Origin of the sequence: Caballeronia sp. LjRoot29 (assembly GCF_964252755.1) — a bacterium.
Classification (GTDB): domain Bacteria; phylum Pseudomonadota; class Gammaproteobacteria; order Burkholderiales; family Burkholderiaceae; genus Caballeronia.
Genome location: NZ_CAXUPU020000010.1, coordinates 57,672 through 114,140, shown reverse-complemented (window position 1 = coordinate 114,140; position 56,469 = coordinate 57,672). Strand labels below are relative to the sequence as shown.

Sequence of the window (56,469 nt, the reverse complement as noted above, 5' to 3'; positions counted from 1 at the left end):
TTGGCCGGGAAGCGCTTTTCTTTCGCCGATAACCCCAGTTCGTGCCGCACGAGGTTCATCAGGTCGGCGGAATCCTCGCGGTCGTTGATGGTGAACGACGGCGATAACCCCACGAGATCCGCATAATCGCGCAACAACCGCGCGCCCACGCTATGGAAGGTTCCAGACCATGTGAGGCCCTGCGCGATCACGCTGCGATTACCCAACGCATTCACGGCGATGCGCGTCACGCGCCGCGCCATCTCACTGGCTGCGCGCCGCGAAAACGTCAGCAAGAGGATTCTGTGCGGGTCCGCGCCGTTCACCAGCAAATGCGCCACGCGATGCGCCAGCGTATTCGTCTTGCCCGATCCCGCCCCGGCGATGACCAGCAGCGCGCCGGCCGGATCGCGGGCGTTCGACGTGTGCGTGCCGTACTCGACCGCCTCACGCTGCGCGTCGTTCAATTTGGTCAGGTACGACGCAACATCTTCCTGCGCCTGCTTGGGCGCGAGATCGTCGTCGGTGGCGGAGTTAAGCGTGAGCACGTCGCATGGACTTTAAAAACGGGTGACGCACACTGTATATCCATACAACTCTTCGACGCAAGCAACTGATGCAGCAGGCTTTTGGCCCTATAAAAAAGAGATGGCCCGGTGCGTTCACACGCGCCGGGCCATCGTCCATTCCTTGCATCGAATCAATCCGCTTTCTTCGCGTTTTTCAGGTTTGCATCGGCGGCGGCTTCATTCGCCTTCGATTGCGATTCCGTCTTTTTCTTGTCGGCCTTGGCCTGCGCCAGATTTGCGTCTTTATCGGCGGCGGCTTGCTTCTTCGCTGCTTTCTTGTCAGCGTGCGTGGGTTCCGCTGTGCTTTCCGTCTGCGCCTGCGCGACCGACATCGTGGCGGCCGTCGCGAACGCTCCCGCGAGCAATGCGGCGATCAAGCGCTTCGTGGTCGTTGTCATGAACCCTCCTTGCTAGCGGCCCCGCTTGAAGGGGCCGCGCTGTATTCATCGAACTGGAAACTTAGTGCTGCAGGTTCGTGTTCTGCGGACCATCCGGCAAGGCGGACTTCAGATCGTCGTTGGCGGTCTGGTTATCGGCCTTCTTGTTGATCTTGGCGTTGCGCACTTGCTCCTTGTATTGCGCCTTCGCTTCCTTGTTCGTCGCCTTCAAGTCCTGCTTCGATGCCTTCTTCGACGCCTTGTACTCGGCGCTAGCCTGCGCGCTGGCATTGCGTTTCACGACCAGCGGATCGGTCGGCGCCGGTGCGACGATATTCTGCGGCGGCGGCGCGGTTTGCGCGGACGGTGCGGCCATCTGGCCAGCATCGGCAGGCTGCGCGGTCTGCGCGAACGCGGATACGGACACACCCATGGCGACAAAAGCGGTACCCAACAGCATTTTTTTGGCTTGCAACATATTCATTTCCTCGCTGGCAGTTTTTATTCCGGGTGATCGATTGCTTCCATTGCAACCGGCTGCGGCATCCAGGCGATGGGCGTTATATGCTCAAACACCGCGCCTGGCGCAATACGCCGCTAATACCCGTCTACACTTCAGATGACCAATACAAACGCTAAAAATGCGCATCGATCACTGCGACTGACCCGGCGCCGGACGGTGGAGTTCGCTAAAACGTGTCATTGTTACCGAAGGTTTCACTTCCTGACAGTCAGCAAACATCCGAACGCCCGATTTCCGGCAGTCTGAGCTGTAGACGCACGTGGCGTGCCCGGCTGGTTTATGATGGGCGCCCTTTCCAGCCCCAACCTTGCGAAGATTGCCCCATGCCGCGCCTCGAATTCACGCTCACAGGCGACTACGTCGAACTGCACAACCTGCTCAAGCTGATGGGCCTCGCCGATAGCGGCGGCTCGGCGAAAGTACGCGTCGCCGAGGGCGAAGTGAAGGTCAACGGCAAGATCGAGTTGCGCAAGACGTGCAAGATCCGCGCGGGCCAGACGGTGGTGATCGACGACACCACGATCAAGGTTCTCAAGCCGAAATAAGCCGCGCGTGGATCAGCACGAGGATCGCCGCGAGCGCGATCCGAATCACGATAAATACCGCGTCGTGATCGACATAATCGCCATCAAGCAATAAGCTAGACAGCTTTCGTTCCCTTTCGCCGCTTTCAGCTTGTTGACAGTTGAACCTTGGGTTGAAGTCATACTTTCAATCTCACGTGCTTCAAGACCGAGGTTCAAGACCGGGATTCACAGCTGGAATTCGAAGCCGGATTTCAAAGCCGAAATTCAAAGCGGAGCTTCAGCCCGATTAACCAATCAGGCCGAAGCGCGGCCGGAACGAGCGGGCGATGCAAGACCGGAAACGGCCTGTATCGCCCGTTGCCGTTTTTGCATGGTTTTGCCGTGCATCAAAGCATCCAGATAACCCGTCATGCCATCCAGAATGATCCGCGCGAACGCGCCGCCAAGCCTTTCCCGCCATGCCGTCGATACCGCCAGGCTCGCCGCGCCCCTCGCCATTTCGCAACTGTCGCAAATGGCGATGGGCGTCACCGACACCATCCTGCTCGGCTCGCTCGGTCCCGACTCTCTCGCGGCCGGCGGCCTGGGCGCGAACCTCTTCTTCGTGGTCGTGGTGCTGCTGCAGGGCGTGCTGACGTCGGTGAGCGTGTCCGTTTCGCATGCGCGTGGCGCGAACAACGATCACCTCGTGCCGAATATCTACTGGACGGGGCTGGTGCTGTCGCTGCTGCTGGCAATCCCCGCCTTCACGCTGCTGAGTTTTGCCGAGCCGATCCTGCTCGCGTTCCACGAACCCGCCATGCTCGCCAGGAACGTCGGCGAATACTGCGCGATCCTGCGTTGGGGTGCGCCGGGCAGCCTGCTCGGGATCGGCATGATGCGCGCGTTCCTGCCGGCTATCGGGGCGGCGAAGCGGCTGCTGTGGGTATCGATTGGCGGCGTGTTCGTGAACGCGTTCCTCAACTACGGCCTGATCCACGGCGCCTACGGCCTGCCCCGGCTCGGTTTTCTCGGCTCGGCAGTCGCCACCACCATCACGGTCTGGACGACGGCGCTGGTGCTGATCGCGTTCCTGCATTTGCGGGCGCGTTACCGGCACTTCGTGGTCGCGTCGCGTCCACGCCTGCCGCTGATGGGCGAACTGTTCGGCATCGGCTGGCCTGTCGCAATCACCTATGGCGTCGAATCCACGCTGTTCCTGGCTACCGGGATGACCGTCGGCACGCTTGGCGAAGCGCCGCTTGCCGCGCACCAGATCGCGCTGAACGTGGCGTCTGTGGCGTTCATGGTGCCGCTGGCTATCGGTCAGGCGGCGAACGTGCGCGTCGGCTACTGGATCGGCGCGGGCCAGCCGCTGGCGGCACGCCACGCCGGCTTCGTGGCGATTGCACTGGGCGTCGCGTTCATGGCGATGTCGGGTTGCGTGCTGGTGCTGGCGCCGCACGCGATTGTCGGGCTGTATCTCCATCTCGACGATCCTAAGAACGCGCAGACCGTCGCGCTGGCGGCCTCGCTGTTGGGTGTGGCCGCCGTGTTCCAGATCGTCGATGGCATGCAGACGGTTGCGTCGGGCGTGCTGCGCGGGTTGAAGGACACGCGCGTGCCCATGCTCGCGGCGGCGCTCGGTTATTGGGGCATCGGTTTTCCAACCGGTTACATGCTGGCGTTTCACTTCAACGGCGGCACGAAGGGGTTGTGGTGGGGGCTGGCTGCGGGACTCGCAAGCGTCGCGGTGCTGATGACCCTTCGCTTCGACCGCATGAGCCGGCGTCTGGTCTCGCGCGGCGAGGTTGAACCCGGAAAATCCGCACAGACGCCACGGCAATCGGCTTGAGGCAGTGACTGAAGATCCGCGATTGCCGCTGCATAAGTTAAGCAGACATTGTTGGTTGGAATTGAAGCGGCGCGCAGATACGATCAAGCCGTCTCCTCGAGACTCATCCAGTAGCAGGGGTATTAGGCCCGCTTCGACGAAGCGGGCTTTTTTTCGTCTGCGCGCGGCTGATTAGCCGCTGATTACACAATTCCTCGCGATAGAAAAGCCCGCTTCATTCATCCGCTGCGGTCCGCCAGCAAAACGATCGGAAAAGACGCCAACAACTGCCTCGTCCCTACGCATTCCCGTCCCGCCACCCGCTCCACTTTTTTTGCAAATCGACCCGTTCGCCGTGTCCGTAGCCGATTTCCCATAAAATAACTGCGCATGATCCTTGCCGGCCACCCGCGAGATCCAGCGCTGCACGCGGCCACTGCGTGCGCAACAACCGCAAGCAGTTCAGAAAAATCGCTCGGGCAAACAAGAGGAATGGACGTGTCGGAAAGCAGCAGGCAGTTATATCGATCACCTTCGCGGTCAGCTCACCCAGCTTTATCCCAAGCCGCACAAGGCCAGCACACCGGCAGCCGCACGGAGCGCGCGCAAGCCAAACAAATTTCATCCGAGCCAAACTCGCAAGCACGGCATCGTCACACAACTCCGCTGTCGCGCGGCCTCGCGTTCGCCGCCCTCGTACTCACCGCGCTTGCGCTCAGCGCCTGCGCTACACGCCCGTCCGCAAACGCGGCCGACCGCCCCATCACTCACGCGCTCGCAGCCGACGCCAACACGCCCCTGCGCACCGCGCTCCTGCCGAAAGAAGCCGCGCATCCGGACCAATCCGGCGTGCGCCTGCTCCCCACGGGCACCGAAGCGCTGCAGGCCCGCATCGCGCTCGCCCGCGCGGCGACCAAGACGCTCGACATGCAGTACTACATCGCGAACGAAGACAACACGGGCAAGCTGCTGCTCGGCGCGGCGCTTTACGCGGCGGATCGTGGAGTCAAGGTCCGCATGCTCGTCGATGACCTGAATTTCAAGGACATCGACCAGATCATGGCCGCGCTGAATTCGCACGACAACATCGATATTCGCGTATTCAATCCGTACGGCAGCGCGAGCCGGAGTTTCGGTGAACGCACGCGTAACCTGTTCACGAACGTCGATCATTTCACGCGCCGGATGCACAACAAGGCGATGATTGCGGACAACCAGATCGCGATTGTCGGCGGCCGCAATCTCGGCGATGAATACTTCAGCGCGAGCCCGACCATTCAGTTCCGCGATCTAGACGTGTTCGTGGCCGGTCCGGTGACGCAAAAGATATCGGCGAGTTTCGACGACTACTGGAACAGTTCGATCGCGTATCCGCTACGCACGCTCAACAAGCAAAAATTCGATCCCGCCGATCTCGACAAAACGCGCGACGACCTTCGCCAGCATTGGAAAGAACAGGCCGATCCGCTGAACGCGAAGCCGCTCAACGCCACGCCGCTTGCGCAGCAAATAACGCAGGATGGCCTGGGGCTGACCTGGACGCGCACGGAGTTCGTTGCCGATTCGCCGGTGAAGATCGAGCATCCGGACAAGGACTATAAAAGTCCGCCCATGCAGCGCCTGACCGAGCTGGCAAATCAGGCAAACAGCGAAGTCCTCATCATTTCGCCGTATTTCGTGCCGCACGACGAAGGCGTGAAGGCGCTTGCCGCCATCACGGGGCGCGGCGTGAAGGTGACGGTGCTCACCAATTCGCTGGCGGCTACGGACGCCGTCGCCGTGCAGGCGGGTTACGCGCCGTATCGAGAGCCGATGTTGAAAGCCGGCGTACAGTTATATGAGTTCAAGCCGGTGCCAGTCGAGGGCAATGCGCAGCCGGGCGCCGGGCTGTTCGGCTCGCAATCGCGCGCCAGCCTGCATGCCAAGGCCTATGTGATCGATCGCAGTATCCTTGTGATTGGATCGATGAATCTGGACCCGCGCTCGGCGTCGCTTAACACGGAACTCGCGCTGGTGATCTATAACCCGCAAATCGCCGGTGAGGCCGCAGGTTTGTTCGATGCCGGCATAACGCCGGCAAGGGCGTATCGTGTGGAACTCGCTTCGCCAGCGGTGCTCGCGGGCCTGAACACCATCGGCTCGCAAGAACCGCTCGTCTGGACGACGGAGGATAACGGCCAGGAGCGAACTTACACCGTCGACCCGCAAGCGGGCCTTTACCGCAACGTGTTGACGGGTTTGTTCATGCTGCTGCCCGTCGACTCGCAGCTTTGAATGATCGATATTTCTGCTATTCAAACCCGATCCAAACCCGAACCTGATAGCCAAGCCGAAGGAGCATGAAGCCATGACGGACGACGTAAGACTCGAGAAGGATACTTTCGGCGAAATTGCCGTGCCGAACGCAAAACTCTGGGGCGCGCAAACGCAGCGTTCCTTGCAGAATTTCAAGATTTCCAGCGAGAAACAATCGCCGGAATTGATCGATGCGCTCGCGATCGTGAAGCGGGCATCGGCGGAAGTGAATGCTGAACTGAAAGTGCTCGCTGACGATAAAGCCCGCGCAATCATCGCCGCTGCCGACGAGATCCTGGCCGGCAAACATACCGATGAATTCCCGCTCGCGGTATGGCAAACGGGCTCGGGCACGCAGACCAACATGAACCTCAACGAGGTGATTGCGAACCGGGCGAGCGAGTTGATGGGCGGCGTGCGCGGCGAAGAACGCAAGGTGCATCCGAACGACGACGTGAATCGCGGGCAATCGTCGAACGACGTGTTCCCGACCGCGATGCACATTGCCGCCGCGGTCGCGCTCGTCAAGCATCTGGTGCCGTCGCTCAAGACCTTGCGCGAGACGCTCGATAAAAAATCGAAGGCGTTCGACTCCATCGTAAAAATTGGCCGTACGCATTTGCAGGACGCTACGCCGCTGACGCTCGGGCAAGAATTTTCAGGTTATGTTGCGCAACTGGACCAGGGCATCCGGCACGTTGAATCGACATTGCCGCATCTGTATCAATTGGCATTGGGCGGCACGGCGGTCGGCACGGGTTTGAATGCGCATCCCGAGTTTGCGGTGAAGGTCGCCGGCGTGATCAGCAAGCTCACCGGTTTGCCGTTCGAAACCGCGCCGAACAAGTTCGAAGTCATGGCCGCCGCCGACGCGCTCGTGTTCGCGCATGGCGCGCTGAAAACCATCGCGGCAGGCTTGATGAAGATCGCCAACGACATCCGCTGGCTCTCGAGCGGACCGCGTTGCGGGTTGGGAGAACTATCGATTCCGGAAAACGAGCCGGGTAGCTCGATCATGCCGGGCAAGGTCAATCCGACCCAGTCCGAAGCCGTCACCATGTTGTGCTGCCAGGTGTTCGGGAACGACGTGGCGGTGAATATTGGTGGCGCGAGCGGCAATTTCGAGCTCAACGTGTTCCGCCCGATGATCGCGCACAACGTGCTTCAATCGGTACGTCTGCTGGCCGACGGTGCGCAAAGTTTCAACGATAACTGCGCGGTCGGCATCGAGGCAAACGAGTCACGTATCGACAGTTTGCTGAACGAATCGCTGATGCTCGTGACGGCGCTGAATCCGCATATCGGTTACGACAAGGCCGCGAAGATCGCGAAGAAGGCGCACAAGGAAGGCACGACGCTGAAAGCGTCCGCGCTGTCGCTTGGTTACGTGACCGAAGCGGAATTCGACGAGTGGGTGAAGCCGGAAGACATGGTGGGGAAGAAGTAACTCAGACGTATTCGGGCGCAGCGGTTGATGGTGTTCTTGCAGCATCAACCGCTGCGACCGGTTACCGAGTGGCGGCTTTCTGTGCGGCCCAGAAACCCAACTCGGTCGCATGCGCTATCAGCGTCTTGCCCGAGTCTTCGAATATATGACCCATGCGGCGCGTAATGTCGCCGGGCGCGACCTCGACGTCGCCCACCCTCAGTTGCATACCTACTGCCGCCAGCGAACGTGTGACGCGCGCCGTCAGCTCATCCATATCCTTGCTCAGCGCCTTTTTCCGGTCGGCCTTCTCATGCAGGGACGCCATCATTAACAGGTCGAGGGTTCCCACGCCTGCGCCGCCCCCCGGTCGCGGTGACGCCAGCGCGTTCCACTTCGCACCCTGTTCCGCCCGCGACAGCAACACGGCATTCAGCCGGTCAGCCGACGCGCGTGTCTGAACAGCGCCATAACGGAACGACGTTTCTCCCACCGCAATCGATAACCGCACGAGCTTCAAAACGCCGTCCATATCCACGCCGGCGACTTCCGGCGCATCGAACAGTTCGGCCAACGTCATCTCCGAGCGGTGCAGGCGATCAAAAAGCGGCTGGTGGTATGGGCCACCACGTGTCACGGTCGCGTGCTCCAGTTCGGCGACCGGCTTGAAACTGACCGATGGATTTCTCCAAAGATGGATATGTTCCGCCTGCTCACGTAGACGGATGTCGCTGAGCGCCGCTTTACCGCGCACGAAGATATCCGAGCGGAAAGCGCGATTCGAGAAGTAGTCCCGGAGTTCTTCGGCTTCGATCGGATCGGTCACGGCATCCAGAAGCTGACGTTGTGCGTTGGTCAGCCAGCCCACCGGCGCCATGTGCGGGAAGCGCGCGCTTCCGGCGAAACTCAACTTCGCGTCGGCCAGTTCGCGTGCGATATCGGCGAAGAAGAAAGGCGTCCATTTTTCGTGCAGATATTCATGGACGAGGTAGCTCGGGTCCAGGCCGGGAAAACCTTGAACCCGCGCGAGCGAATCCGGGTTGCGCTTGAAATGCAGCGCGTCGAGATCCGCCAGTTTCGTCGCAAGTTCCAACGCGCCGGACCAGGCATCCCCGCCTTTGGCTGCGCCTCGCATGAGCAGCCGTTGCAACGGCAACACCTGCGCAAGACCGGGCATGGCGTTGTAGCTCACCTGGACCACGCCGCCCGGTTTCAGATAACGCTTCAGGAACTGCACGATCTGCGCGCGCGTTTCATCCGATATCCACGAGATGATGCCGTGCATCGTGATGTAGTCGAAGATGGGAAGCTCGACCGCGCCTTGCGCCAATTCACCGAAGCTGTTTTCCAGCAAGGTGAGGTTCGGTAGCTTCGCTTCGTCGCGCACCGATGCCGCGGCCAGCACATGCAGCGGATTAAAGTCGCAGGCGTAGAAGTCGCCCTGCGGATGCGTTGCGGCAAGAATCAGCGAGGTCAGGCTCTGGCCGAAGCCCAGCTCGCAGTAGTTGAATTTTTCAATCGATGGCGGCGACACGCGCTGCATCGCAAGGCAGGCGTTCAGGTAGGTCGGACTCTGCTCGTGGTGGTAGCCCATTGTGTAGGCAACCGAATTGTTATATCCCTCGGTCCAGTCCATATCGCGTTCCCCATTCAAGTTTGTGCGTATTGGCCCAGGCGACCGGTCGGCCTCTGCGCGATGCGCGCACTATGCCGACAACGCATTGGTTCATGAATGAGAAACGTCTGATTTGTTCGTTTGATTTATGAAACTGTTATCAGGAACGAAGCGCGTCTTGTGCTTGTTGTGCTTGTTGTGCTCGTTCGCAAGGCGGGGCAGCTCCCTCGATCCGACCGCGCTCGCGGCTTCAGCTAACTACACTTTCCCGGCCGCCACTTCTTCCGGCTTCAATTCCACGATGGCATCCAGCGCGTCCTTCACATCCATCGCATATTTCGCGAGCCGCTTCTGCTCGTCCGTCACCGGCACGAACGAAGGAACTGGCACCGGCTTGCCCTGTTCATCGACGGCGACAAACACCATCAGGCAATCCGTGGTCTGTTGCAGCACGCCGCTCTTCGGATCGCCTGCGTGCACGGAGATATGCAGGTGCATGCTCGTGCGCCCCGTTGCCACCACGCGCGCGCGCAATTCGACCAGGTTGCCGACCAGGATCGGCCGGCGAAAACGGATATTGCCCACGCTGACCGTCACGCAATATCGTCCGGACCAGACTGCGGCGCACGCGTAGGCCGTCTCGTCCATCCACTTCATCAGCGCACCGCCGTGAACCTTGCCGCCAAAGTTGACGGAGGTCGGTTCGGCAAGAAAACGAAACGTGGTTTCGGACCGGTCGGTGATCGGGGCATCGGTGGATTGAGGGACGGGCGCTGCAGTTTTCATGGCGATGTAAGGCAAGCTGGACGGCCCTGCCTGGTAAGTGGAGTTGCCGAATTATACGAGGCTCAAAACGAGTCTCAAAAAAGCACTCGCCGCCCCGCATCGGCGCGCTTTAACGGCTCTAGCACTCACTTGCGCACGGATATACCTTCGTCGACCACCCCGTACATGGTGATGCTGCCCGACCCGCCCGCTGACGGCGAACCGCCCGAGGCGCCTGCACAACCCGCAGACACCGCACACGCCGCCGCCAGCAGCGTTGCTATCAAAATTTTTATCACGAGAGTCTCCTGCACAGCCTTCATTTGACGCGAAACATCATTCTAGCGCGGGGGCCAAGCGGCGCTCACATCGAGTCCGGCCTTTGAATCGATACTTCACGTTACACTGAAACATCGAGTGCGCGAAGTCGTTAAAGTAGAGTTAATTCAAGGAGGCTGCGATGACCCTCGATCACGAAGATGCACGCCCGTTTCCCGGCTTGTCACGCATAGGCGCGCTGCTAGCGGACCCCGGCCGCGCCGCCATGCTGTGGTCGCTGATGGACGGAACCGCCCGGCCCGCCGGCGAACTCACGATGATCGCCGGCATCTCGCCATCGGCCGCTAGCGGGCATTTCACCCGGCTCGTCGAAAGTGGGCTGCTGGCGCTCGAAGTGAGCGGACGGCACCGGTATTACCGCATTGCAACGCCCGATATCGCGATGGCAATTGAAGCGTTGGCTAATCTCGCGCAGGCCAGCGCGCCGCTGAGGGAAGCGGCGCAAGCGCATCGGCCGCCGCCGCGGCCGGCGTCCGCCGTGCCGCTCGACATGCGCTACGCGCGCACGTGTTACGACCATCTCGCGGGCGAGTTGGCGGTGCGGCTGTTCGACCGGATGCTGACATCGAAGTGGCTGGAGGTCGTGCCGGCTGGATCGAAGCGGCCCGGCCCCACGGCGCTCGACGCAACGCCGCAAGGAGTCGATGAATTCTCGCGGCTCGGCATCGATCTCACCGCTCAGAAAGCGCGGCGCAGACGGTTTGCGTGTACGTGCATCGACTGGAGCGAACGCCGGCCGCATCTCGGCGGCGCGCTGGGCGCGGCGTTCCTCGATGCCTGCACAGAACATGGCTGGGTCGAAACAACCGCCAAGCGACGGGTCCTGCGAGTGACGCCCGCCGGTGAGCGGCATTTCTCCGCCGTACTGACTGAATGAATGACGCCCAACGGCATGGAACCGGGACACGTTCTCTATCGAACCTCTTCCGCCCATGCCGACGAAATATGACACTTAGAAAATTGGTTCCCCTGTAGAGTTTTCAACTCGCTTTCGTATTCAGGCGCGAGTGCACCCTGTCCGTCGAATCGCTCTCAAATACTCCAGATCAGGATCATTAGGAATACCAAGTTGATTGAACCGCGATTATCTGAATCAAGGAAGAGATTCAGTTGCCCGACAGCATCGGCAAGAAGTGGTACAACCGCGGCTATTACGGCTCGGTCAATCACAACGCGAAGGCGGTCTACCAGCGCTATCTCGGCTGGTATGACTCGAACCCGGCGAACCTGCATCCGTATCCGCCGGAAGAGGAATCGAAGCGCTTCGTGGAGTTCATGGGCGGCGCCGACGCCGTGATGACGAAGGCAAAGCAATCATTCGACAAGGGCGATTACCGCTGGGTCGCGACCGTGATGAACAAGGTCGTGTTTGCGGATCCTTCGAACATGGCTGCGCGCGATCTGGAAGCGGACGCGCTCGAGCAGCTAGGCTATCAGACCGAGAACCCCACCTGGCGCAACGAGTACCTGATGGGCGCGTTCGAACTGCGTAACGGTGTGCCGAAGGTGAAGGGTGTCAACACGGCGACACCTGACGCAATTGCTGCAATGAGCCCTGATCTGCTGCTCGATTTCATGGGCATCCGGCTCAACGGTCCGAAGGCGGACGGCAAGCACACGGTCATCAACTGGGATCTCGGTGACGGCACGAAGTACGGTATCGAGTTGCACAATTCGGTGCTGATCTACACCGAGGGCGTCACGCTGGCGAACCCCGACGCCACGCTCAACATGAGCAAGGCCGACTTCGCCAGGTTGTTGATGGGTGGCCAGCAAGCGCCGTCAGACGCAGCCAAGGTCAGCGGCAACAGTCAAAAGGTGGTTGAATTGTCCAGCATGCTCGACCGCTTCGACCCAATGTTCAACATCGTCACGCCTTGATGTTTTAAAAGGTTTTAGCAGGTCTTAAAAGATCTTAAAAAGGGCGCGCGTCCCGGCTTCAAACATTTGGAGCTGGGACGCTTTAGTTTAGGGCAAGGCAGAAACCGCTTAAATTGCGATTGGCGCCTTGATGCCCGGATGATATTGATACCCTTCGATCACGAAGTCTTCGTATTGGTAATCGAAGATGGACGCGGGTTTTCTCGCCAGTTCGAGCTTCGGCAACGGATACGGTTCACGGCTTAACTGAAGATCGACCTGCTCCAGATGATTCAGGTAGATATGGCAATCGCCACCGGTCCAGACCAATTCCCCCACATCCAGATCGCATTGCTGCGCGAGCATGTGCGTGAGCAATGCATAGCTCGCAATATTGAACGGCGTGCCCAGGAATACATCCTGACTGCGGCAGTACAGGAGGCAACTCAGCTTGCCTTCATTCACATAGAACTGCGCGAGGCAATGACAAGGAGCCAGCGCCATTCTTCCAGCACGGGCGTTATCGACCGGAGACATGGATTCGTCCGGGAAATCCGCAACGTTCAATGCGGTCAGCATCAACCGGCGTGAGTTCGGCCGCGTCTTGATCTGATGCACGAGTGCGCTCACCTGATCGACCATCGTGCCATCGCTCTTTGGCCAGAAACGCCATTGATGCCCGTACACCGGGCCGAGATTGCCGTTTTCATCGGCCCATTCGTCCCAGATGGTCACGCCGTTATCGTTCAGATACTTGATGTTCGTATCGCCGTTCAGGAACCACAGCAGCTCGTAGACCACGCTCTTCATGTGAATGCGCTTGGTCGTGACGATCGGGAAACCTTCCGCCAGATCGAAGCGCAATTGACGGCCAAACGTGCTGATCGTCCCCGTGCCGGTTCGGTCCATCTTGCGAGCGCCGCGTTCGAGAATGTCTTTGAGCAGTTCTTGGTACTGGATCATGAGCAGGATCGTTCGTAAAAGGAGGTCGTGACGCTATTCTGGCAGAAGATTTCCGCGCGCCTGCGGCGCTCTCGCGCGCGGGATTCCGGAAGCCGCGGAAAACACGGGAAATCTGGGAAACGCAGAAGCTGGTAAAACCAAACCACGATTTTACCAAGCGTCAGAGGGAGAGGTGGGAAGGCGTCTTGCGGGGGCAAATGCGAGCAATCCGCGGCGTTCCAGAGAACCCCGGGCCGGATTGAAAGTGAATCAGTGAGGCGACCGGCGAGCAGTCGTCACAAGCGGCGTTCAGCCGCGCGTGACGTGCTCTGTCGGTGCATCGACTTCAATGTGCCGCATGCCGTGCGCGCTCAGGAGTCGGTACAGCGTGACTCGCGAAATGCCGAGTTCCTGCGCGGCGTCGCCCAGACGGCCTCGATGGCGCAGCAAAGCGAGTTCAATCGCTTGCCGTTCGGCAGCTTCCCGAGCCTGCGCTAGCGACACCGGCGCCACTTCAACGTACTCGCCGAGTTCAAGATCACGTGCACTGATCTGACGCCCTTCCGACATCACGATGGCGCGGCGCACGCGATTGATCAGCTCACGCACATTACCCGGCCAGCCGTAGTTATGAATTGCCGCAATGGCATCGGGCGCGAACCCGCGCAAACGCCGGCTCGCGTCCTTCTTGAAGCGATCGAGCATGTGCTTCGCGAGCAATTCGATGTCCTTGCCACGCGCCCGCAGCGGCGGTTCATCGATTTGCAGCACGCACAGACGGTGATACAAGTCGGCGCGGAACCGCCCTTCGATCATGGCCGTCTGCATATCCACATGAGTGGCCGAAATGATGCGCACGTCCACCGGCGTTGAGCCATGTCCGCCAAGCCGTTCGACCTTACGCTCCTGCAGGAAACGCAACAGGCTGGCCTGGCTTTCGAGCGGCAAGTCGCCGATTTCATCGAGGAACAGCGTGCCGCCGTTGGCCGCTTCCACGCGGCCGATCTTGCGTTGATTTGCGCCGGTAAACGCACCGCGCTCATAGCCGAACAATTCCGATTGCAACAGGTGAGCGGGAATTGCGCCGCAATTGATGGCGACGAACGGCTGCTCCCGCCGCACGGAGCGTTCGTGAATGGCGACTGCAGTGAGTTCCTTGCCCGTGCCCGATTCGCCCGAGATGAACACGGGCGCGTCGGTCATGGCGACCTTGCGGATAGAGCGGAACAACGCGAGCATGGCGTCGCACGACCCGACCATCTCGCCTTCGGCGCGGCCGTCGTGCGCATCGTTGGACGCATTCTCGTGCAGCGCAACCATTCCGTATGCATGGCCGACAGCGTCGACCACGCGATCATTCGATGTAGGTAAGGTGACGTAGTCGAAGCAGTAGTCGCGAATCAGCCGGCGCACGGCCGCATCTTCGAGTTGGCCCGTCACGGTTGCCGCGACCCAGCCGACATTGGTCAACGTCAGCGACGCTTCGAGCGCCGCGAGTTCATGTGCTTCAAAACTGCTGGACAGATCCAGCAAACCACCGGTTGCCAAGTCGCTGCGAAGCCACCTGCGGGCGTCCTTCGCGTTCGATACCACTTCGATGTGCCAGCCCCGCTCTTCAAACCGAGCACACAACGGCGCGCTCGGGTCACGAGTCACGTAGATTAGTTGCCGCCGAGCGACTTCCATTGTTCTGATCCTTTCGTCAACGGTCGTTGAAAAGGTCGCGCCGGTTATTGCCCTCAACCACGCTGCAGACGTCGAAGACTCGCATGCCCCAAGCGAACGGTCATTCGGAAAACTGCAAACGGTGAAACCCCGGAAGCGACGAGTACTGTCGCGTGGTTCTATGCGAACCTTGTTTTGTTTCAGATGCTGTTTTTGAGAGATTACTATAAAGCGAATACTTCGAAAACAAATATCCGCAACAATGTCTGCGTAGCCCTCCTGAAGCAGGGCTACCGTGCGTTTCAACAACGAGACCCGGTTTTAATAAGCATTTTGCAAATAGTTTAAATAAGACAATAGTATTTACGCAATTTTTGATAAAAATGGCCGTTAACCTTCCATCGTTTCAATCATGAAACGTTTTCGAGTCTTTTCTGATTCAGTTTTTCAGTTAGCTTGCCGTGCGCTCAATAGCAGCAACGGGATACGTGCCATGGCATAGGTTTCGCTAACAGACAATGAATCTGGGGAGACCGCCATGGAGCGCACCGGCTGCGTCATCAAACGAGAAAATCCTGCGACACGACTTAAGATTGCCGTCATTAGTGCTGGGTGGTTTGTACTGAGCGGCTCAGCCGCCAACGTTTGCGCGCTAAATCACGCGAGTGAAGATAGAGTGATCCCGCCTGTATCCCAGACAGTAGTGTCCGAATATGAAACATTCACGACCAGGCAAAATCCGCCAGCCATTTTTACGGAAAGAAAAACCCCTGCCGCTGGTGGTGGCGAAGCTGCATCGAACGAACGCATTATTGTTAATCCCGTAATGGAACATGAGCGACCAGCATCGGTGCAACGCATTTCGTCCGCGCCACTTGCAGTCCAGGCCGACATCGCGGTCGAAAAAGTCACGGCGACGAGGGACGAATCGCCGGCCGCCGCCCATGCACCCAGCGTCACGCTTTGGGATGAGATAGCGCCGCCGGTGCCTGCTCCCGTTCCCGTCGATGCAGCCACTCGCTCCGCACCGGGCGACGTGGCGAGCGCGGGCGCTCAAAGGACCCAGTAGCCGGGAAATTGCAATATGATGCAAAACGAGTCGTCTGCAGGACGACCGCAAAAAAACACGCGATGCGCCTTCGCAACAGAGCAAATATCAGGATTGAACGACACATAGGACCGTAGGACACTGTGTCGTATTGCTCAACGAGTAACGAAAATAGAGGAAGCCGCCTGATCGCGCGGCGCATGAGCATGTCGCGTAATCGCGCGACGAAGGCATACGCGGGCTTGTCTGCTGGCTTTATGCAGCGTCCCGCTCGACGGCTATATGGATCGGCAACGCATTGAGCCGGTGTGTCCGCCAGGACACCGCTCGCTCGCGTTGTAAAAGGAGATCGCCCGTGCTCGAATCCATCCCCGTCTCCTTACTCGCGTCGGATACAAACGCACTGGCATCAATGCCGCCAATCGGCACCCTCTCCACCGGCGACCCAATGACAGCGGATCTCTTGGGCGCGTCGGCCCTGCCGTTCGTCCCGCTCGGCCCAATCGTCACAACTGATCCGATCGTTCCGGTACAGCCCGAACCGCATGTGTCGGCCGCCGTCCGCAACCTGCTCTACGTCTCCCAGGCGCCGGATCAGGCCCTGATCACGTATTTGAAGGGCCTTGGCTGGAAGGTCTCGGCCGGGACACTCGCCACCCAGGCCGGCGCGCTGAAGATCGACACTCCGGTAGCCGGTATTGTCGATATGACCAGCTTCTCCGCGCGCGAACTGGCCTCGCTCGAGCCCGCGCTGCGTCATCAGCGAGCCGGCTGGATCGCCCTCACCGACGACACCCATCTCGCCGACCCGGTCGTCTGCCACTTGATCCGGCACTTCTGCTTCGACTTCGTGAAGGGCCCGTTCTCAAACGCGAACATCGGTTACCTCGTCGATCACGCGTACGGCATGGTGAGCCTTGGCGATATCGACTTGACTGAAACCCCGACCGTGTTCGGCGATGAGCAGATGGTCGGCACCTGCGAGGCCATGCAGCAGCTCTTTCGCACCATCCGCAAAGTCGCGAACACCGACGCCAACGTCTTCATCACCGGTGAATCCGGTACCGGCAAGGAATTGACGGCCGTGGCGATCCATGAACGCTCGCCGCGCCGCAAGGGACCGTTCGTCGCGATCAATTGCGGCGCGATCGGCAATCAGCTGATCCAGTCGGAACTGTTCGGCTACGAGCGCGGCGCGTTTACGGGTGCGAACCAGCGCAAGCTCGGCCGGGTGGAAGAAGCCGATGGCGGCACGCTTTTCCTCGATGAAATCGGCGACCTGCCGCTCGAGAGCCAGGTGCATTTGCTGCGGTTCCTGCAAGAACGCAAGATCGACCGGCTGGGCGGACGGGAACCCGTCGCCGTTGACGTGCGGATCATTTCCGCGACCCATATCGACCTGGAAGCCGCCATGGCCAGCGGCCGGTTTCGTACCGATCTGTTCCATCGGCTGTGCGTGCTGCGCGTGGATGAACCGCCGCTGCGGGCGCGCGGCAAGGACATCGAAATTCTCGCGCTGCACGTGTTGCACAAGTTCAGGAGCGACGGCAGGCGCAAGATCATCGGCTTTGCACCATCGGCGATAGAAGCCATGTACAGCTACGCCTGGACCGGCAATGTGCGCGAGATGATCAACCGCGTGCGGCGCGCGATCGTGATGGCGGAGAACAAGCTGATCACCGCCGACGACCTCGGGCTCGGCCACTGCACCGGCATTGAATCGACCACGCTGGCCGCTGCGCGCGACGCCGCCGAGAAGCGCGCGATCGAGCTGACGTTGCTGCGGCATCGGCACAAACTCGGCGAGGCTGCGGCCGAGTTGGGAATTTCGCGGGTGACGTTGTACAGGCTGATGATCGCGCACGGGCTGCGTGGCGCGGTGATGGTGAACGGCGCGGACGCCGAGTAAGAAGGCCGCGAGATCGTCGGACGGTCGGGTAGAATCTGCGGCTTGATTTATCTCAAAGCCGAATTCCGGACACGGATATCCACACCATGACGACGCTGACCCTGATCGTCGCCCGCGCGCGTAATGGCGTGATCGGGCGCAACAACCAATTGCCCTGGCGCCTGCCCGAAGATCTCGCGTTCTTCAAGCGCACGACGATGGGCGCGCCGATAGTGATGGGGCGCAAGACGCACGAGTCTATCGGACGGGTGTTGCCGGGACGGCGAAATATCGTGGTCTCGCGTGACGCCGGGCGCCGCTTCGACGGCTGCGACACAGTGACCGGACTTGCCGATGCCCTGGAACTGGCCGCTCGCGACAACGCCAGCGAAGTCTTCCTGATCGGTGGCGCCGAGTTGTTCCGCGAAGGTTGGCCGCTCGCGCACAAGCTGATCGTGACTGAGATCGATGCCGATTTCCCCGGCGACATTTCCATTGATGCACCCGATGCCGCCGTCTGGAAAGAGGTCTCGCGGGAAACGCATCACTCGGCGGCGCCGAACGACTTCGACTATTCGTTCGTGGCTTACGAGCGGCGCACGGCTTAGGCTGGGACTTGTGAATTTCCATTGAAAAAGCCCGGAACGGCGCTAACCGTTCCGGGCTTTTTCTCGTCCGGAGATGCTCTTACTGCCCCGCGATCGTCATCTTCTCGATCAGCACGGAGCCAATTTCCTTGTTGCCGCGCACGACCGTATCCGCGCCAATGGCCTCGATATGCCGGAACATCTCCTGCAACGTGCTGGCAACGGTGATCTCTTCAACCGGATACTGGATCTTGCCGTTCTCTACCCAGAAACCCGATGCGCCGCGTGAATAGTCGCCGGTGACGTAGTTCACGCCCTGCCCCATCAGTTCCGTCAGCAGCAAGCCTGTGCCCAGTTTCTTGAGCATTTCCTCGAAGTCATCGCCGGGTTTGGTCAGCGAGCTGCGCAGCGACAGGTTATGCGAGCCGCCGGCATTGCCGGTCGTCTTCATGCCGAGCTTGCGCGCCGAATACGTCGACAGGAAATAGCCCTGCACCACGCCGTCTTCCACCACGTTGCGGCGTTGCGTGCGCACGCCTTCTTCGTCGAACGGCGCACTGCCCATGCCGCCCTTCACGTGCGGATCTTCCAGCACCTGGATATGTGGCGCGAACACCGGCTTGCCGAGGCTATCGACGAGGAATGTGGTCTTTCGATACAGCGCGCCACCACTGACCGCCTGCACGAACGCACCCAGGATGCCGGCTGCCAGCGGCGCTTCGAACATCACGCGGCATTTGCGCGTGTCCAGCCCGCGTGCGCCCATGCGGGCAAGCGCCCGATGCGCGGCATACCGGCCGATAGCTTCCGGTTCGGCGAGATCGGCGGCATTGCGTTTCGATGTGTACCAGTCGTCGCGCTGCATGTCGCGCCCGGAACCCGCGATAGGCGCACACGCCACGTAATGACGCGAGAACGGATAACCGCCCATGAACCCGCGCGATGTAGCCAGCACGAATTGCGAGTGCTGCGCCGAGACACTTGCGCCTTCGGAGTTCTGGATGCGTTTATCGACTGCAAAAGCCGCATCTTCAGCCCGGCGGGCGAGATCGGCGGCTTCTTCGGCGTCGATATCCCACGGGTGATATAGATCGAGATCCTGCGGCGCTTTTTCCAGCAGTTCTTCTTCGGCGAGTCCTGCGGCGCTGTCTTCGGCGGTGAAACGCGCGATGTTGTAGGCGGCTGCGACCGTGTCCCTGAGCGCTGCGCGCGTGAAGTCCGAGGTGCTGGCATTACCGCGCTTATTGCCGATAAACACCGTCACGCCGACCATTTTGTCGCGATTGTGCTCGATGGTTTCGACTTCGCCGCGGCGCACGCTGACTGAGAGGCCGTCGCCTTCGGAGATCTCGGTGGCGGAGTCGGTGGCGCCGAGCTCCTTCGCATGCCGCAGGATGTCGGACGCGATTTCCTTCAGCTCGTCCTGGGTGTGCGGGAAAAAGCGTTGCCTGACGTCCATGTCTGCTGCCATTTTATGTCTGCCTGTGGGTGCTCGATGGTGGGAGCGTGTTCACGTTGCCGGTCGTGGCGACGGGGCGGGTTAGCGCCCGCTGTGCGCTGGAATGCAGCTGTGTGGCCGGTATTCGACCATCGCACGATGATAGCAAGTCCGGCACGGGTTTGGTTTCATGGGGCGTTGGCTTGGCTCCGCTGGACGCTGAACGCGACGACCACTATCGATAAAACTAGCGCGCCCGCCAAGTTACAATACCGGGATGAACCGTAAAACCCGCACGCAACCGATAAACCCGGCCGAGGCCTCCGAACAGGACGGCAGCGAGCACGGCTACGACCGCCCCAGCAAGTCCCAGCTCAAACGCGACATGCTCGCGCTGCAAGTGCTGGGCGTCACGCTGATCGATCTGCCGAAAGACGCGCTCAAGCGCATGCCCATGCCGGAAAAGCTCGACGACGCCGTTCGCGCCGCCCGCAAGATCACCGACCACGAAGGCAAGCGCCGGCAAGTGCAGTACGTCGGGCGCGTCATGCGCTCGCTGACTGACGAAGAAACCGCGGCAATACGTACCGCGCTGGATTCGTATCGCGGCGTGAACCGGGCGGAAACGGCCAAGCTGCACTGGATCGAACGCACCCGCGAAAAGCTTCTCGCCGATGACGCCGCCCTCACCGATTTCATCCGCCAGCATCCTGGTATCGATCCGCAGGAAGGCCGTACGCTAATCCGCAACGCCCGCAAGGAACGCGAGCAGGCGAAGCCGCCGCGCTACTTCCGCGAGTTATTCCAGTGGATCAAGACCGCGGCGGGCGTGGAGGACGAAGAAGACGAAAGCCTGATCGAAGGTGAAAACAACGACGAAGACGATGGCGATGGCGTCGAATTCCCGCAACGAGATGACAACGATGGCTACAAAGCGTAATCATCCCGACGAATTGGTGATCGGCCTGGTGTCGATCAGCGATCGCGCTTCGCAGGGCGTGTACGAGGACAAGGGCATTCCATCGCTGCACGAGTGGCTCACGAGCGCGCTGAGTTCGCCCTGGCGCGTGGAAACGCGGCTGATCCAGGACGACGCGGCGACCATCTCGGCCACGCTGATCGAATTAGTGGATGAAACCGGCTGCGACCTGATCCTGACCACGGGCGGCACAGGCCCGTCGCGTCGCGATGTAACGCCGGAAGCCACGCTAGCCGTCGCCACGAAGCCAATGCCCGGTTTCGGCGAACAAATGCGCCAGATCAGCCTGAATTTCGTGCCGACCGCCATTTTGTCGCGGCAAGTGGCCGTGATTCGCGAAACGCCGGATCACGCGGCGCTGATCGTGAATTTGCCTGGGCAGCCGAAATCGATCCGTGAAACGCTGGAAGGTCTACGCGACGCGGATGGCAAATCCAGCGTGCCGGGCATCTTTGCCGCGGTGCCTTATTGCATCGACTTGATCGGCGGTCCGTACATCGAAACGCGGCCCGAGGTAGTAGCCGCGTTCAGGCCGAAAAACGCGATCCGGCCGCCGAAAGCCTGAGCCTTTTCCGGCTTAAACCGGCGTTGTATTGCCGGTAGCCGATGGAATCAGGAAATGCTCGCGGTAGTACTTCAGTTCGTCGATGGATTCGTGAATATCGGCGAGCGCCGTGTGCATCGCGCGCTTCTGAAAACCCTTATAGATAGCCGGCTGCCAGCGGCGGCACAATTCCTTGAGCGTGCTGACGTCAAGGTTTCGATAGTGGAAGAAGGTTTCCAATTCGGGCATCCACCGGGCCATGAAACGGCGGTCCTGGCAGATGGAATTGCCGCACATGGGCGACTTGCCCGGCGGCACATACTGACCAAGGAATTCGCGAATTTGCCGTGTGGCTTCCGCCTCGTCCACCGTCGACGCCCGCACGCGCTCTGTCAGTCCCGAGCGGCCGTGCGTGTTGCGGTTCCATTCATCCATCTTGCCCAGCGCCGTTTCGTCCTGGTGAATCGCCAGAACCGGCCCTTCCACGAGTTTGTCGAGCGTCGAATTCGTCACCACCACCGCAATTTCGATAATGCGGTCGGTATCGGGTTCGAGACCCGTCATTTCCATGTCGAGCCACACGAGATTCATGTCGCTGCGAACGAGGTCGGTGGAGCTTGGGGAAGATGCGGAATCAAGCACGGAATCGGCCATAGGTGGGCAACCTGAGAGGGGTTTGACGCGGGTTTCACGCCTTTCCGGGCGCGGTTTCAGATATCAGACACAGACCGCGCGCGGCGGCGGCCAAGAACCTATAATTCTCGCATAAATCAAATGGATTCCCGCTGATGTCCAATTTCAATCTCGCCTTCTCGGTCGTGTTCGTCGTGGCGCTGGTCGGCATGGTCGGCACCAAGCTGTGGCTCGCGTCGCGCCAGATCCGGCACGTCGCCGCGCATCGTAAGGATGTGCCGCCGCAGTTCCTGCAGACCATTCCGCTCGCCGCTCACCAGCGCGCCGCCGATTACACCGTCGAGCGCACGCGCCTGACCATGGTCGAGGTTTTGGTCAGCGCAGCGCTGCTGATCGTCCTGACGCTGCTTGGCGGCATCCAGCAGATCGAACTCGCCGTCTCCGACTGGCTCGGCCGCGGTTATGTGGGGCAAATGGCGCTGGTGGCCATCGTGGTCGCGATCACCAGCGTGGTGGACCTGCCGTTCGACTACATCCGGCATTTTGTGATCGAAGAGAAATTTGGCTTCAACCGGATGACGAAGAAGCTCTTTTTCCTCGATCTGGTGAAAGGCATTGTGCTGGGCGCGGCAATCGGCTTGCCGGTGCTGTTCGTGACGCTGTGGCTGATGAACCAGGCCGGCGCGTTGTGGTGGCTGTGGGCGTGGGTGCTGCTGGTCGCATTCCAGATGCTCGTGCTGATCCTGTACCCCACGTTTATCGCGCCGCTGTTCAACAAGTTCGAGCCGCTGAAAGACGAGGCGTTGCGCTCGCGCATCGAGAACCTGATGTCGCGTACGGGGTTCGCCGCGAAAGGTTTGTTCGTCATGGACGGCAGCCGCCGTTCGGCGCACGGCAACGCGTATTTCACCGGTTTCGGCGCGGCGAAGCGCATTGTTTTCTTCGATACCCTCCTCGCCCGGCTCTCCGGCAACGAGATCGAAGCGGTGCTGGCGCACGAGCTTGGGCACTTCAAGCGGCGTCACGTGATCAAGCGCCTGATCGTCACGTTCGTGCTCAGCCTCGCGATGCTTGCCCTGCTCGGCTGGCTCGCGCAATGCGTGTGGTTCTACGAAGGTCTTGGCGTACGGCCATCGCTGCTCGGCAACAACAACGGCCTCGCGCTCGTGCTGTTCATGCTGGCGTTGCCCGTTTTCATGTTCTTCGTCACGCCGCTGGGCAGCTTGAGCTCGCGCAAACATGAATTCGAAGCCGATGAATTCGCCGCCAGCCAGACCGATCCGCGCGACCTCGTGAACGCACTGGTCAAGCTGTACGAAGACAACGCGTCCACGCTCACGCCTGATCCGCTCTACTCGGCGTTTTACGCGTCGCATCCGCCTGCATCGCAGCGCATCGAGCGCTTGATGCAGTACGCCGCATGAGGCCGCGTATCGCGAAGAAAGCGACGAACGCGCGCATCGAAGGAAAGGTTATTGCGGCACACGGGCGGCATTATCTGGTCGCCCCCACCGACGGCAGCGCCATGCTGCAATGCTTCCCGCGAGGCAAGCGCAGCGAGATAGCGGTCGGCGACCGCGTGAGTTACGAGCAGTCATCGGCGGATCAAGGGGTGATCGTCGAGATTGGCGAGCGGCGCAATCTGCTGTATCGATCCGACCAGTTCAAGTCGAAGCTCTTCGCCGCCAATCTCGACCAGTTGATGATCGTGCTCGGCACAGAGCCGCATTTCAGCGAGGACTTGCTCGGGCGCGCGTTGATTGCCGCCGAAGCGCACGGCCTCGTGCCGTTGATCGTGCTCAACAAGATCGACATGGAAGGACCGCTCGCGGTGGCGCGCAAGCGGCTGGCGCTGTATCGCGAGCTTGGGTACACGGTGGTGGAGTTATCGGCGAAAGCGGCGCCCGAGCACGTGCACGAAGAACTCGATGCGCGCCTGGCGGACCGCGCAACCTTGCTCCTTGGACAATCGGGCATGGGGAAATCGACGCTGGTGAACATCCTCGTGCCCAATGCCGAAGTTGCTACGCGGGAGATATCGAAGGCATTGAACAGCGGGCGGCACACGACTACATTCACGCGGCTGTATCCGCTGCCGGGCGGAGGATCATTGATCGATTCGCCGGGGTTCCAGGAGTTTGGGCTGCATCACTTGTCGGAGGGACAGTTGGAGCGCTCGTTCGCGGACTTCCGGCCTTTCCTCGGCAAGTGCCGCTTCTATAACTGCCGGCATCTGCATGAACCGGGCTGCGCGATTCTGGAAGCCATGGCGGAAGGCAAGATCAGGCCGGCGCGACATCAGTTGTATGCGCAACTGGTGCATGAAGCCAGCCAGATTGTTCGATGATTTCATCGGCCTGATCTCATGCACGGTCAGCAACTGCTTCTAAAACATAGTGCGACGGGATGAAGAAACTGACGCGGGCTCCGAATCTGATTACGGCGCATCACTGGGTGAATGTGCTGGAGACAGCGGGGATAGCGTGCGAGTTGCACAACCGCTATTTGAGCGGCGCAATGGGCGAGATTCCGGCGGAGCAATGCTCGCCCGAGATATGGATACTCGATGACCGCGACGAGGGGTTGGCGACAGGCATCCTGGAGCGCGCCCGAAGCGGCCCGGCGACCAACGCCCGGGGATGGCGCTGCCAGCAATGCGGTGAAGCGCTGGAAGCGCAATTCACCGTGTGCTGGCAATGCGGAACGGAGAGAGATCCGTTGAACGACGAGTAGGACTGCCCCGTTCAATCAAGCGGGCAGAACGCTCAGGCCAGCCACACCGCAATGCTCAACATGAGCAACAACAGCATCCAGAGAATCACGGCACGCCAGACGAGGCCCACTGCAGACTGCAAAGTCCTTGGCGTGCAATCATCGCCGACGGGCAATGGGCTTGCATCGCCAACCGCCAACGCATCGACGCTCAGCGGCTCCGCCAGCGGTCCCGCTAACCGGGCCCCCAGCGCCCCGCTCCCCGCCGCGAGCAGAACCCCTTCGTTGGCATCAGGCCATTGCTTGGCGTGATTGCGCCACGCATAAATGGCGTCCTCGAAATTCCCGACAATCGCGAAGCCGAGCGAAGTCAGCCGCGCCGGCACCCAGTCGATGAAAAAGAACGCCCGCTGCGCAAAGGTGGAAAACGCCGGTGTGCGTTCGTCGGTCGGCTGGACCCACGACCTCGCCAGATACTCGGCGATCCGATAAAACACCGCGCCCGCCGGTCCGATCGGAATCAGGAACCAGAAGAACACACCAAACACGTGCCGATGCGATGCCACGACTGCATGAACCAGGGTATGCCGGACGATCTCGCTGACGGGCATATCGAGCGTATCAATGCCGGTCCACTCGTTGAGAACATCGCGAGCGCGGGGCACGTCGTCGTTGTTCAGGGCGAGATGGATGTCGGTGAAATAGTGGCTGAACTGCCGGAAGCCCAACGTGAAATACACGATCACGACGTTCCACAGGAACGCCAATGCGAAGTTGATGCGATAGAGCACGTAATAGACAAGCCCGACGGCTAACGTCCATGGCACCACGACCACCAGCCAGGCGAGCACGCCGTGCCGCTGCTTGCCGGCATCGAAGCCATGAGCTGCGGATTCCGCATGGTACTGAAGCAACGACGAAATGGGATTCTGCGGCGAGAGCGCGCGCAACTGCTCAATGATGAGAGCCAGCAATACAGAGAAAAAAGTCATGCGATGCGCCGAGACATTCGAGTTTTACGAATTTCTTGTAAAGATAGCACAGCACCGTCCGCGCCAGAGGGACACATCGGCCGCATGGCTAGCCGAGTCTCTGCACGTTCGGCGTCAAGCCGCGAGGAAGCGATAGAAATTGCGTAACATACCCGCCGTTGCGCCCCAAATGAAATACGCAGCCACATTCTCGGCAGGTGAAAAAGGCATCGCAAAAAAACGACGCTCGCCGCCTTCCCATCGAAACACGCGGACCTGATGGTTGGCCGGGTTCATGAGAAACGCGAGCGGGACTTCGAAGATATCGGCGACTTCGAGGGTATCGGCGTGCAGTTCGAACGGGGGATGCACTAGCGCCACGACGGGTGTGACACGAAAACCCGTGCCCGTCAGATACTCGGGCAACTCCCCCAGCACTTCGACGTGCTTCGCCGCGAGGCCCACTTCCTCTTGCGCTTCGCGAAGCGCGGTTGCGGCGGCGTCGAGGTCTTCCGGCTCCCGACGTCCACCCGGAAAACTGATCTGCCCGGCGTGATCCGAAAGATGGTCCGCGCGCTGCGTGAGCAGCACGGTCAAGCCCGTCTCGCGCAACACCAGCGCGACCAGTACCGACGCCACCCGCGGGTCGCCACCCAGCGCCTTGATCCTGTCGTCGCGTGCATCCGGCGTCCAGTCGAGCGTCTGCTTGAAGCGCGCGCGCAGTCCGGCCGGCGTCAAGATTTCACCGCGCACAGGCGGCAGGTCTTCGCCGGTCGATTCGATCGGCAAGATCTCAGGCTCGAGGATTCGGGGAGTCGACAGCTTGGTCGGAGACACGAGAGGCTTTTAGTTCTTGGACGTCTGGTTCTGATTCCGATTCTGAAAAATCGTTGCGGTCAGGTCGCAAATAAGATTCAAGCGGCGTGCACGAAACGGCAAAACGCGGCAAAGCATGATTTGACCACACCAAAGAAAAAAGCACCTGTGAAGGTGCTTTTTTCAGTGCAGCTTCGGAGCAGTTTATTGCGCCTTGGCAGCAGCACGGTCTTTCGACACGAGCTTTTCCTTGATCCGAGCCGACTTGCCCGAACGATCGCGCAGGTAGTACAGCTTTGCACGACGCACGTCACCGCGACGCTTCACGACAATGCTCGCCAGCAGCGGCGAGTAGGTCTGGAACGTACGCTCGACGCCTTCGCCCGACGAAATCTTGCGGACGATGAAATTCGAGTTCAAACCACGGTTGCGCTTCGAGATCACAACGCCTTCGTAAGCCTGGACACGCTTGCGCGTACCCTCAACTACGTTGACGCTAACGATCACCGTATCGCCGGGGGCGAATACAGGGATAGTCTTTTCGCCGAGCGCGCGCGCGATTTCTTCTTGCTCGAGTTGCTCAATCAGATTCATTACAGACTCCTGGAGCCATCTTGCCGAAGTTGTTTGCCATATAAGTGGCCTCGGTAGAGGATGGGTTCACATCTGGCGCCCGCTTGAATTCACAAGCCTGGCACCACCCTTTCGTCTCGCCTCGTGTTCAGCTTCCAAAGCCTACTGCGCTTTAGAGCGTTCCTTGGCGAGACTTGCAAGCCATGTTTCATCAACACGGCTCAACATTTTAGCCTTGCGCGCCTTTTCGATCAGATCAGGCCGCTTTTCCTGCGTATTCTTGAGCGCTTCACGACGACGCCATGCTTCGATTTCCTTGTGATGGCCGCCAAGCAGTACATCAGGAACCCGCACACCGCTGTATTCTTCCGGGCGAGTGTAGTGCGGGCAATCGAGCAGCACATCGACGAAGCTATCCTGCACGGCCGACTGCGAGTCGTTCAGCACGCCGGGCAACTGGCGCACCACTGCATCCATGAGCGCCATGGCCGGCAATTCTCCGCCCGACAACACGAAGTCGCCGAGACTCACTTCTTCGTCGACCACGCGATCAATCAAGCGCTGGTCGATGGCTTCGTAACGGCCGCACAGCAAGACAAGACCGGGTTCCTGAGCGAATTGCATGACCCGCTCATGATTCAACGTCTTCCCTTGCGGCGACATCATCACCACACGCGATCCGCTGATGCCCTGTTCCGCTTGCGCCGCTTTCGCAGCCGAGATCGCGTCTTCCAGCGGTCGTGCCAGCATGACCATGCCGGGACCACCGCCGTACGGGCGATCATCGATAGTTCGATAACTGTCCGTCGTGAAATCGCGAGGATTCCACGTGCGCAGTCCAAACCGTTCCTGCTTGACTGCCCGGCTGGTAATACCCCAATCGGTCAGCGCGCGAAACATCTCGGGAAAGAGCGTCACGACGTCAAACTGCATCGCTCTCTCCTTGCAGTGAATCGATCAATAGTCAGCTTCCCAGTCGACGACAATCTTGCGCGCCGCCTGATCCACTGTCTTGACGAATACGCCAACGAACGGAATCAGCCGTTCGCCAATAGCGGGCGAACCGTCCTTGCCCGTAGTCGGAAATTCCACGCGCATGATGGAATGCGCGCCGTTGTCGATCATGCCCGCGACCTGGCCTAAAGCCACGTCCGCTTCGTTCACGACGTCCAGGCCGATCAGATCGACCCAGTAGAACTCGTCATCGCCAGTCAGCTTCGGGAAGTCGCTGCGCAACACATGAATAGTGTGACCACGCAACGCATACGCCGTGTCGCGGTCATCGCAGCCAGCAAAATGCGCAACGACCGTGTCGCTATGCACTTTGGACTGCAAACACCGAACCGCCTTGCGTTCGTTTCCCTTGACCAGCCACCAGCGCTTTGCTGCGAGCATTGCGTCGCCGCCATGACCCGCATGCGCGTGTGGCGCAATCTTGACCCAGCCCTTCAGTCCGTAAGCGTCGACGATTGCACCCACTTCTATGGCGTTATCGGGCAAACTTTCTACGGACTCGATCGATCCTGCGTCATCTGAACCGTCGATAGCCACGCGGCGCGCTGCCGGCTTGCGGACAAACGCGCCAAACGTGGCTTCGTTCAGCTCAGGTTTTTCGCCACGTGCGGCTGTCAAACCTGAGTCTGAAGCAGTATCACGTGTCGACATGAGCCAATCTCCCGCGAACCTCGGCAGCTGGAATCGATCGGATCACAAGTACCCGAACGATCGACTGCAGCAAGTGCACTTAAGCAGCCGGCTGAGCTTGTTGCGATTGCTTGACCAGACGGGCAACCGTCGGCGACATCTGCGCGCCGTTGTCTTGCCAGTACGTCAGGCGGTCCTGGGCGATACGCAGCGATTCGCCTTTGGTCGCGACCGGGTTGTAAAAACCCACGCGTTCAATGAAGCGGCCATCACGGCGGCTACGCGAATCAGTTGCAACGATGTTGTAAAACGGGCGCTTCTTGGAGCCGCCACGAGCCAAGCGGATGATAACCATGCTGAAATCCTTGAAAACCGGGGTTCGGAACTACCAAAACACGCGATTATAGCGGCAAAACGGAGCCTTAACAAACACTTGCGTCGATTAATCGAGATGGAACGGGGTCGGCGGCACGCGATTTGACCGTCCATCGCCCGCCCTGACGGGGCGCAAAGCGGGTTTTTAAAGACTTCGCAAAGCCGCGCAGGATGTCATTTTGGGGAGACAAACTTGAATTCGCTCATGGCTTTTATCGGTAAAGCTTTCTTTGGCGACGATTCGCAACAGGCGGGCAGTCTTGTCCGATCTCCAAGGCGTTCGACGCGTTCCGTCTTTCTCTTTTTAGCGGCGAATTTGCTGGTTGCGCTCGCCAGTGCGTTCATTACAGGTCACGCCCGCGCTGCGCTGCCGGTTGATCAGATCAAACTGCCGCCGGGCTTCAGCATCGCTGTTCTCTCCGACGACGTGCCAAGTGCCCGTGCGATGATTTTATCGCCGAAAGGGGTGCTTTATGCCGGTAGCCTCGACGGGCACGTCTACGCGCTCGAATTGAAGGACGGCCGCGTGACAGCGAAGCATGTGATCGCGTCGGGTCTGGACGAGCCCGCAGGCGTGGCGTGGCGTAACGGCGCGCTGTATGTGTCCGCGATCTCACGCATCCTGCGCTTCGACGACATAGACAATCACCTCGATACGCCGCCCAAACCCGTTGTGGTCACGGACAAATTGCCTCCCGACCGGCATCACGGCTGGAAATTCATCGCGTTTGGGCCGGACGGAAAGCTGTACGTGCCAACCGGTGCGCCGTGCAACGTCTGCAATCCGGATCGCAAACGATATGCACTGATCGCGAGGATGAATGCGGACGGCAGCGACTATGAAGTGTTTGCGAACGGCGTGCGCAACACGGTGGGTTTCGACTGGGACCCGCAGACAAAACAGCTCTGGTTCACCGACAACGGCCGCGACATGCTCGGCGACGACATCCCCGACGACAAACTCAACCACGCGCCGAAAGCCGGCATGGACTTCGGTTTCCCCTATTGCCACGGCGGCGACGTAGCGGACCCTGAATTCGGCGCCGGTCATCCGTGCTCCGGGTTCACGCCGCCCGCAGTCAAGCTGGGCGCACACGTGGCGTCGCTCGGCATGCGCTTCTATACAGGCACGATGTTCCCCGCCGGCTATAAGAACAACGTGTTCATCGCGGAACACGGGTCGTGGAACCGCAGCACGAAGGTGGGGTATCGGGTTGTGCGGGTCGTGCCGGGTGCGAATGGCGAAAAACCGCGCATGGAACCGTTCGCCCAAGGGTGGCTTCGGGCAGACGGCGATGTTTGGGGCCGTCCTGCCGACGTCCTGCCAATGCCCGATGGCTCGCTACTCGTCAGCGACGATTACGCGGGCGCGATCTATCGGATTACCTACGCGCAACCTTGACGCTGTGATCTTGCAGTCATTTTTCCGCGACCCGGTCGATGCGCACTGAGCGGATTAGCCGCGTGAGTGCGCGTCGGAGCGGGCGTAGAATGCCGCGTCGGCGCGAAAGTGTTGCCGCTTACGCCAATCCGCTTCCTTTGCTCACTGCATTTCCTTTTCGTTTCCCGATGAACAATTCGCCGTCCACTGCCACACATCCATCGAAACCAGCGGCAAACGGGCGTTTCCGCTCGAAAACGCTCACCGCCGCGCTCGCCTTCTTTTTCGGCAGCATTGGCGCGCATCGCTTTTATCTGTACGGCTTACGCGACAAGTTCGGCTGGGCGCACATTCTTGGCATCGTGCTGGGCGTAGTCGGATACCTGCTGCTCGCGGCAACGGATCGGGCTTCGATCCTCGGCTGGGTCCTGGTCGTTCCGGGAGCGATTTCGCTGCTGTCGGCGTTCTTGTCGGCGATCGTTTATGGCCTCCGCCCGGACGAAAAATGGGACACGCAGTTCAATGCGCAAACCGGCCAACATAGCGATTCCGGCTGGACAGTCATTTTCGTCGTGATCTTTGCTTTGTTGTTCGGCGCGTTCTTGCTGATGGCCGGTCTCGCCGTCACCTTCCAGACTTACTTCGAAGGTCAGGTTCAGGCAGCTAAAGAGTTGTCGCAATAGTAAGTATTGATGTGAGGCTTGGCAGCCGTAGCGCCTCTGCCCGGCAGTCGCTGCGGCCACGCTTCTCAAAACAACTTCATCTGCGCACTGTCCTCGGCTGCACGTGGTTTTCGACCCGTCACCTTCTCGACCTGCCGGAATTCCGACATATCCAGAATTCCGTGCCGCCTTTGATTCAGGCCAAGCCGCTTCGTGGCGTTATGGAAGCGCTGCTTGAGCATGTCGGCCCATAAGCCTTCGCCTTTCATCCGCTTGGAAAAATCCGAGTCGTAGTCCTTGCCGCCGCGCATATCGCGCACACGCCCCATCACACGATCCGCCCGATCGGGGAAATGCGCCGCAAGCCAGTCTTTGAACAGCGGCGCCACCTCCCACGGCAGACGCAAAACGATGTAACTCGCACTTGTCGCACCCGCTTCTGCGCAGGCTTGCAGCACCCGTTCCATGTCGGGTTCCGTGACGAACGGAATCATGGGCGCGACGCTCACGCCCACCGGAATGCCCGCCTCGGCCAACGTCCGGATAGTGCGCAACCGTCTTGAAGGCGTGGCTGCGCGCGGCTCAAGCGTACGGGCGATATCCGCATCCAGCGTGGTAATCGTAATGGCGGCCATGACCTGGCCCTTCTGGGCCATGGGTGCGAGCAGGTCGATATCCCGCTCGATCAGCGACGACTTCGTGATCGCCGCGAATGGATGCCCCCGTTCGCTCAGGATCTCGATCACCCGCCGCGTGATCCGCAAATTCCGTTCGACGGGCTGATACGCGTCAGTAATCACGCCCAGCGCGATTGGCTCCGGCTGATAAGACGGTTTGTCCAATTCCCGCTCGAGCAATTCACCGGCATTGATCTTGGCGTAGATCCGGCTTTCGAAATCAAGCCCCGGCGACAGGCCCAGATAACTATGCGTAGGCCGCGCGAAGCAATATATGCAGCCGTGCTCGCAGCCACGGTAAGGGTTCAGCGACACGGTGAATGGAATATCCGGCGACGAATTGCGCGTCAGGATGCTCTTCGCGCGTTCTTCGAATACTTGCGTGCGCAGGACAGGCGCGTCATTGGTTTCACCCTCCTCACTGACATGTGTCCAGCCGTCATCCACGCGCTCGCGCTGATCCTTCTCGTAGCGCCCCTGAAGGTTCGTGACCGCCCCTCGGCCCTTGAGCGGCGCGGGAGGAGCAACAGGATATTCGTGGTCGTCAGAAGCCATGGCCAAGGGAATGAAAGCGATAAAGTACTGTATAAATATACAGTAAATTTCCCTGGCCGCAAGCTCATTTAGGCGTCGACAGCAATGGTCAACGTTTCCTTGATTTCCTCCATGACCACATAACTTTTCGACTGCACGGCACCCGGGAGTTGCAGCAGGATGTCGCCGAGCAGCTTGCGGTAATCGGCCATTTCACCAATGCGCGCCTTGATCAAATAGTCGAAATCGCCGGAAACGAGATGGCATTCCAGCACCTCGGGAATGCGCTGCACCTCCCGCCGGAACTGCTCGAACATGTTGCCGCTCTTGTGATCGAGGGTGATCTCGACAAACACCAGCAGCGACGCCCCTAGTTGATGCGGATTCACCCGCGCGTAATACCCCGCGATCACCAGGTCCCGCTCCATGCGTTTGACGCGTTCAATGCACGGCGTCACCGAGAGCCCTACCTGCTCGGCCAGGTCTTTCATCGCGATACGGCCATCTTGTTGAAGGATCCTCAGAATACGGCGATCGATCTTATCGAGTTCTCGTACTGAATTTCGTTGTGTTCTCATTGTTTTCCACTGAAAAGTGAACAAATACAATAACAAAAACTGGTACGGTATCAATACTATAGTCGATACCACTATGTAACCCGCTACTCACATGGCTTCATGTCAAAACGAAGCGAATGACCGGCGGACACACTTTGCACGGAGCAAGGCATGCGAGTCGTAATTCTGGGAAGCGGTGTTGTCGGCGTCACAAGCGCCTACTATCTGGCGCGCGCGGGGCACGAAGTAACGGTGATCGATCGTGAAGCGGGACCGGCGCTCGAAACAAGTTTCGCCAACGCGGGTCAGATCTCGCCCGGTTATGCCTCGCCGTGGGCCGCGCCCGGCGTGCCGCTCAAAGCAATCAAATGGATGTTTGAGAAACACGCGCCGCTCGCCATTCGACTGGACGGAACATCGTTTCAATTGAAGTGGATGTGGCAGATGCTGCAAAACTGCACGCAGGCACGTTATTCGGTCAACAAGGGGCGCATGGTGCGTCTGGCCGAGTACAGCCGCGATTGTCTGCAGGCGCTGCGCGCGGACACCGGTATTAATTACGAAGGCCGTACCGGTGGCACGCTGCAGGTTTTTCGGACCCAGCAGCAACTCGATGGCGCCGCGAAGGACATCGCTGTGTTGCGCGACGCGAACGTGCCGTTCGAATTGCTCACGCCGGCTGAACTGCATCACGCTGAACCGGCGCTTGCCGTGGTGTCGCACAAGCTGACCGGCGGTCTGCGCCTGCCGAATGACGAAACCGGCGATTGCCAGAAATTCACCACGCGCCTCGCGGCAATGGCCGAACAGTTAGGCGTGAAGTTTCGCTACAACACCCCAATCGACGCGCTCGCGGTAAGCGGCGGCCGGATTGCGGGCGTGCAGTGCGGCGGCGAGTTGGTCCGTGGCGATTCATACGTCGTCGCGCTCGGTTCGTACTCCACGAAATTGCTGGGCAGTCTTGTCGATATCCCGGTTTATCCGCTGAAGGGTTATTCGATCACGGCGCCCATCGTCAACGAAAGCGCGGCGCCAGTTTCTACCGTGCTCGACGAAACGTACAAGATCGCGATCACCCGTTTCGATGACCGGATTCGCGTCGGCGGAATGGCGGAGATCGTCGGCTTCGACAAATCGCTGCGCCAGGCACGTCGCGAAACGCTGGAAATGTGCGTGAACGACCTGTTCCCTGGGGGCGGGGACACCGCGAAAGCATCGTTCTGGACTGGATTGCGCCCGATGACACCGGACGGCACGCCTATTGTCGGGCGTACGCCGCTGCCGAACCTGTTCCTCAATACGGGCCACGGTACATTGGGCTGGACGATGTCGTGCGGATCGGGGCAGTTGCTGGCCGACTTGATGTCGGGCAAGCAGCCTGCGATTCAGGCCGATGATTTGTCGGTGCATCGGTATATCGGCGAAACGCGCACGAGCGCGCGGCCGTCGTATGCAGGTGCGTGAGGTGGGGTTTTACGCGTAGCTTTTGAACGCACGCTTCAGAGAAAATGCCGTCCCTGACTTTCGTCAGGGACGGCATTTTTCATAGCCCGGCTTAACCTCAACAAATCAAAACTGATCCTCGCTCAGCGCGAGATACCCGTCCCGCCCATTACCGCTGACAATCGACGCTTCAATCCCCGGCGCTTGCGACAAAAGATGCTCCGCGAAAAACTGCGCCGTCGCGATCTTGGCGCCATAAAACGCCTCGTCATCGCCACGCTTGTCCGACGCCACCAATAGCGCGCGCGCCATCTGCCATCCGCCCAGCACAATGCCCGCCAGTTTCAAATAAGGCACGCTGCCGGCAAACACCGCGTTCGGATCGCTTTTCACCTTGGCGACCATGAACTCGACCACCCGTGCCAGCGACAAGCTTCCCGCGCTCAAATGCCGATGCATCGACGTGAAAGCCTGCCCTTCCCGCTCGGCGAGTTGCGCGATGGTCTGATCCATCTGCGCAAGAATTGCCTGCGCCGTCGCGCCGCCGTCACGCACGGTCTTGCGGCCGATCAGGTCGTTGGCCTGGATGGCGGTCGTGCCTTCGTAGATGGTGAGAATGCGGGCATCGCGGTAATACTGCGCCGCGCCCGTCTCCTCGATAAATCCCATGCCGCCATGAACCTGCACGCCGAGGCTCGCGACATCGATGGAAAGCTCCGTACTCCAGCCCTTCACGATCGGCACGAAAAACTCGTAGATCGCCTGATGGCTCGCGCGTGCGGCCTCGTCAGGATGATGATGCGCGAGGTCGCAATGCGCCGCCGCGACATAGGCGAGCGCGCGCGACGCTTCCGTCAGCGCGCGCATCGTCAGCAGCATGCGCCGCACGTCGGGGTGATGAATGATCGATACAGGCTGTTTGGCGGAGCCATCGACCGGCCGGCTTTGCACCCGATCCTTCGCGAACGCGACGGCCTTCTGATACGCCCTCTCCGACACACCCACGCCCTGCATCCCGACCGCGAACCGCGCCGCGTTCATCATGATGAACATGTACTCCAGCCCGCGATTCTCTTCACCGATCAACTGACCGATCGCGCCGCCGTGATCGCCGAATTGCAGCACGGCGGTCGGGCTCGCCTTGATCCCGAGCTTGTGTTCAATCGATACGCAATGCACGTCGTTGCGAGCGCCGAGCGTGCCGTTTTCATCGGTGAGGAATTTGGGTACGACGAATAGCGAAATGCCTTTCACACCATCGGGCGCGTTGGGCGTGCGCGCCAGCACGAGATGGACGATGTTCTTCGCCATGTCGTGCTCGCCGTAGGTGATGAAAATCTTCGTGCCGAAGAGTTTGAACGTGCCATCGCCTTGTGGCTCGGCGCGCGTGCGGACCAGCGCGAGATCGGACCCGGCTTGCGGCTCGGTGAGGTTCATCGTGCCGGTCCATTCGCCCGAAATCAGCTTGGGCACATAGAGCTGCTTCTGCTCCTCGGTGCCGGCAGTCAGCAGTGCTTCGATAGCGCCATCGGTAAGCAGCGGACACAACGCGAACGACAGGTTCGCCGCATTCAACATCTCGATGCAAGGAGTCGCGATCAGCTTGGGCAACCCCTGGCCTTCGTACTCGACCGGATGCAGCACCCCTTGCCAGCCGCCCTCTCCAAACTGGCGGAAAGCTTCTTTGAAACCAGGCGTGGTCGTGACTTCACCGTTCTTCCAGAAGCTCGGATTCTTGTCGCCTTCGAAGTTCAACGGCGCGACGACTTCGTGGTTAAAGCGCGCCGCTTCTTCGAGCACGGCCTGCGCGGTGTCGAGACTGGCGTCCTCGAAACCCGGCAACGCCGCGATGCTTTCTATATCGGCTAGTTCCTTCATCACGAACAGCATGTCCTTGACGGGCGCTCTATAGCTCATGTCTTGTCTCCCCCAACAGATGTGAAAAGGGGCGCACGTATGTCGCCCCTTTTTTGCAGTCTTGCTTTCTTTCCAGCCAGTGGCTTTAAAAACGATCAGCCCAGTTCTTTCACAAGGTCCGGTACGACCGTGAACAAGTCACCCACGAGTCCATAGTCCGCCACGCCAAAGATGGGTGCTTCGGCATCCTTGTTGATCGCGACGATGACCTTCGAATCCTTCATCCCGGCCAAGTGCTGGATCGCGCCCGAGATACCGACGGCAACATACAAGTTAGGCGCCACGATCTTGCCGGTTTGACCGACTTGATAGTCATTCGGAACGAAGCCGGCGTCGACTGCCGCACGCGATGCGCCCAGCGCCGCGCCGAGTTTGTCCGCGAGCGGTTCGAGTACTTTGGTGTAGTTCTCCCCGCTGCCCAAACCCCGTCCACCCGACACGATGATCTTCGCCGACGTCAGTTCCGGCCGGTCCAGCTTCGTCAACTCGCGGCTCACGAACTTGGAGATGCCCGTATCTGCCGAGGCTTCGATCTTCTCCACCGATGCACTGCCACCTTCTGCCGCCACCGGATCGAAGCCCGTGGTACGAACCGTGATGACCTTGATCGCATCGCTCGATTGAACGGTCGCGATGGCATTGCCCGCGTAGATCGGGCGCTCGAACGTGTCGGGGCTGTCTACTGCAGTGATGTCGCTGATCTGCGCGACATCCAGATGCGCTGCAATCCGCGGAGCGATGTTCTTGCCGTACGGGGTCGCGGGCGCCAGGATATGCGAGTAGTTCTTCGCGATCTGGACCACCGTTGCGTCGATATTCTCAGCCAGGCCATCGGCGAGTTGCGGAGCGTCGGCGAGCAATACCTTCGCTACGCCGGCAATCTTTGCAGCAGCATCTGCCGCCGCTTGGGCGTTCGAGCCCGCGATCAGCACGTGGATATCGCCGCCAATCTTCTGCGCTGCCGCGATGGTGTTCAATGTCGCCGATTTGATCGACGCGTTGTCGTGTTCTGCAATTACAAGAATAGTCACTTTGGAAACTCCCTCACAGAACCTTGGCTTCGGTCTTCAACTTCTCGACCAGCGTCTTCACGTCCGGCACCTTCACCCCAGCGGAGCGTTGCGGCGGTTCAGCGACTTTGAGCGTCTTCAGGCGCGGCGTCACGTCGACACCCAGGTCCGCCGGCTTCAACGTTTCCATCGGTTTCTTCTTGGCCTTCATGATGTTGGGCAGCGTCACATAACGCGGCTCGTTCAGGCGCAAGTCCGTGGTAATCACGGCGGGCAGCGACAGCGACAGCGTTTCCGACCCGCCATCGACTTCACGCGCGACCGTGGCGCGACCGTCGGCGACCGTCACCTTCGAGGCGAACGTTGCTTGCGGCAAACCGGCGAGTGCGGCGAGCATCTGACCCGTTTGGTTCGAGTCGTCGTCAATGGCTTGCTTGCCGAGGATGATGAGTTGCGGCTGCTCTTTATCGATCAGCGCCTTCAGGATCTTCGCGACCGCCAACGGCTGCAATTCCTCAGTTGATTCGACCAGGATTGCGCGATCCGCGCCGATCGCCATGGCCGTACGCAGCGTTTCCTGACATTGCGTCACGCCGCACGATACCGCGATCACTTCCGTCGCCACGCCCGCTTCACGCAGACGCACGGCTTCTTCCACGGCGATTTCATCGAACGGATTCATCGACATCTTCACGTTCGCGATGTCCACTGCGCTGCCATCCGGCTTGACCCGGACTTTCACGTTGTAGTCGACCACGCGTTTGACTGGCACCAAGATTTTCATGCACACGCTCCTAAGTTACGAATACATCATCCCAAGCCCATTATAACGAGTGACTCCCGACGCCGAATGCTTACGGCGAACCACAGAGGACCCCGAAGGCTTTGCGCAATCAGTAGACGCTTATTTTTTACAGCACGATCGTTCGATTTTACGCGCGAAAACGCATGAGTGGCAATCGGGGATGTGCTCTAAACGGCAGGCCGGTGATTTTCCGGTGTGTTTTTGTAGGTAGTGGCGATCGAACGCGTGTGCCGCGCTCAAACTTGGGACTTCAGGCTCGCCGCACAGCCGCTGCTCAAATATCAGCCAGCTCACGCACATGCGCGACCACGCTACGCCCAAGCGCCGACAGGTTGTAGCCGCCCTCGAGCGTGCTCACGATCCGGCCCTTCGCATGCCGTTTCGCCACCTCACGGATCTGTTGCGTCAGCCACGCGTAGTCGTCCTCGACAAGACCCATGTTGCCGAGATCGTCCTCGCGATGTGCATCGAACCCTGCGGAGACGAAAATCATCTGCGGCTTGAATTCATCGAGTCTCGGCAGCCACATCATGTCGACGGCTTCGCGCACTGCCATGCCTTTCGTACGCGCGGGCATCGGCAGATTGACCATGTTCGATGCGTGATTGTCGGCGCCGCTATACGGGTAGAACGGGTGCTGGAAAAAACTGCACATCAGCACGCGCGGGTCGCCCGAGAATGCGGCCTCCGTGCCGTTACCGTGATGCACATCGAAATCGATAATCGCCACGCGCTCGAGCCCATGCACTTCGAGCGCGTGACGCGCCGCGATCGCGATATTGTTGAAGAAGCAGAAGCCCATCGCGCGGGCCGGTTCTGCGTGATGTCCAGGCGGCCGCACGCTGCAAAATGCGTTGTCGTAAGTGCCGGCGATCACGGCGTCGGTGGCGGCGACCGTTGCGCCCGCAGCGCGCAGCGCCGCGTGATAAGAACCTGGCGACATCATCGTGTCCGGGTCAATCTCGACCCGGCCGACTGACGGCGCCGTCTCCTTGACGAAATCGATATGCGCCTGCGTATGAACCCGCGCCAGATCCTCTTCGCTCGCGAGCGGCGCTTCTTCACGCACGATCAGGGTATCGATGCGGCTTGCGATCAACTGATCCTCGATCGCCTGAAGCCGCGCGGGGCATTCGGGATGCCACGGCCCCATGTCATGAAGAAGGCAATCTGAATGGGTATAAAAGCCGGTAGCCATGATGGGTTGCGCAGCCGGGTGCGCCGTGCCGCGTGTCTCTTGTCGTTCAGATGTTTTTGTCGGTCGCGGTGCCTGGCCGTTCCTGCCGCGTGCCAGCAAGAGGCCGAACGCCGCACCGCGCGGGTTATTGTTAAGTTACCACACTCGAAATGGCGCGGCTGTACGTCTTCCCTTTTGCGGCGTCAGCGCCCGCTCACGGGGCTTTCGGGATAGCGTCGAAAACGCGTCGGTTATACTGATCCGACTCTCGTATGCCCTGCGCGTTTTTCCTGCGCGCCTCGCGTTACATCGCCACAATTACGCACACTATGAACTTCAAGTTTGCTTCGACCGTCTTGCCTCTTTCGGTGCGAACCACGCGCCTCGCCTTATTCGCCGGCCTTGTTTGTGCATTTGGCACACTCAGTATCGGCCAGGCAGTTGCGCAATCGCAGCCCCAATCCGCGCCAGCGCAGGGGCAGATGTTCGAAGAAGAAATCGTGCCGCAGCGTTACGCGAACAATCCCAATGTGGACGCGTTCATTAACGACCTGGTGGCGCGTTACGACTTCGATTCCGCCTCCTTGCATGACCTGTTCAATCGCGTCAGTTATTCGGCCACGGCCGTGAAGCTGGTGCTGCCCTCGCCTACTCCCGCCACCAAAAACTGGCGCGCCTATCAGGCACGTTTTGTGGAACCCATCCGCATTGCGGCCGGCGTGAAGTTCTGGCGCGCGAACCAGGCGACATTGCAGCGTGCATCGGATCAGTACGGTGTGCCGCCGGAGGCGATTGTCGGGATCATCGGCGTGGAGACAATCTATGGGAAGTACATGGGCAACTTCCGCGCGCTCGATGCACTGACCACGCTGACCTTCGATTATCCCGACACGCCGAACCGCGCAGAACGGCAAGCGACGTTCCGCAAGAATCTCGAAGATCTGCTGGTGTGGACACACGACCAGCAAATCGATCCGACCACCGTGCTCGGTTCGTACACGGGCGCAATCGGCATTCCGCAATTCCTGCCGAGCAGCATCGTGCAATACGCGGTAGATTACGACGGCAACGGCCACATCGATTTGCGGACCAGTCCCGCCGATGCCATCGGCAGTGTCGCGAACTATCTGAAGCAGCATGGCTGGGAATCGGGACGGCCAGTGGTCTGGAGGATCTCCGGCGACACCGGCAGCCAAGGGATTGCACAGGCCGCCGCGGACGGCCAGCCTGAGCCGCATTGGTCACTCGCGCAGCTCACGAAAGCCGGCATGCTGACGAGCGAACCGGGGCTCAACACCATGGCGGAAGCGGGCACGCCGGTGACGGTCGTGGACTTGCCGACACCCGGCCGCGCGACCGAATACACGCTCGGTCTGAAGAACTTCTACGTGCTCACGCGCTATAACCGAAGCTTCTTCTATGCACTCGCCGTGTATCAGCTTGGCGAAGCCGTAAAAGCGCAGATGAACGCGGGAAATGTCGGGGTTTCAGCATCGCAATGATCTAGCTTTCTGGGCGTCTTTTGACTCGCGCACCATGCAAAAAGCCCGGTTTATACCGGGCTTTCTTGTTTCTGCCTATGTGAGCGACCAAGCCGATGTCAGGCTGGGAACACACCTGTCGACAAGTATCGGTCACCGCGATCGCAGACCACGAACACGATGGTCGCGTTCTCAACCTGGCGCGCCACGCGCAACGCCACTTCGCACGCGCCTGCTGCGGAAATCCCGCAAAAAATGCCTTCCACCGATGCCAGCCGCCGCGCCATTGCTTCCGACGCAGCCTGGCTGACGTTTTCCGTGCGATCCACGCGGCTTCGATCGAAGATCTTCGGCAAGTAGGCCTCAGGCCACTTCCGGATGCCGGGAATACGCGAGCCTTCTTCCGGCTGCGCCCCAATGATCTCGATGTTCGCGTTCTGTTCCTTCAGATATTGCGACACGCCCATGATGGTGCCGGTGGTGCCCATGGCCGAAACGAAATGCGTGATGCGCCCTTCCGTCTCGCGCCAGAGTTCCGGGCCGGTCGTCTCGTAGTGCGCGAGTGGATTATCCGGATTCGCGAACTGGTCGAGGATGATGCCTTTGCCGTCGCGCTGCATCTGCTCGGCGAGATCGCGGGCGTATTCCATGCCGCCGGTAACTGGCGTGAGCACGATTTCCGCGCCATAGGCGGCCATGCTTTGGCGACGCTCGACCGACAGGTCCTCCGGCATCAACAGCACCATCTTGTAGCCACGAATGGCGGCGGCCATGGCCAGCGCAATGCCAGTATTGCCGCTAGTCGATTCGATCAGCGTGTCGCCAGGCTTGATGCGGCCGCGCTCTTCCGCCTTCTTGATCATCGAAAGTGCCGGACGGTCCTTGACTGAACCCGCCGGGTTGTTGCCCTCGAGCTTGCCGAGGATCACGTTGTTGCGGCTGCGGATTTCATCGTCCGGGATGCGGACCAGTTGCACCAGCGGCGTATTGCCAATGGTGTCTTCAATAGTCTTGTAAGCCATAGTGGTCGTGGGGTTGCTGCCGTCGATAAGCTACCGATTGTAGCCCAGGGGGTGTCCGGCTGCCGGGCGGCCCTATTGCACGGAGGGGATGATGTGACGGTGTTTTTGGAAGCCTGGAAGCTGCAGACCGCGAGTTCCCGTGAAAGAAGGCGCATCAAGTCGACCGGCGCGCCGACCGATGCGCCATGCCGCATTACTTCTTGACCACGACCGCGCCGGCAGCCGGCTTGGCAGCGGCGCCAGCGCCTGTGATCGCCGCAGGCGTGCCGCCCGGTCCAATGGTCAACCCTTCAGCCTGCAAGCGCTCAACCGTCTTGCCGCCCATGCCCTTGACGCGTTTGCTCAGCTCGGCCGCATCTTTAAACGGGCCATGCGCTTCGCGTTCATCGAGGATGGCTTTCGCCTTGGCCGGCCCAATGCCCTTGATGCCGCGTAATGCATCGGAATTGGCGTTGTTGATATCGATGGCAGCGAATGCCGAACCGATTGATACAGCCAGCGTGAACGCCGCGAGAAGTTTCTTGATCATGTGAGTCTCCCTTGAAAACCGGTCCGCGATGATCGCTGACCGGGAGACCCAGTGTATGAAGATAACGAATGCTGTTATAGCTGACCGAATAGCCAACGCACGTACCGGTCGACGCCTTCCTGAACCGTCAGGAACGGGGCGTCGTACCCGGCCTCGCGCAGCTTCGACTGATCCGCTTGCGTGAAGCACTGGTACTTGCCGCGCAGTGCATCGGGGAACGGGATGTACTCAATCAGCCCACGCTGCACCAGCTCCGCCAGCGACAACGGCGCTTCGCCGTTGATTGCGCGCAGCGAGTTCACCACCGTCGACGCAATGTCGTTGAACGGCTGCGCGCGCCCTGTGCCAAGGTTGAAAATTCCCGACGTATCCGGATGATCGAAGAAGTGCAGATTGACCTTCGTCACGTCTTCCACCGACACGAAATCGCGCGTCTGCTCGCCCGCGCCATAGCCGTTGTACTCGCCAAACAGCTTGACCTTGCCCTCGGCGCGGAACTGGTTGAAGTTGTGGAACGCAACGGAGGCCATCCGCGCCTTGTGATTCTCGCGCTGCCCGTACACGTTGAAATAGCGGAAACCGGCAATCTGAGTGCGTGCTGTCGGCAGGATCTGGCGCACGATCTGATCGAAGAGAAATTTCGAATAACCGTACACGTTCAACGGCTTCTCGACGTCACGTCGCTCGACGAATTCACTCGATCCGCCATACACCGCCGCCGACGATGCATACAGGAACTGCGCGCGTTGTTCGAGGCACGTATCCAGCACGTCGCGGCTATAGCGGAAGTTGTTTTCCATCATGTAGCGGCCGTCGGTTTCCATGGTGTCGGAACACGCGCCTTCGTGGAAAACAGCCCTGACCTTGCCGAAATCGCCGCGTTTAAAGCGCGTGACGAATTCCGTCTTGTCGAGAAAATCGTCGATCTCGCAATCGACCAGGTTCTTGAATTTGTCGGCGCGCGTGAGGTTGTCGACGGCGATCACTCGCTGCTCGCCACGCTCGTTGAGCGCCTTCACGATATTGCTGCCGATAAACCCGGCCGCGCCGGTAACGATGATTGTCATGGTGGTGTTTAGCCGAAAGGTCAGGCGAAAAGTTCGTTGTAGTCGACGGTCGCCGTACCCAGCTTTCCGACGACAATTCCCGCAGCACGGTTGGCATATGCGATGCAGTCCACCAGCGGCACACCCGCGCCCAGCATGGTTGCAACGGTTGCGATGACCGTGTCGCCGGCACCCGAAACATCATACACTTCGCGTGCATCGGCCTGCGTATGGACTACTTGACCGGCGGTAAAGAGCGTCATGCCTTCCTCCGATCGCGTGAGCAGCAACGCGCTGATATCGAGCGACTCGCGCAGCGCCGTGACACGCGCGAGCAGGTCTTCTTCCGAGCTCCAGCGCCCGACCACTTCACGCAATTCCGCACGGTTCGGCGTGATCAGCGTGGCGCCGCGATAGCGGTCCCAGTCGTCGCCTTTTGGGTCGACCAGCACAGGTTTGCCAGCCCGCTTCGCGTCCGCGATCATTTGCGTCACGTGCGTCAAGCCGCCTTTCGCGTAATCCGACATCAGGATCACATCGTGTTGCGGCAGGAGCGTTTCGAACCGGGCGAGGCATGCGCTCAGGACTTCGTGAGTGGGGGAATTCTCGAAATCAACGCGCAGCAATTGTTGCTGCCGCGACAGCACACGCAGCTTGATGGTGGTGAGCAATTCGGGATCGCGTTCGAGGAATGCCGTGACCCGGCTCTCGCCGAGCAACGTCACAATGCGTTCACCCGGCTCATCACGCCCGACCACGCACAGCAAGCCCGCCCGCGCGCCCAGTGCGGCTGCGTTGCGCGCCACGTTCGCCGCGCCGCCAAGCCGGTCTTCCTGGCGCTGTACGTGCACGACCGGCACGGGCGCTTCCGGAGAAATGCGGTTCACATCGCCGAACCAGTAACGGTCGAGCATCACGTCGCCGACGACCAGCACGCGCGCCGCCTCGATGCGTGCACGCGGGACCGGTGGAACGGGAGCATGTGCCGCGACGGCAGGCACCGACGGCACCGCTGCGTCAGGTGACAGGAAGTTCGACATGGGGACGTCCTATTGCAAAATAATCGATGCCGAGTTCCGCCATCGCTTCAGGTTCGTACAGGTTGCGGCCATCGAAAATGACCGGCATCTTGAGCTCGTTCTTCAGATGCGTGAAGTCCGGGCTCTTGAATTCCTTCCACTCGGTCACGATCACAAGAGCGTCCGCGCCGGGCAACGCGTCCTTTTGTGAATCGACGAAATGCAGGCGCTCGAGTTGCAGCGGTTTATCGGCGAGATCGAGCGCGAATACACGGCGGCTTTCCGCCACCGCCACGGGGTCGTAAGCGCGAACCGTCGCGCCGCGCTCAAGCAGCGCGCCGATCAGCCGGCGGCTCGACGCCTCGCGCATGTCGTCGGTATTCGGCTTGAACGCGAGGCCCCAAACGGCAAACGTGCGGCCGCGCAAGTCTTCGCCCATGCGCTTCGTGATCTTGCTGACGAGCACTTCTTTTTGCAGATCGTTCACTTCTTCCACGGCTTCGAGAATCCGCAACCGATGCCCGTTTTCACGCGCCGTCTGCGCGAGCGCCTGCACGTCTTTCGGAAAACACGAACCGCCGTAGCCGCAACCGGCATACAGGAAGTGATAGCCGATACGCGGGTCCGAACCAATGCCGCGACGCACCGCTTCAATATCCGCACCCACGGCATCGGCGAGATTCGACAAATCGTTCATGAACGAGATACGCGTGGCAAGCATGGCGTTCGCCGCGTACTTCGTGAACTCGGCTGAACGCACGTCCATATAGAGCGTACGTTCATGATTGCGGTTGAACGGCGCGTAGAGGCTCTTGATCTTGTCGCGGGCAATCTGGCCGGCTTCGTCGTCGTCAACGCCAATCACGATGCGGTCGGGACGCATGAAGTCGTCAACAGCCGCGCCTTCCTTCAAGAACTCCGGATTCGATAGAACCGAAAAGTCATTCTTGCCCCTCGGCTCAATACCGCGCGCCCTCAGTTCCTGCTCGACTACGTTGCGCACGTGTTGGGCTGTGCCGACAGGAACCGTCGATTTATCGACGATCACCTTGAAGCCGTTTGCATAACGCCCGATGTTGCGCGCAGCCTCGAGCACGTACTGCAAGTCGGCGGAGCCGTCCTCGTCCGGCGGCGTTCCCACCGCGATGAACTGGATCTCGCCGTGCTCGACGCTTTCCTTGATATCCGTGGAAAAGCGGATACGGCCGGCCGCACGCGTACGCTTCAGGATCTCGTGCAGGCCCGGCTCGTGGATCGGCACGCCGCCGTTATTGAGGATGTCGATCTTGCGGGCATCGACGTCCAGGCACAGCACGTCGTTGCCAATTTCAGCGAGGCACGCGCCGGTCACTAATCCGACGTAGCCCGTCCCGATGATGGATATTTTCATAAGCGTTCCGGAGAGACCGGTGATTGTCGATAGGTCAGGCCAAAACGGCCACGGAGTCCGATCGTGTCAAACGTTGCGTGTCCTGCGTATCCCGCGGGAGCCAGGCTACGCAGGAAAAACGCGCCGCGTTCAGGCGGACGCGGTGATCGGCTCGACGCGGCGTGGCGCATAGGTTTCCCAGCCGCTGCAGCCGGGACATTGCCAGTAAAAGAGACGTGCCCGGAAACCGCAATTCTGGCACGTGTAGCGCGGCAGGTTCTTGGTCCGCTGCTTGACGAGCGTGCGCATCAGTTCGAGTTCGCTGCGACGCGGTTCCTCGGCCGTCGCCACTTGCGCTTCCAGCAGCCGTGTCATGCCGGCGAGATTCGGCGATGTCTGCATCTGGTGCCGCGCAAGCGCGTGGGCTGCGTCCATGCCGCGCAATTGCGAGACGTGCTTGAACGCCACGTCGAGCAGATCGTTCGACGGATAGCGATTCACGTAGTCAACCAGCAAATCCACGCCCTCAGCCGTACGGCCGAGTTGCTCGTAAGCCTGCACCAGTTTTTCGGCCACCAGCGGCAGATACGCCGCATTCTGCTCTTCCACGCGACGCCAGCACACGATAGCCGACTCCAGATCGCCGCCGGCGGCATCCACGTCGCCAACCAGAATGGTCGCCCGCACGTTATCGGGATTCGCCGCGAGCGCGAGTTTCAGTTCAGCACGAGCGTCTGCCGGGTTCTTGCGCTGCAGTGCTTCCTGCGCGAGTTCGCAATGGAACTGGGCGACTTCTTTTTCAAGCGTCGCCGCGCCCATTTCCTGGATCCGGCCGGCGGTTGCAATCGATTTGTTCCAGTCTTTCTCGATCTCGTAAATGGTCAGCAACGCCCGTTGCGCGCCCAGCGCATATTCACCCGCTTCGAGCGACCGGAAGGTTTCCTCCGCACGATCCAGCAGACCCGCCTTCAGGAAATCCTGCCCGAGTTCGAACAGCGCGTGATCGCGTTCAGCGACGGGCAGATCAGCGCGGCCCAGCAAGTTCTGATGCACGCGAATGGCCCGGTCCGTCTCACCGCGTCGGCGAAACAGGTTACCGAGCGCAAAGTGCAATTCGATGGTTTCAGGATCGAGCTTCGCCACTTCGATAAAGGCGTCGATGGCCTTGTCGTGCTGCTCGTTCAGCAGGAAATTGAGGCCGCGAAAGTACGAGCGCGGCAGATTCGCGTTTTCGGACAGCAGCGTTTTCAGGTCATAGCGCGATGCGATCCAACCGAGAGCAAACGCGACCGGAATGACAAGCAGCCACCAGAAGTCTAGATCCATGCGAATTCTTGGAAAGGGTTAAGGGCAAGCGGCGTGCCGGAAGCAAGCACCCGATCGCGCTGGCACAGGGCCGGTCACTGCACGACCCGTCAAATCAGCGGCGGCATAGGCGGATCCATTGGCACGACGGGAATATCGCGCGCCGTGCGCAATTCGCGTTTGAGGCGTGCATTTTCCATCCGCAGGCGAAACAACGAAGGCAGCGACGAGAGCAGACCAGCCACGAGGCCAACCACAAAAAACGCCAGGCCAATCAGGATCAGCGGTGCTTGCCAGGAGTAGCCAGCGAGAAAATTGAGCGTCACGCTTTGCGTATTGGCCAACGCCAACACGAGCAGGAGCACGAAAACCAGTACACGGATCAGCCAGACAAAAAATTTCATAAGGGTCTCTTTGACGGCAATAGCGGAACGACGCAGAAGGTAACGCGGGCGGCGAGTACTACACCGCCATCCAAGAAAGACGCAAAGCGCGGACCACGCTGCATTGGGTCGTTAGCGTGCGGTATTGTAATTGAAGCCTATGGGGCAATGCGCAACGGCTTGGACGATAGGCCGATCAGCAGGACGTTTGCGGCAGTTTGCCGCTTCACGTCAAGCGTGAAAATACCGGTGACGAACGATCGTGCAGAACAGCGATGCCACTGGCGTACGTTCGGCCGGGGCATAAAAAAAGCACCCTTGCGGGTGCTTTTTTCGGTCATTTGCCTCTGGCAGAGAGCAGTTCGATACGGCCTGAACTCTGACGCCGGTCAAACATCGTCGTCTTCGTCACTATCCGCTTCGTTCGACTGCTTCAGCGGCTCGCCCGAGCGGCCATCTACTCGTTCGCGCAACTCCTTGCCAGGCTTGAAATGCGGTACGAATTTCTCCGGTACCTGCACTTTCTCCCCCGACTTGGGATTGCGTCCAACGCGCGATGGACGACGATTGAGGCCAAAACTGCCGAAGCCGCGGATTTCGATGCGATGGCCGTTGGCCAAAGCGTCCGACATCGCATCGAGCATCGTCTTCACCGCGAAATCCGCATCTTTAAGAACAAGTTGCGGAAATCGCAGCGCCAGTTGGGCGACCAATTCCGATTTGGTCATGCTGCAGCAATACCTGCGGCTTAGCCGTTCTGGCCGTCGAGCTTGGCTTTCAACAGCGCGCCAAGGTTCGTCGTGCCGGTTGCAGCCGTGCTCGAGTCAGCCGAAGCCAGACCACGGATAGCCTCCTGTTGCTCAGCCGAATCCTTGGCCTTGATCGACAGGTTGATGCCACGCGACTTGCGATCGATGTTGATGATCATCGCGTTGACCTTGTCGCCTTCCTTCAGCACGTTGCGAGCATCTTCCACGCGGTCCTGAGCGATTTCCGACGCGCGGAGATAACCTTCCACGTCTGCCGTCAACGTCACGACTGCGCCCTTCGCGTCAACCGACTTGACCACGCCGTCAACCGTCGCGCCCTTGTCGTTCATTGCCACGAAGTTGCTGAACGGATCGCCTTCGAGTTGCTTGATACCCAGCGAGATGCGTTCCTTCTCGACATCGATGCCCAGAACGATAGCCTGGACTTCGTCGCCCTTCTTGTACTTGCGAACCGCTTCTTCGCCCGTTTCGCTCCACGACAGGTCCGAGAGGTGAACCAGACCGTCGATGCCGCCCGGCAAACCGATAAACACGCCGAAGTCGGTAATCGACTTGATCGCGCCTTCCAGCTTGTCGCCCTTCTTGAAGTTGCGGCTGAAGTCGTCCCACGGGTTCGGCTTGCACTGCTTCATGCCGAGGCTGATACGGCGGCGGTCTTCGTCGATTTCGAGAACCATGACTTCGACTTCGTCGCCGAGTTGCACAACCTTCGACGGTGCAACGTTCTTGTTTGTCCAGTCCATTTCCGACACGTGGACCAGGCCTTCGATGCCCGATTCCACTTCGACGAATGCGCCGTAGTCGGTGATGTTCGTCACCTTACCGAACAGGCGCGTGCCCGACGGGTAACGGCGGGAAATGCCTTCCCACGGATCGTCGCCGAGTTGCTTGATACCGAGCGATACGCGGTTCTTTTCCTGGTCGAACTTGAGGATCTTGGCGGTGACTTCCTGGCCAACCGACAGCACTTCGCTCGGGTGACGCACGCGACGCCATGCGATGTCCGTGATGTGCAGCAGGCCGTCGATACCGCCGAGGTCCACGAATGCGCCGTAGTCTGTGATGTTCTTGACCACGCCTTCCACGATCGCGCCTTCCTTCAGCGTTTCGAGCAGCTTTGCGCGCTCTTCGCCTTGGGTCGCTTCGATCACGGCACGGCGCGACAACACGACGTTGTTACGCTTGCGGTCGAGCTTGATGACGCGGAATTCGAGGGTCTTGCCTTCGTACGGTGTCGTGTCCTTGACCGGACGCGTATCAACCAGCGAACCCGGCAGGAACGCACGGATGCCGTTGACCATCACGGTCATGCCGCCCTTGACCTTGCCCGTGATCGTGCCGGTCACGAGTTCGTTGTTGTCGAGCGCTTTTTCCAGCGACAGCCACGAAGCCAGACGCTTCGCCTTGTCACGCGACAGGATGGTGTCGCCATAACCGTTTTCCAGGGCGTCGATAGCCACGGAAACAAAGTCGCCCGCCTGCACTTCTACCTCGCCCGCGTCGTTCAGGAATTCTTCGAGCGGAATGTAGGCTTCGGACTTGAGACCCGCGTTGACAACCACGAAATTGTGGTCGACGCGCACGACTTCGGCGGAAATGACTTCACCCGCACGCATGTCCTGCTTGGTCAACGACTCTTCGAACAGAGCCGCAAAAGATTCGGTAATCGGGGTAGATGTTTGCAGGTCGGACATAAAAATCTATAGTTGCGCAGCTGCTTCGCAATGCCTGCCCGAACTGTTCGGGCCGATGGCAAAAAAGGCGAACGCCACACGGGGTTGAGGGGTTAAACCACGCTCCATGTTTCTCATGGAGCTCCAAAACAAAGCCTTCGAAATGTCGGCTTTTTCCAACAATTACAGTGTTCTACGGCTAACTACACGTGAATCGCATTAAACCAGCCGATGATCTGATTGACCGCCTGGTCAATGGATAACCCGGAGGTGTCCAGCGTCTTCGCGTCCACTGCGGGCTTGAGCGGTGCGGCTACACGGTTACTGTCCCGTGCGTCCCGCTCGCGCAAATCTCGTAGCAAGTCTTCCATATTAGCAGAAAAGCCTTTTTGTATCAATTGCTTATGCCGCCGCGCGGCCCGCGCTTCAACGCTTGCCGTGAGAAACACCTTGAGCGTTGCATCGGGGAAAATAACGGTGCCCATGTCGCGGCCGTCGGCAACCAGCCCCGGAGGCTTGCGGAACGCCCGCTGGCGCGCAATCAGCGCCGTCCTAACCTGGCCGTGGACAGCAATCGCTGACGCCCGGTTGCCAATTTCCTCGGCACGAATTTCCGTCGATACATCTACGCCGTCGAGCTGTGCCAAACCTTCCCGGAACGTGATGTGAAGATCTGCGACAAGTTCGGCGAGCGCATCGCCATTCTCGGGTTCGATGTTGTATCGCGCGCTCGCGAGCGCGGTGAGCCGGTACAGCGCGCCGCTATCGAGTAAATGGAAGCCGAGCGTGGCGGCGACCGATGCGGCCACAGTCCCTTTGCCCGAAGCCGTCGGGCCGTCGATGGTGATAACAGGAGTCTGGTGAAACGGACGAGTGGGTTTCATCGGAGACGTCCGGATCGGCGGGAAATGACGCGCGGGGTCGGAGCTTTCATTGATGCATTCATATTAGTCATGGTCATCAAGCCTTCGCGAGCTTCGCGAACTGCTCGAAGTAATCCGGGAAGGTCTTGCCGACGCATTTCGGGTCATTGATACGCACCAGCACCCCGCCTAGGCTCACGAGCGAAAAACACATGGCCATGCGGTGATCGTCGTAGGTGTCGATAGCCGCATTCGGCGTCAACGCGGCCGGCGGCGTGACGACGAGGTAGTCCGCGCCCTCCTCGATCGTCGCGCCAACCTTGCGCAACTCGGTGGCCATTGCAGCAATCCGGTCTGTCTCCTTCACGCGCCAGCTCGCAATATTGCGCAGCGTGGTCGTGCCGGTGGCGAACAGCGCGGCCACGGCAATGGTCATGGCGGCGTCGGGGATCAGGTTGAAATCCATGTCGATGGCCATCAGCTTGCCGTCGTCGGATTCCACGCCGCGTACTTCGATCCAGTCATCGCCCAGCATGACGTTCGCGCCCATGCGGATCAGCGCATCGGCGAAATTCACGTCGCCTTGAATGCTCGCGCGGCCCACGCCTTCCACCCGCAGCGGACCGCCGCCCAGCGCGCCGGCCGCGAGGAAATACGAGGCCGACGACGCGTCGCCTTCCACCGCGATCGTGCCCGGCGACGCGTAGCGCGCGCCGGCCGGCAGCGTAAAACTCTTCCAGCCATCACGTTCGACGGTCATCCCGAAACGCTCCATCAGCTTGATCGTGATGTCGATATACGGCTTCGAAATCAGCTCACCGTCCACTTCCACGACAATCGGGCCATGCGTGTTCTGCGCGAGCGGCAAGCTCATCAGCAACGCGGTCAGGAACTGGCTGGAGACATCGCCACGCACGCGGATCGGCTGGTCAACAGCAATTTCAGCCGGATGAATCCGCAGCGGCGGAAAGCCGTCGTTCGCTTCGTAGTCGATCTTCGCGCCAATCTGGCGCAGGCCATCGACGAGATCGCCGATCGGCCGTTCGTGCATGCGCGGCACGCCATGCACGCGATATTCACCACCGTTGAGCGCGAGCGCGGCCGTGAGCGGACGCACTGCGGTACCGGCGTTGCCGAGAAAAAGCTCCGCCGATTCCACCGGAAAGCGGCCGCCGGTGCCTTTCACGACACAGCGCTCGCCGTCGTTTTGCACCTCGACGCCCAAGGTGTTGAGCGCCGCAAGCATCACGCGGGTGTCGTCGGAATCGAGGAGATTCGTGATCACCGTCTCGCCCTCAGCCAGCGCGGCGAGCAGCAAGACACGGTTAGAAATGCTCTTCGATCCGGGCAGCCGAACCGTGCCGGACGCACGCGAAAAAGGTCCGAGATCGAGGTGTTCCATGGTTCTAGTCCAGTTAGCTATTGCTAGTGTGCGAATTATTGGGCCGATTATCGAGCCGACTATTGTGCCGACTCGTCGGCGGCCTTGATCGCGCCGCCTTGTTGCCATTCGGTCCGTGCCGCGCGCGAACGCTCGAAGGCGGTTTCGAGCGCAGCGCCGTCGGAGGTTTCAATGGCCTGGCGAAAACGCGCCAACACGTTCGTATAAGCATCAATTTCGGTCAGAAGCGCCGCCCGGTTCGCGATGCACACGTCGCGCCACATTTCCGGACTCGACGCCGCGATCCGCGTGAAATCGCGGAACCCGCCGGCGGCGAACGAAAACTTCAGCGCAGCATCCGGCGCTTGCAGAATCATCTCGACGAGCGCGAACGACAACACGTGCGGCAAATGACTCACCGATGCAAACACGCCGTCATGCTGCTCGGCCGTCATCCGATGCACGCTGGCGCCGGTCGCAAGCCACATGTCGGCGACGCGCTCCACCAGCTCCGGCGAATTCTCCGGCAACGGGCACAGCACGACGTTTCGATCCACATAGAGATCGGGTATGGCGGCGTCAGGTCCACTCGATTCCCGCCCGGCGATCGGATGCCCCGGCACGAAGCGCGAAACGCGATCGCCGAGCGCTGCACGCGCCGCAGCGACAACGTCATTTTTTGTGCTACCGGCATCGGTGACGATGGTGCGCGCGTCCAGGAACGGCGCAATCCGCCGCAGCAGCGGCTCGGTTTGCGCCACCGGCGCGGCGATCAACACGATATCGGCGTCACGCAGCGCGAGATCGAGCGCGCGGTCATCGTCGAGAAAAACGGCGGAGTCGATCACGCCAAGTTCCAGCGCACGCTCGACGGATTTCACCGAGCGCCCGACACCAATGACTTCGCCCGCTGCGCCAGCGCGTTCGCGCAATGCGCGCGCGAGTGATCCGCCGATCAGGCCGACGCCGAAAATCACGATTTTATTGAAAGAGAACGCGGCCACGAGACATCGATAAAAACGCGCCTTTCGGCGCGAGGGGTGAGCAATCGGACAAACCCGTGCCTCTTCACGAAACGCACGGGTAAAACAAAACAATCAGGCAGTGGCCGCCAACGACTTTTCGAGCGCCGCAATAAACACGTCGTTCTCTTCCGGCAAGCCAATCGTGACACGCAGCCACGGCAACAAACCGTAGTTCGCAACCGGCCGCACGATCACGCCTTGCTTGAGCAACGCGAGATTCACGCGTTGTCCGGCAGCGTCGTCATCGCCCACGCGCACCATCACGAAGTTGCCATCGGAGGGGACGTATTGCAGGCCGAGTTTGTCGAAGGCTTGCGTCAGCTTGCGATACCCTGCCGCGTTGATCTCAGCGCTCTTCGCTAAAAACTCGGTGTCCTTCAACGCGGCGATCGCGGCGGCTTGCGCCATCGAATTCACGTTGAACGGCTGGCGCAGGCGATTGAGCAGATCGGTTTGCTCCGGTCGCGCAATGGCGAAACCCACACGCAATCCAGCCAGTCCAAAAGCCTTAGAAAACGTCCGCGACACGAGCAAATTCGGATAACGACGCACCCATTCGATGGAATCGTAGCGCTTGTCCTTCGACAGGTATTCCGTGTACGCCTCGTCCAGCACGATCGCGACGTGACGCGGCACGCGGGCAATAAACGCCTCAAGCGTCCGGCCATCGATAAACGTGCCAGTCGGGTTATTCGGATTCGCAACAAATACGAGACGCGTGTCATCAGCGATAGCAGCGAGCATTGCCTCGAGATCGTGACCGTACTTCACGGCCGGCACGACAATCGCGCGCGCGCCCAAACCTTGTGTGGCCAGTGCATAAACCGCGAACGAATACTGCGCATAGACGATCGACTGACCCTTCTCGACGAACGCATGCGCGGCGATTTCGAGGATGTCGTTGCTGCCGTTGCCCAGCGTGATCCATTCCGGCGGCACGCCGTAACGTTCGCTCAACGCAGCCTTCAGATCGAAACCGTTCGCGTCTGGATAACGGCCGAGTTCCGCGATCGCTTGCGCCATCGCGAGCTTGGCCGACTCGGGCATGCCGAGCGGATTTTCATTCGACGCGAGCTTGACGATATCCGCTTCGTTCAGTCCGAATTCACGCGCCACTTCCGAGATCGGTTTGCCGGCAATATAAGGCGCGATTGCGCGCACGTAGGAAGGGCCGAATTGCGATGTCATGTTTTCTCCAGCGATTTTTAAAAGGCTCAACGAGCGCGAGGATACGAACCGAGGATCTTGAGAAACTCGGCTTTTTCGCCCAGTTCCTCGAGCGCAGCGGCGACCGGCGCGTCGTCGCGATGGCCTTCCACGTCGATATAAAAGTAGTATTCCCACGTGCCGACGCGCGCAGGACGCGACTCGAAACGCGTCATGGACACGCCATGACGCGCGAGCGGTTCCAGCAATTTCAGCAACGCGCCAGGCTCGTTCGCCACCGACACGATCAGCGAGGTCTGGTCATGCCCGCTCACGCCTGTGCGCTCCCGGCCGACCATCACGAAGCGCGTGCGGTTGTGCGGGTCGTCCTGGATTAGCGAGCTGACCACGCCGAGCCCGTAATGCGTGGCCGCGCGATCTCCGGCAATCGCCGCAATGGTCGGGTCCCCCACCGCCAGCCGGGCCGCTTCGGCATTGCTCGATACAGCCTGGCGCGCGAGCGTCGGCGCATTCGCCGTGAGCCAATGCTGGCATTGCGCGAGCGCTTGCGGATGCGCGAACACGCGGGTCACGCCATTAAGCGTGCCGGATGCCGTCAACAGATTGTGGTGAATCGGCAAAGCCAACTCGCCGCCAATCACAAGCGACGTTTGCAGAAACAAATCGAGCGACCGCGAGACCGCGCCTTCCGCAGAATTCTCAACCGGCACCACGCCAAACTCGGCCGCACCGGCTTCAACCGAGCGAAACACTTCATCGATAGAAGGACATGGCACGCCTTCGATGGAGTGTCCGAAATACTCGACCATCGCCTGCTCGCTGTAGGTCCCGACCGGACCGAGATACGCCGCGCGCAGCGTCTTTTCGAGCGCACGGCTCGCGGCCATGATCTCGCGCCAGATCGAGCTGATGTGATCATCGGCAAGTGGCCCTTCGCTCATCTCCTGGAGCCGCGCGATGACTTGCAACTCGCGCTCGGGGCGAAACACCGGCGCGTTGAAATGCTTCTTCACCTCGCCCACCTCGAGCGCCACGGCGGCGCGCTGATTCAGGAGCGCGATGAGCTGCGCGTCGAGCGCATCAATGCGGTCGCGCAGCGGTATGAGTCGTGAATTAAGGTCGTCGTCCATGCGTTGTATGAGATGAGTCGGTCCGGCTTGGGCTACCAAGCGTCGGATGGGAGGCCGTGCCTGAACTCAGGCACTGGCCTGCTCGAATTCCTTCATATACTCGACGAGCGTCTTCACCGCTTCGAGCGGCACCGCGTTATAGATGGACGCGCGCATGCCGCCGACTGACTTGTGGCCTTTCAGCTGCAGCAGGCCGCGCGCTTTTGCGCCGGCCAGGAATGCTTCGTTACGGGTTTCGTCGGCGAGAAAGAACGGTACGTTCATCCTCGAGCGCGACTGACGCTCGACTTTGTTCAGATAGAAACTGCTGGCGTCGATAGTGTCGTACAGCAGCGTCGACTTTTCGATACTGCGTGCTTCCATGGCTTCCAGGCCGCCCTGCTTCTTCAGCCACTTGAACACCAGGCCGGCAACGTAGATGGCATAGGTTGGCGGCGTGTTGTACATCGAATTATTCGCGGCGACCGTCTTCCATTCGAACGCCGACGGGCAGATCGCCAACGCGCGGTCGAGCAGATCCTCGCGCACGATCACGACCGTCACACCCGCCATGCCGATGTTCTTCTGCGCGCCGCCAAACAGCACGCCGTATTTCGCGATGTCCATTGGGCGGGAAAGAATGTGCGACGACGCGTCCGCGACGAGCGGCACCGAACCGAGATCGGGGATCTCAAAGGTCTCGACGCCGTCGATGGTTTCATTCGTGCAAAGATGGACGTAAGCCGGGTCGTCGGAGAGATGCCATTCGGCGACCTTCGGCACATGCGTGAAACCCTGCTCCGTCTTGCCGTTTGCAGCAATGTGCGGCGTGCCGTACTTCTGCGCTTCCTTGAAGGATTTCTGCGACCAGGAACCGGTCACTATAAAGTCGGCGGTTTGACGCGCGCCGAGCAGGTTCAGCGGAACGATCGCGTTCTCGCCAATGCCGCCACCCTGCAAGAACAGGATTCTGTGCGACGCGGGTACTTTCAGCAGATCGCGCAGATCGGTGAGCGCGGCTTCATGAATCGACATGAACTCAGCGCCGCGATGGCTCATTTCCATCACGCTCATGCCGCTACCGTGCCAATCAAGCATTTCGTCGGCTGCTTGACGGAGTACTTCTTCGGGCATTGCTGCAGGACCAGCGGAGAAATTGAACACGCGCATCTGATAAACACCCCGAAAAGCCCGACGCGATAAAGAGAACGCTAGCAGACCACGCCAGCGCGAGCGGAACGCTGAATAAAGCCTGAATCAC

At 60.1% G+C, this 56,469-nt stretch carries 55 protein-coding genes (1 of these 55 cut by a window edge); 18 read left to right on the top strand and 37 right to left on the bottom strand.

Going from position 1 to position 56,469, the window contains the following annotated elements; genetic code table 11:
- From ACSQ83_RS14140 to ACSQ83_RS14130, 3 genes are all read right to left on the bottom strand, one after another.
- Positions 1 to 527, bottom strand: the start of a protein-coding gene (locus ACSQ83_RS14140) for an ATP-dependent helicase (protein WP_436228568.1). 1,612 nt of this gene lie to the left of the window's left edge; 527 of the gene's 2,139 nt are visible here — the first part of the coding sequence; the start codon lies at positions 525 to 527; its stop codon lies off the left edge, out of view.
- 152 nt (positions 528 to 679) lie between these two features.
- Complete coding sequence (locus ACSQ83_RS14135; protein WP_414948956.1) at positions 680 to 946, bottom strand: hypothetical protein; 267 nt, start codon at positions 944 to 946, stop codon at positions 680 to 682.
- Positions 947 to 1,007: 61 nt separating this feature from the next.
- Positions 1,008 to 1,403 carry a hypothetical protein gene (locus tag ACSQ83_RS14130; protein ID WP_436228567.1) on the bottom strand — a complete coding sequence of 132 codons (396 nt, stop codon included), beginning with the start codon at positions 1,401 to 1,403 and terminating at the stop codon, positions 1,008 to 1,010.
- 368 nt (positions 1,404 to 1,771) lie between these two features.
- On the opposite strand from ACSQ83_RS14130, the gene ACSQ83_RS14125 reads away from it, so the two are divergent.
- From ACSQ83_RS14125 to fumC, 4 genes are all read left to right on the top strand, one after another.
- Complete coding sequence (locus tag ACSQ83_RS14125; protein WP_414948953.1) at positions 1,772 to 1,993, top strand: RNA-binding S4 domain-containing protein; 222 nt, start codon at positions 1,772 to 1,774, stop codon at positions 1,991 to 1,993.
- Positions 1,994 to 2,384: 391 nt separating this feature from the next.
- On the top strand, positions 2,385 to 3,809 hold the full coding sequence (locus ACSQ83_RS14120; RefSeq protein WP_436228566.1) for an MATE family efflux transporter: 1,425 nt from the start codon (positions 2,385 to 2,387) through the stop codon (positions 3,807 to 3,809).
- 645 nt (positions 3,810 to 4,454) lie between these two features.
- Positions 4,455 to 6,062 (top strand): phospholipase D family protein, encoded by a 1,608-nt coding sequence (locus ACSQ83_RS14115; RefSeq protein WP_436228617.1) that lies wholly within the window; start codon positions 4,455 to 4,457, stop codon positions 6,060 to 6,062.
- A gap of 73 nt (positions 6,063 to 6,135) precedes the next feature.
- On the top strand, positions 6,136 to 7,530 hold the full coding sequence (gene fumC / locus ACSQ83_RS14110) for a class II fumarate hydratase (protein WP_436228565.1): 1,395 nt from the start codon (positions 6,136 to 6,138) through the stop codon (positions 7,528 to 7,530).
- Between the two features lie 61 nt (positions 7,531 to 7,591).
- On the opposite strand, the gene ACSQ83_RS14105 is transcribed toward fumC, so the two are convergent.
- The 3 genes from ACSQ83_RS14105 to ACSQ83_RS14095 form a co-directional block, all read right to left on the bottom strand.
- Positions 7,592 to 9,145 carry a class I SAM-dependent methyltransferase gene (locus ACSQ83_RS14105; RefSeq protein ID WP_436228564.1) on the bottom strand — a complete coding sequence of 518 codons (1,554 nt, stop codon included), beginning with the start codon at positions 9,143 to 9,145 and terminating at the stop codon, positions 7,592 to 7,594.
- 237 nt (positions 9,146 to 9,382) lie between these two features.
- Positions 9,383 to 9,910, bottom strand: a complete 528-nt coding sequence (locus tag ACSQ83_RS14100; protein WP_436228563.1) for an acyl-CoA thioesterase — start codon at positions 9,908 to 9,910, stop codon at positions 9,383 to 9,385.
- A 125-nt stretch (positions 9,911 to 10,035) separates the two neighbouring features.
- The gene (locus ACSQ83_RS14095) at positions 10,036 to 10,188 is read right to left on the bottom strand and encodes a hypothetical protein (protein WP_436228562.1); all 153 of its coding nucleotides are present in this window, start codon (positions 10,186 to 10,188) and stop codon (positions 10,036 to 10,038) included.
- Between the two features lie 161 nt (positions 10,189 to 10,349).
- Between ACSQ83_RS14095 and ACSQ83_RS14090 the strand changes: the two genes are divergently transcribed.
- Together ACSQ83_RS14090 and ACSQ83_RS14085 are read left to right on the top strand one after the other, a co-directional pair.
- Positions 10,350 to 11,105 carry an ArsR/SmtB family transcription factor gene (locus tag ACSQ83_RS14090; RefSeq protein ID WP_414948943.1) on the top strand — a complete coding sequence of 252 codons (756 nt, stop codon included), beginning with the start codon at positions 10,350 to 10,352 and terminating at the stop codon, positions 11,103 to 11,105.
- A gap of 215 nt (positions 11,106 to 11,320) precedes the next feature.
- Complete coding sequence (locus ACSQ83_RS14085; RefSeq protein ID WP_436228616.1) at positions 11,321 to 12,109, top strand: alkyl sulfatase dimerization domain-containing protein; 789 nt, start codon at positions 11,321 to 11,323, stop codon at positions 12,107 to 12,109.
- Between the two features lie 108 nt (positions 12,110 to 12,217).
- Here the strand turns inward: ACSQ83_RS14085 and ACSQ83_RS14080 are convergent, their stop codons facing one another.
- Together ACSQ83_RS14080 and ACSQ83_RS14075 are read right to left on the bottom strand one after the other, a co-directional pair.
- Positions 12,218 to 13,051, bottom strand: coding sequence for a thymidylate synthase (locus ACSQ83_RS14080; protein WP_414967363.1), 834 nt, complete (start codon positions 13,049 to 13,051; stop codon positions 12,218 to 12,220).
- Between the two features lie 288 nt (positions 13,052 to 13,339).
- Entirely contained in the window at positions 13,340 to 14,716 is a 1,377-nt protein-coding gene (locus ACSQ83_RS14075; protein WP_414948941.1) for a sigma-54 dependent transcriptional regulator, read from the bottom strand.
- A 517-nt stretch (positions 14,717 to 15,233) separates the two neighbouring features.
- On the opposite strand from ACSQ83_RS14075, the gene ACSQ83_RS14070 reads away from it, so the two are divergent.
- The 3 genes from ACSQ83_RS14070 (at position 15,234) to ACSQ83_RS14060 (ending at position 18,239) form a co-directional block, all read left to right on the top strand.
- The gene (locus ACSQ83_RS14070; protein ID WP_436228561.1) at positions 15,234 to 15,764 is read left to right on the top strand and encodes a hypothetical protein; all 531 of its coding nucleotides are present in this window, start codon (positions 15,234 to 15,236) and stop codon (positions 15,762 to 15,764) included.
- Between the two features lie 391 nt (positions 15,765 to 16,155).
- Positions 16,156 to 17,652 carry a sigma 54-interacting transcriptional regulator gene (locus ACSQ83_RS14065; RefSeq protein ID WP_436228615.1) on the top strand — a complete coding sequence of 499 codons (1,497 nt, stop codon included), beginning with the start codon at positions 16,156 to 16,158 and terminating at the stop codon, positions 17,650 to 17,652.
- Positions 17,653 to 17,738: 86 nt separating this feature from the next.
- On the top strand, positions 17,739 to 18,239 hold the full coding sequence (locus ACSQ83_RS14060) for a dihydrofolate reductase (protein ID WP_436228560.1): 501 nt from the start codon (positions 17,739 to 17,741) through the stop codon (positions 18,237 to 18,239).
- Between the two features lie 79 nt (positions 18,240 to 18,318).
- On the opposite strand, the gene pmbA is transcribed toward ACSQ83_RS14060, so the two are convergent.
- Positions 18,319 to 19,689: a metalloprotease PmbA gene (gene pmbA / locus ACSQ83_RS14055; RefSeq protein ID WP_299717343.1), complete on the bottom strand. Its 1,371-nt coding sequence runs from the start codon at positions 19,687 to 19,689 to the stop codon at positions 18,319 to 18,321.
- A 244-nt stretch (positions 19,690 to 19,933) separates the two neighbouring features.
- Between pmbA and yjgA the strand changes: the two genes are divergently transcribed.
- Both yjgA and mog read left to right on the top strand, forming a co-directional pair.
- On the top strand, positions 19,934 to 20,596 hold the full coding sequence (yjgA, locus tag ACSQ83_RS14050; protein WP_436228559.1) for a ribosome biogenesis factor YjgA: 663 nt from the start codon (positions 19,934 to 19,936) through the stop codon (positions 20,594 to 20,596).
- The gene (gene mog / locus ACSQ83_RS14045; protein ID WP_436228558.1) at positions 20,580 to 21,200 is read left to right on the top strand and encodes a molybdopterin adenylyltransferase; all 621 of its coding nucleotides are present in this window, start codon (positions 20,580 to 20,582) and stop codon (positions 21,198 to 21,200) included. Before yjgA ends, mog begins: the two co-directional genes overlap by 17 nt.
- A gap of 12 nt (positions 21,201 to 21,212) precedes the next feature.
- Here mog and orn read toward each other — a convergent pair whose 3' ends face one another.
- Entirely contained in the window at positions 21,213 to 21,833 is a 621-nt protein-coding gene (orn, locus tag ACSQ83_RS14040) for an oligoribonuclease (RefSeq protein WP_436228557.1), read from the bottom strand.
- Between the two features lie 134 nt (positions 21,834 to 21,967).
- Here orn and ACSQ83_RS14035 point away from each other — a divergent pair, with 134 nt between their 5' ends.
- From ACSQ83_RS14035 to ACSQ83_RS14025, 3 genes are read left to right on the top strand one after another with little or no spacing between them, the layout of a single operon-like run.
- Positions 21,968 to 23,236 (top strand): M48 family metallopeptidase, encoded by a 1,269-nt coding sequence (locus ACSQ83_RS14035; protein WP_414948933.1) that lies wholly within the window; start codon positions 21,968 to 21,970, stop codon positions 23,234 to 23,236.
- Positions 23,233 to 24,159 carry a ribosome small subunit-dependent GTPase A gene (gene rsgA / locus ACSQ83_RS14030; RefSeq protein ID WP_414948932.1) on the top strand — a complete coding sequence of 309 codons (927 nt, stop codon included), beginning with the start codon at positions 23,233 to 23,235 and terminating at the stop codon, positions 24,157 to 24,159. Before ACSQ83_RS14035 ends, rsgA begins: the two co-directional genes overlap by 4 nt.
- Before the next feature lie 59 nt (positions 24,160 to 24,218).
- On the top strand, positions 24,219 to 24,545 hold the full coding sequence (locus tag ACSQ83_RS14025) for a putative signal transducing protein (protein ID WP_414948931.1): 327 nt from the start codon (positions 24,219 to 24,221) through the stop codon (positions 24,543 to 24,545).
- Positions 24,546 to 24,577: 32 nt separating this feature from the next.
- Here the strand turns inward: ACSQ83_RS14025 and ACSQ83_RS14020 are convergent, their stop codons facing one another.
- The 6 genes from ACSQ83_RS14020 to rpsP form a co-directional block, all read right to left on the bottom strand.
- A complete protein-coding gene (locus ACSQ83_RS14020; RefSeq protein WP_414967367.1) occupies positions 24,578 to 25,516 on the bottom strand; it encodes a CobD/CbiB family protein in 939 nt (312 codons plus the stop codon).
- Between the two features lie 114 nt (positions 25,517 to 25,630).
- On the bottom strand, positions 25,631 to 26,332 hold the full coding sequence (locus ACSQ83_RS14015) for a CoA pyrophosphatase (RefSeq protein ID WP_436228556.1): 702 nt from the start codon (positions 26,330 to 26,332) through the stop codon (positions 25,631 to 25,633).
- Positions 26,333 to 26,515: 183 nt separating this feature from the next.
- Complete coding sequence (gene rplS / locus ACSQ83_RS14010) at positions 26,516 to 26,905, bottom strand: 50S ribosomal protein L19 (RefSeq protein WP_414948926.1); 390 nt, start codon at positions 26,903 to 26,905, stop codon at positions 26,516 to 26,518.
- Positions 26,906 to 27,046: 141 nt separating this feature from the next.
- Positions 27,047 to 27,817 (bottom strand): tRNA (guanosine(37)-N1)-methyltransferase TrmD, encoded by a 771-nt coding sequence (gene trmD / locus ACSQ83_RS14005; RefSeq protein WP_436228555.1) that lies wholly within the window; start codon positions 27,815 to 27,817, stop codon positions 27,047 to 27,049.
- 24 nt (positions 27,818 to 27,841) lie between these two features.
- On the bottom strand, positions 27,842 to 28,549 hold the full coding sequence (rimM, locus tag ACSQ83_RS14000) for a ribosome maturation factor RimM (RefSeq protein ID WP_436228554.1): 708 nt from the start codon (positions 28,547 to 28,549) through the stop codon (positions 27,842 to 27,844).
- A gap of 79 nt (positions 28,550 to 28,628) precedes the next feature.
- Entirely contained in the window at positions 28,629 to 28,883 is a 255-nt protein-coding gene (rpsP, locus tag ACSQ83_RS13995; RefSeq protein ID WP_299717319.1) for a 30S ribosomal protein S16, read from the bottom strand.
- 225 nt (positions 28,884 to 29,108) lie between these two features.
- Here rpsP and ACSQ83_RS13990 point away from each other — a divergent pair, with 225 nt between their 5' ends.
- Together ACSQ83_RS13990 and ACSQ83_RS13985 are read left to right on the top strand one after the other, a co-directional pair.
- Entirely contained in the window at positions 29,109 to 30,305 is a 1,197-nt protein-coding gene (locus tag ACSQ83_RS13990; RefSeq protein ID WP_436228614.1) for a PQQ-dependent sugar dehydrogenase, read from the top strand.
- A 167-nt stretch (positions 30,306 to 30,472) separates the two neighbouring features.
- Entirely contained in the window at positions 30,473 to 30,967 is a 495-nt protein-coding gene (locus ACSQ83_RS13985) for an NINE protein (RefSeq protein WP_436228613.1), read from the top strand.
- Positions 30,968 to 31,032: 65 nt separating this feature from the next.
- Here ACSQ83_RS13985 and ACSQ83_RS13980 read toward each other — a convergent pair whose 3' ends face one another.
- Entirely contained in the window at positions 31,033 to 32,178 is a 1,146-nt protein-coding gene (locus tag ACSQ83_RS13980; protein ID WP_436228553.1) for a PA0069 family radical SAM protein, read from the bottom strand.
- Positions 32,179 to 32,246: 68 nt separating this feature from the next.
- Entirely contained in the window at positions 32,247 to 32,735 is a 489-nt protein-coding gene (locus ACSQ83_RS13975; protein WP_436228552.1) for an Lrp/AsnC ligand binding domain-containing protein, read from the bottom strand.
- A gap of 150 nt (positions 32,736 to 32,885) precedes the next feature.
- Here ACSQ83_RS13975 and ACSQ83_RS13970 point away from each other — a divergent pair, with 150 nt between their 5' ends.
- A complete protein-coding gene (locus ACSQ83_RS13970; protein ID WP_436228551.1) occupies positions 32,886 to 34,178 on the top strand; it encodes a D-amino acid dehydrogenase in 1,293 nt (430 codons plus the stop codon).
- 105 nt (positions 34,179 to 34,283) lie between these two features.
- On the opposite strand, the gene ACSQ83_RS13965 is transcribed toward ACSQ83_RS13970, so the two are convergent.
- The 4 genes from ACSQ83_RS13965 to ACSQ83_RS13950 form a co-directional block, all read right to left on the bottom strand.
- Positions 34,284 to 36,074: an acyl-CoA dehydrogenase gene (locus tag ACSQ83_RS13965; protein ID WP_436228550.1), complete on the bottom strand. Its 1,791-nt coding sequence runs from the start codon at positions 36,072 to 36,074 to the stop codon at positions 34,284 to 34,286.
- A gap of 95 nt (positions 36,075 to 36,169) precedes the next feature.
- A complete protein-coding gene (locus ACSQ83_RS13960) occupies positions 36,170 to 37,105 on the bottom strand; it encodes an electron transfer flavoprotein subunit alpha/FixB family protein (protein ID WP_436228549.1) in 936 nt (311 codons plus the stop codon).
- A 13-nt stretch (positions 37,106 to 37,118) separates the two neighbouring features.
- Positions 37,119 to 37,868, bottom strand: a complete 750-nt coding sequence (locus tag ACSQ83_RS13955; protein ID WP_414948912.1) for an electron transfer flavoprotein subunit beta/FixA family protein — start codon at positions 37,866 to 37,868, stop codon at positions 37,119 to 37,121.
- Between the two features lie 295 nt (positions 37,869 to 38,163).
- On the bottom strand, positions 38,164 to 39,087 hold the full coding sequence (locus tag ACSQ83_RS13950) for a histone deacetylase family protein (protein WP_414948910.1): 924 nt from the start codon (positions 39,085 to 39,087) through the stop codon (positions 38,164 to 38,166).
- A gap of 308 nt (positions 39,088 to 39,395) precedes the next feature.
- Between ACSQ83_RS13950 and mltB the strand changes: the two genes are divergently transcribed.
- Entirely contained in the window at positions 39,396 to 40,568 is a 1,173-nt protein-coding gene (gene mltB / locus ACSQ83_RS13945; protein WP_436228548.1) for a lytic murein transglycosylase B, read from the top strand.
- Between the two features lie 98 nt (positions 40,569 to 40,666).
- Here mltB and cysM read toward each other — a convergent pair whose 3' ends face one another.
- From cysM to serC, 15 genes are all read right to left on the bottom strand, one after another.
- Entirely contained in the window at positions 40,667 to 41,569 is a 903-nt protein-coding gene (cysM, locus tag ACSQ83_RS13940; protein WP_436228547.1) for a cysteine synthase CysM, read from the bottom strand.
- Between the two features lie 193 nt (positions 41,570 to 41,762).
- On the bottom strand, positions 41,763 to 42,098 hold the full coding sequence (locus ACSQ83_RS13935; RefSeq protein WP_436228546.1) for a ComEA family DNA-binding protein: 336 nt from the start codon (positions 42,096 to 42,098) through the stop codon (positions 41,763 to 41,765).
- A 74-nt stretch (positions 42,099 to 42,172) separates the two neighbouring features.
- On the bottom strand, positions 42,173 to 43,165 hold the full coding sequence (rfaD, locus tag ACSQ83_RS13930) for an ADP-glyceromanno-heptose 6-epimerase (RefSeq protein ID WP_436228545.1): 993 nt from the start codon (positions 43,163 to 43,165) through the stop codon (positions 42,173 to 42,175).
- Positions 43,166 to 43,185: 20 nt separating this feature from the next.
- Positions 43,186 to 44,184 (bottom strand): D-glycero-beta-D-manno-heptose-7-phosphate kinase, encoded by a 999-nt coding sequence (rfaE1, locus tag ACSQ83_RS13925; RefSeq protein ID WP_436228544.1) that lies wholly within the window; start codon positions 44,182 to 44,184, stop codon positions 43,186 to 43,188.
- Positions 44,162 to 45,553, bottom strand: coding sequence for a UDP-glucose dehydrogenase family protein (locus ACSQ83_RS13920; RefSeq protein WP_436228543.1), 1,392 nt, complete (start codon positions 45,551 to 45,553; stop codon positions 44,162 to 44,164). Before ACSQ83_RS13920 ends, rfaE1 begins: the two co-directional genes overlap by 23 nt.
- A gap of 129 nt (positions 45,554 to 45,682) precedes the next feature.
- A complete protein-coding gene (gene lapB / locus ACSQ83_RS13915) occupies positions 45,683 to 46,858 on the bottom strand; it encodes a lipopolysaccharide assembly protein LapB (protein WP_414948899.1) in 1,176 nt (391 codons plus the stop codon).
- Positions 46,859 to 46,947: 89 nt separating this feature from the next.
- Complete coding sequence (locus ACSQ83_RS13910) at positions 46,948 to 47,241, bottom strand: LapA family protein (protein ID WP_436228542.1); 294 nt, start codon at positions 47,239 to 47,241, stop codon at positions 46,948 to 46,950.
- A gap of 368 nt (positions 47,242 to 47,609) precedes the next feature.
- Entirely contained in the window at positions 47,610 to 47,948 is a 339-nt protein-coding gene (locus tag ACSQ83_RS13905; protein WP_299705205.1) for an integration host factor subunit beta, read from the bottom strand.
- 20 nt (positions 47,949 to 47,968) lie between these two features.
- Complete coding sequence (gene rpsA, locus ACSQ83_RS13900) at positions 47,969 to 49,684, bottom strand: 30S ribosomal protein S1 (protein WP_031361047.1); 1,716 nt, start codon at positions 49,682 to 49,684, stop codon at positions 47,969 to 47,971.
- A 182-nt stretch (positions 49,685 to 49,866) separates the two neighbouring features.
- Positions 49,867 to 50,547, bottom strand: coding sequence for a (d)CMP kinase (cmk, locus tag ACSQ83_RS13895; protein WP_436228541.1), 681 nt, complete (start codon positions 50,545 to 50,547; stop codon positions 49,867 to 49,869).
- A gap of 76 nt (positions 50,548 to 50,623) precedes the next feature.
- Entirely contained in the window at positions 50,624 to 51,928 is a 1,305-nt protein-coding gene (aroA, locus tag ACSQ83_RS13890) for a 3-phosphoshikimate 1-carboxyvinyltransferase (protein ID WP_436228540.1), read from the bottom strand.
- A gap of 59 nt (positions 51,929 to 51,987) precedes the next feature.
- Positions 51,988 to 52,911, bottom strand: coding sequence for a prephenate dehydrogenase (locus ACSQ83_RS13885; RefSeq protein ID WP_436228539.1), 924 nt, complete (start codon positions 52,909 to 52,911; stop codon positions 51,988 to 51,990).
- Positions 52,912 to 53,004: 93 nt separating this feature from the next.
- Positions 53,005 to 54,120, bottom strand: a complete 1,116-nt coding sequence (gene hisC, locus ACSQ83_RS13880; protein WP_436228538.1) for a histidinol-phosphate transaminase — start codon at positions 54,118 to 54,120, stop codon at positions 53,005 to 53,007.
- Positions 54,121 to 54,146: 26 nt separating this feature from the next.
- A complete protein-coding gene (gene pheA / locus ACSQ83_RS13875) occupies positions 54,147 to 55,229 on the bottom strand; it encodes a prephenate dehydratase (protein WP_436228537.1) in 1,083 nt (360 codons plus the stop codon).
- A 66-nt stretch (positions 55,230 to 55,295) separates the two neighbouring features.
- On the bottom strand, positions 55,296 to 56,378 hold the full coding sequence (serC, locus tag ACSQ83_RS13870) for a 3-phosphoserine/phosphohydroxythreonine transaminase (protein ID WP_436228536.1): 1,083 nt from the start codon (positions 56,376 to 56,378) through the stop codon (positions 55,296 to 55,298).
- Positions 56,379 to 56,469: the final 91 nt, after the last annotated feature.

Excerpts from the sequence above, each read along its gene's own strand:
- ACSQ83_RS14135 (WP_414948956.1), bottom strand. The coding sequence starts at position 946 with ATGACAACGACCACGAAGCGCTTGATCGCCGCATTGCTCGCGGGAGCG.
- ACSQ83_RS14130 (WP_436228567.1), bottom strand. The coding sequence starts at position 1,403 with ATGTTGCAAGCCAAAAAAATGCTGTTGGGTACCGCTTTTGTCGCCATG.
- ACSQ83_RS14125 (WP_414948953.1), top strand. The coding sequence starts at position 1,772 with ATGCCGCGCCTCGAATTCACGCTCACAGGCGACTACGTCGAACTGCAC.
- ACSQ83_RS14120 (WP_436228566.1), top strand. The coding sequence starts at position 2,385 with ATGCCATCCAGAATGATCCGCGCGAACGCGCCGCCAAGCCTTTCCCGC.
- fumC (WP_436228565.1), top strand. The coding sequence starts at position 6,136 with ATGACGGACGACGTAAGACTCGAGAAGGATACTTTCGGCGAAATTGCC.
- ACSQ83_RS14105 (WP_436228564.1), bottom strand. The coding sequence starts at position 9,145 with ATGGACTGGACCGAGGGATATAACAATTCGGTTGCCTACACAATGGGC.
- ACSQ83_RS14100 (WP_436228563.1), bottom strand. The coding sequence starts at position 9,910 with ATGAAAACTGCAGCGCCCGTCCCTCAATCCACCGATGCCCCGATCACC.
- ACSQ83_RS14090 (WP_414948943.1), top strand. The coding sequence starts at position 10,350 with ATGACCCTCGATCACGAAGATGCACGCCCGTTTCCCGGCTTGTCACGC.
- ACSQ83_RS14080 (WP_414967363.1), bottom strand. The coding sequence starts at position 13,051 with ATGATCCAGTACCAAGAACTGCTCAAAGACATTCTCGAACGCGGCGCT.
- ACSQ83_RS14075 (WP_414948941.1), bottom strand. The coding sequence starts at position 14,716 with ATGGAAGTCGCTCGGCGGCAACTAATCTACGTGACTCGTGACCCGAGC.
- ACSQ83_RS14070 (WP_436228561.1), top strand. The coding sequence starts at position 15,234 with ATGGAGCGCACCGGCTGCGTCATCAAACGAGAAAATCCTGCGACACGA.
- ACSQ83_RS14065 (WP_436228615.1), top strand. The coding sequence starts at position 16,156 with ATGCCGCCAATCGGCACCCTCTCCACCGGCGACCCAATGACAGCGGAT.
- ACSQ83_RS14060 (WP_436228560.1), top strand. The coding sequence starts at position 17,739 with ATGACGACGCTGACCCTGATCGTCGCCCGCGCGCGTAATGGCGTGATC.
- pmbA (WP_299717343.1), bottom strand. The coding sequence starts at position 19,689 with ATGGCAGCAGACATGGACGTCAGGCAACGCTTTTTCCCGCACACCCAG.
- yjgA (WP_436228559.1), top strand. The coding sequence starts at position 19,934 with ATGAACCGTAAAACCCGCACGCAACCGATAAACCCGGCCGAGGCCTCC.
- mog (WP_436228558.1), top strand. The coding sequence starts at position 20,580 with ATGGCTACAAAGCGTAATCATCCCGACGAATTGGTGATCGGCCTGGTG.
- orn (WP_436228557.1), bottom strand. The coding sequence starts at position 21,833 with ATGGCCGATTCCGTGCTTGATTCCGCATCTTCCCCAAGCTCCACCGAC.
- ACSQ83_RS14035 (WP_414948933.1), top strand. The coding sequence starts at position 21,968 with ATGTCCAATTTCAATCTCGCCTTCTCGGTCGTGTTCGTCGTGGCGCTG.
- rsgA (WP_414948932.1), top strand. The coding sequence starts at position 23,233 with ATGAGGCCGCGTATCGCGAAGAAAGCGACGAACGCGCGCATCGAAGGA.
- ACSQ83_RS14025 (WP_414948931.1), top strand. The coding sequence starts at position 24,219 with ATGAAGAAACTGACGCGGGCTCCGAATCTGATTACGGCGCATCACTGG.
- ACSQ83_RS14020 (WP_414967367.1), bottom strand. The coding sequence starts at position 25,516 with ATGACTTTTTTCTCTGTATTGCTGGCTCTCATCATTGAGCAGTTGCGC.
- rplS (WP_414948926.1), bottom strand. The coding sequence starts at position 26,905 with ATGAATCTGATTGAGCAACTCGAGCAAGAAGAAATCGCGCGCGCGCTC.
- trmD (WP_436228555.1), bottom strand. The coding sequence starts at position 27,817 with ATGCAGTTTGACGTCGTGACGCTCTTTCCCGAGATGTTTCGCGCGCTG.
- rimM (WP_436228554.1), bottom strand. The coding sequence starts at position 28,549 with ATGTCGACACGTGATACTGCTTCAGACTCAGGTTTGACAGCCGCACGT.
- rpsP (WP_299717319.1), bottom strand. The coding sequence starts at position 28,883 with ATGGTTATCATCCGCTTGGCTCGTGGCGGCTCCAAGAAGCGCCCGTTT.
- ACSQ83_RS13990 (WP_436228614.1), top strand. The coding sequence starts at position 29,109 with ATGGCTTTTATCGGTAAAGCTTTCTTTGGCGACGATTCGCAACAGGCG.
- ACSQ83_RS13985 (WP_436228613.1), top strand. The coding sequence starts at position 30,473 with ATGAACAATTCGCCGTCCACTGCCACACATCCATCGAAACCAGCGGCA.
- ACSQ83_RS13980 (WP_436228553.1), bottom strand. The coding sequence starts at position 32,178 with ATGGCTTCTGACGACCACGAATATCCTGTTGCTCCTCCCGCGCCGCTC.
- ACSQ83_RS13975 (WP_436228552.1), bottom strand. The coding sequence starts at position 32,735 with ATGAGAACACAACGAAATTCAGTACGAGAACTCGATAAGATCGATCGC.
- ACSQ83_RS13970 (WP_436228551.1), top strand. The coding sequence starts at position 32,886 with ATGCGAGTCGTAATTCTGGGAAGCGGTGTTGTCGGCGTCACAAGCGCC.
- ACSQ83_RS13965 (WP_436228550.1), bottom strand. The coding sequence starts at position 36,074 with ATGAGCTATAGAGCGCCCGTCAAGGACATGCTGTTCGTGATGAAGGAA.
- ACSQ83_RS13955 (WP_414948912.1), bottom strand. The coding sequence starts at position 37,868 with ATGAAAATCTTGGTGCCAGTCAAACGCGTGGTCGACTACAACGTGAAA.
- ACSQ83_RS13950 (WP_414948910.1), bottom strand. The coding sequence starts at position 39,087 with ATGGCTACCGGCTTTTATACCCATTCAGATTGCCTTCTTCATGACATG.
- mltB (WP_436228548.1), top strand. The coding sequence starts at position 39,396 with ATGAACTTCAAGTTTGCTTCGACCGTCTTGCCTCTTTCGGTGCGAACC.
- cysM (WP_436228547.1), bottom strand. The coding sequence starts at position 41,569 with ATGGCTTACAAGACTATTGAAGACACCATTGGCAATACGCCGCTGGTG.
- ACSQ83_RS13935 (WP_436228546.1), bottom strand. The coding sequence starts at position 42,098 with ATGATCAAGAAACTTCTCGCGGCGTTCACGCTGGCTGTATCAATCGGT.
- rfaD (WP_436228545.1), bottom strand. The coding sequence starts at position 43,165 with ATGACAATCATCGTTACCGGCGCGGCCGGGTTTATCGGCAGCAATATC.
- rfaE1 (WP_436228544.1), bottom strand. The coding sequence starts at position 44,184 with ATGTCGAACTTCCTGTCACCTGACGCAGCGGTGCCGTCGGTGCCTGCC.
- ACSQ83_RS13920 (WP_436228543.1), bottom strand. The coding sequence starts at position 45,553 with ATGAAAATATCCATCATCGGGACGGGCTACGTCGGATTAGTGACCGGC.
- lapB (WP_414948899.1), bottom strand. The coding sequence starts at position 46,858 with ATGGATCTAGACTTCTGGTGGCTGCTTGTCATTCCGGTCGCGTTTGCT.
- ACSQ83_RS13910 (WP_436228542.1), bottom strand. The coding sequence starts at position 47,241 with ATGAAATTTTTTGTCTGGCTGATCCGTGTACTGGTTTTCGTGCTCCTG.
- ACSQ83_RS13905 (WP_299705205.1), bottom strand. The coding sequence starts at position 47,948 with ATGACCAAATCGGAATTGGTCGCCCAACTGGCGCTGCGATTTCCGCAA.
- rpsA (WP_031361047.1), bottom strand. The coding sequence starts at position 49,684 with ATGTCCGACCTGCAAACATCTACCCCGATTACCGAATCTTTTGCGGCT.
- cmk (WP_436228541.1), bottom strand. The coding sequence starts at position 50,547 with ATGAAACCCACTCGTCCGTTTCACCAGACTCCTGTTATCACCATCGAC.
- aroA (WP_436228540.1), bottom strand. The coding sequence starts at position 51,928 with ATGGAACACCTCGATCTCGGACCTTTTTCGCGTGCGTCCGGCACGGTT.
- hisC (WP_436228538.1), bottom strand. The coding sequence starts at position 54,120 with ATGACATCGCAATTCGGCCCTTCCTACGTGCGCGCAATCGCGCCTTAT.
- pheA (WP_436228537.1), bottom strand. The coding sequence starts at position 55,229 with ATGGACGACGACCTTAATTCACGACTCATACCGCTGCGCGACCGCATT.
- serC (WP_436228536.1), bottom strand. The coding sequence starts at position 56,378 with ATGCGCGTGTTCAATTTCTCCGCTGGTCCTGCAGCAATGCCCGAAGAA.